Source organism: Janthinobacterium sp. AD80, assembly GCF_002878455.1.
Lineage (GTDB): Bacteria > Pseudomonadota > Gammaproteobacteria > Burkholderiales > Burkholderiaceae_D > Janthinobacterium.
In genome coordinates this window covers 1-55037 of record NZ_NRDQ01000021.1, presented here as the reverse complement: position 1 = coordinate 55037, position 55037 = coordinate 1, and the positions used below count along the sequence as shown (strand labels likewise).

General features: G+C 63.4%; 51 protein-coding genes and 1 pseudogene. 19 read left to right on the top strand and 33 right to left on the bottom strand.

Features of this window, described 5'->3' with window-relative positions:
- Positions 1 to 105: 105 nt before the first annotated feature.
- From JaAD80_RS05715 to JaAD80_RS05700, 4 genes are all read right to left on the bottom strand, one after another.
- Positions 106 to 735 (bottom strand): chemotaxis protein CheW, encoded by a 630-nt coding sequence (locus JaAD80_RS05715; protein ID WP_102293287.1) that lies wholly within the window; start codon positions 733 to 735, stop codon positions 106 to 108.
- Positions 736 to 738: 3 nt separating this feature from the next.
- Complete coding sequence (locus JaAD80_RS05710; RefSeq protein WP_086143773.1) at positions 739 to 1104, bottom strand: PleD family two-component system response regulator; 366 nt, start codon at positions 1102 to 1104, stop codon at positions 739 to 741.
- Between the two features lie 65 nt (positions 1105 to 1169).
- Positions 1170 to 1592 (bottom strand): response regulator, encoded by a 423-nt coding sequence (locus JaAD80_RS05705; protein WP_102293286.1) that lies wholly within the window; start codon positions 1590 to 1592, stop codon positions 1170 to 1172.
- An 86-nt stretch (positions 1593 to 1678) separates the two neighbouring features.
- Positions 1679 to 1831 carry a rubredoxin gene (locus tag JaAD80_RS05700; RefSeq protein ID WP_038488910.1) on the bottom strand — a complete coding sequence of 51 codons (153 nt, stop codon included), beginning with the start codon at positions 1829 to 1831 and terminating at the stop codon, positions 1679 to 1681.
- A gap of 96 nt (positions 1832 to 1927) precedes the next feature.
- On the opposite strand from JaAD80_RS05700, the gene JaAD80_RS05695 reads away from it, so the two are divergent.
- Positions 1928 to 2785, top strand: coding sequence for a hydroxymethylpyrimidine/phosphomethylpyrimidine kinase (locus tag JaAD80_RS05695; protein ID WP_102293285.1), 858 nt, complete (start codon positions 1928 to 1930; stop codon positions 2783 to 2785).
- 59 nt (positions 2786 to 2844) lie between these two features.
- Complete coding sequence (hemL, locus tag JaAD80_RS05690; RefSeq protein ID WP_102293284.1) at positions 2845 to 4134, top strand: glutamate-1-semialdehyde 2,1-aminomutase; 1290 nt, start codon at positions 2845 to 2847, stop codon at positions 4132 to 4134.
- Between the two features lie 5 nt (positions 4135 to 4139).
- On the opposite strand, the gene JaAD80_RS05685 is transcribed toward hemL, so the two are convergent.
- Entirely contained in the window at positions 4140 to 4832 is a 693-nt protein-coding gene (locus tag JaAD80_RS05685; RefSeq protein ID WP_180979317.1) for an HAD family phosphatase, read from the bottom strand.
- A 464-nt stretch (positions 4833 to 5296) separates the two neighbouring features.
- On the opposite strand from JaAD80_RS05685, the gene JaAD80_RS05680 reads away from it, so the two are divergent.
- From JaAD80_RS05680 to JaAD80_RS05650, 7 genes are all read left to right on the top strand, one after another.
- On the top strand, positions 5297 to 6175 hold the full coding sequence (locus JaAD80_RS05680) for an AraC family transcriptional regulator (RefSeq protein ID WP_102293283.1): 879 nt from the start codon (positions 5297 to 5299) through the stop codon (positions 6173 to 6175).
- An 81-nt stretch (positions 6176 to 6256) separates the two neighbouring features.
- On the top strand, positions 6257 to 7171 hold the full coding sequence (locus JaAD80_RS05675) for an ABC transporter substrate-binding protein (RefSeq protein WP_374755229.1): 915 nt from the start codon (positions 6257 to 6259) through the stop codon (positions 7169 to 7171).
- 72 nt (positions 7172 to 7243) lie between these two features.
- Positions 7244 to 8740, top strand: coding sequence for a sugar ABC transporter ATP-binding protein (locus tag JaAD80_RS05670; protein WP_102293281.1), 1497 nt, complete (start codon positions 7244 to 7246; stop codon positions 8738 to 8740).
- Positions 8718 to 9722: an ABC transporter permease gene (locus JaAD80_RS05665; RefSeq protein WP_102293280.1), complete on the top strand. Its 1005-nt coding sequence runs from the start codon at positions 8718 to 8720 to the stop codon at positions 9720 to 9722. The genes JaAD80_RS05670 and JaAD80_RS05665 overlap by 23 nt, the downstream gene beginning before the upstream one ends.
- Before the next feature lie 25 nt (positions 9723 to 9747).
- Positions 9748 to 10842 (top strand): alcohol dehydrogenase catalytic domain-containing protein, encoded by a 1095-nt coding sequence (locus JaAD80_RS05660; RefSeq protein ID WP_102293279.1) that lies wholly within the window; start codon positions 9748 to 9750, stop codon positions 10840 to 10842.
- A 14-nt stretch (positions 10843 to 10856) separates the two neighbouring features.
- Positions 10857 to 12407, top strand: a complete 1551-nt coding sequence (locus JaAD80_RS05655; protein WP_102293278.1) for an FGGY-family carbohydrate kinase — start codon at positions 10857 to 10859, stop codon at positions 12405 to 12407.
- Between the two features lie 2 nt (positions 12408 to 12409).
- Positions 12410 to 13147, top strand: a complete 738-nt coding sequence (locus tag JaAD80_RS05650; RefSeq protein ID WP_180979318.1) for an SDR family oxidoreductase — start codon at positions 12410 to 12412, stop codon at positions 13145 to 13147.
- An 11-nt stretch (positions 13148 to 13158) separates the two neighbouring features.
- Here the strand turns inward: JaAD80_RS05650 and JaAD80_RS05645 are convergent, their stop codons facing one another.
- From JaAD80_RS05645 to mpl, 9 genes are all read right to left on the bottom strand, one after another.
- Complete coding sequence (locus JaAD80_RS05645) at positions 13159 to 13887, bottom strand: HAD family phosphatase (protein ID WP_102293276.1); 729 nt, start codon at positions 13885 to 13887, stop codon at positions 13159 to 13161.
- A 313-nt stretch (positions 13888 to 14200) separates the two neighbouring features.
- Entirely contained in the window at positions 14201 to 15166 is a 966-nt protein-coding gene (gene corA, locus JaAD80_RS05640; protein ID WP_034746658.1) for a magnesium/cobalt transporter CorA, read from the bottom strand.
- A gap of 212 nt (positions 15167 to 15378) precedes the next feature.
- The gene (mtgA, locus tag JaAD80_RS05635) at positions 15379 to 16107 is read right to left on the bottom strand and encodes a monofunctional biosynthetic peptidoglycan transglycosylase (protein WP_102293275.1); all 729 of its coding nucleotides are present in this window, start codon (positions 16105 to 16107) and stop codon (positions 15379 to 15381) included.
- A complete protein-coding gene (gene aroE / locus JaAD80_RS05630; protein ID WP_102293291.1) occupies positions 16104 to 16931 on the bottom strand; it encodes a shikimate dehydrogenase in 828 nt (275 codons plus the stop codon). Before aroE ends, mtgA begins: the two co-directional genes overlap by 4 nt.
- 11 nt (positions 16932 to 16942) lie before the next feature.
- A complete protein-coding gene (locus JaAD80_RS05625) occupies positions 16943 to 17800 on the bottom strand; it encodes an energy transducer TonB (protein ID WP_102293274.1) in 858 nt (285 codons plus the stop codon).
- Positions 17801 to 17932: 132 nt separating this feature from the next.
- A complete protein-coding gene (locus JaAD80_RS05620) occupies positions 17933 to 20029 on the bottom strand; it encodes a ribonuclease catalytic domain-containing protein (protein WP_102293273.1) in 2097 nt (698 codons plus the stop codon).
- A gap of 2 nt (positions 20030 to 20031) precedes the next feature.
- Complete coding sequence (locus JaAD80_RS05615) at positions 20032 to 20646, bottom strand: chorismate lyase (RefSeq protein WP_102293272.1); 615 nt, start codon at positions 20644 to 20646, stop codon at positions 20032 to 20034.
- Positions 20643 to 21227, bottom strand: a complete 585-nt coding sequence (locus JaAD80_RS05610; RefSeq protein WP_102293271.1) for a YqiA/YcfP family alpha/beta fold hydrolase — start codon at positions 21225 to 21227, stop codon at positions 20643 to 20645. Before JaAD80_RS05610 ends, JaAD80_RS05615 begins: the two co-directional genes overlap by 4 nt.
- On the bottom strand, positions 21224 to 22600 hold the full coding sequence (gene mpl / locus JaAD80_RS05605) for a UDP-N-acetylmuramate:L-alanyl-gamma-D-glutamyl-meso-diaminopimelate ligase (RefSeq protein WP_102293270.1): 1377 nt from the start codon (positions 22598 to 22600) through the stop codon (positions 21224 to 21226). Before mpl ends, JaAD80_RS05610 begins: the two co-directional genes overlap by 4 nt.
- Before the next feature lie 146 nt (positions 22601 to 22746).
- Between mpl and JaAD80_RS05600 the strand changes: the two genes are divergently transcribed.
- The 8 genes from JaAD80_RS05600 (at position 22747) to JaAD80_RS05565 (ending at position 29765) form a co-directional block, all read left to right on the top strand.
- Complete coding sequence (locus tag JaAD80_RS05600) at positions 22747 to 23397, top strand: hypothetical protein (RefSeq protein WP_102293269.1); 651 nt, start codon at positions 22747 to 22749, stop codon at positions 23395 to 23397.
- Positions 23398 to 23428: 31 nt separating this feature from the next.
- A complete protein-coding gene (locus tag JaAD80_RS05595; protein WP_102293268.1) occupies positions 23429 to 23974 on the top strand; it encodes a TlpA disulfide reductase family protein in 546 nt (181 codons plus the stop codon).
- 82 nt (positions 23975 to 24056) lie between these two features.
- A complete protein-coding gene (aroQ, locus tag JaAD80_RS05590; protein WP_034746628.1) occupies positions 24057 to 24494 on the top strand; it encodes a type II 3-dehydroquinate dehydratase in 438 nt (145 codons plus the stop codon).
- A gap of 91 nt (positions 24495 to 24585) precedes the next feature.
- Positions 24586 to 25053, top strand: a complete 468-nt coding sequence (gene accB / locus JaAD80_RS05585) for an acetyl-CoA carboxylase biotin carboxyl carrier protein (protein WP_102293267.1) — start codon at positions 24586 to 24588, stop codon at positions 25051 to 25053.
- A gap of 101 nt (positions 25054 to 25154) precedes the next feature.
- Complete coding sequence (gene accC / locus JaAD80_RS05580) at positions 25155 to 26570, top strand: acetyl-CoA carboxylase biotin carboxylase subunit (RefSeq protein WP_086137069.1); 1416 nt, start codon at positions 25155 to 25157, stop codon at positions 26568 to 26570.
- Positions 26567 to 27511: a 50S ribosomal protein L11 methyltransferase gene (gene prmA, locus JaAD80_RS05575; RefSeq protein WP_102293266.1), complete on the top strand. Its 945-nt coding sequence runs from the start codon at positions 26567 to 26569 to the stop codon at positions 27509 to 27511. Before accC ends, prmA begins: the two co-directional genes overlap by 4 nt.
- An 8-nt stretch (positions 27512 to 27519) precedes the next feature.
- Entirely contained in the window at positions 27520 to 28815 is a 1296-nt protein-coding gene (locus JaAD80_RS05570) for a DUF3426 domain-containing protein (RefSeq protein ID WP_102293265.1), read from the top strand.
- Between the two features lie 11 nt (positions 28816 to 28826).
- Positions 28827 to 29765, top strand: coding sequence for a carbohydrate kinase family protein (locus JaAD80_RS05565; RefSeq protein ID WP_102293264.1), 939 nt, complete (start codon positions 28827 to 28829; stop codon positions 29763 to 29765).
- A gap of 215 nt (positions 29766 to 29980) precedes the next feature.
- On the opposite strand, the gene JaAD80_RS05560 is transcribed toward JaAD80_RS05565, so the two are convergent.
- A complete protein-coding gene (locus JaAD80_RS05560; RefSeq protein ID WP_258002820.1) occupies positions 29981 to 30514 on the bottom strand; it encodes a YggT family protein in 534 nt (177 codons plus the stop codon).
- Between the two features lie 324 nt (positions 30515 to 30838).
- Between JaAD80_RS05560 and JaAD80_RS30575 the strand changes: the two genes are divergently transcribed.
- Complete coding sequence (locus tag JaAD80_RS30575) at positions 30839 to 31813, top strand: hypothetical protein (protein WP_180979316.1); 975 nt, start codon at positions 30839 to 30841, stop codon at positions 31811 to 31813.
- A 573-nt stretch (positions 31814 to 32386) separates the two neighbouring features.
- On the opposite strand, the gene JaAD80_RS30130 is transcribed toward JaAD80_RS30575, so the two are convergent.
- The 8 genes and pseudogenes from JaAD80_RS30130 to JaAD80_RS05515 all read right to left on the bottom strand — a co-directional run bounded on the left by JaAD80_RS30130 (position 32387) and on the right by JaAD80_RS05515 (position 40907).
- The gene (locus tag JaAD80_RS30130; RefSeq protein ID WP_146012264.1) at positions 32387 to 32656 is read right to left on the bottom strand and encodes a hypothetical protein; all 270 of its coding nucleotides are present in this window, start codon (positions 32654 to 32656) and stop codon (positions 32387 to 32389) included.
- A gap of 33 nt (positions 32657 to 32689) precedes the next feature.
- A pseudogene (locus JaAD80_RS05545) lies at positions 32690 to 33064 on the bottom strand (ribonucleotide-diphosphate reductase subunit beta); the annotation flags it as partial.
- Positions 33065 to 33267: 203 nt separating this feature from the next.
- The gene (locus tag JaAD80_RS05540; protein ID WP_070218582.1) at positions 33268 to 34419 is read right to left on the bottom strand and encodes a ribonucleotide-diphosphate reductase subunit beta; all 1152 of its coding nucleotides are present in this window, start codon (positions 34417 to 34419) and stop codon (positions 33268 to 33270) included.
- Between the two features lie 224 nt (positions 34420 to 34643).
- Positions 34644 to 37598, bottom strand: a complete 2955-nt coding sequence (locus JaAD80_RS05535; protein WP_102293262.1) for a ribonucleoside-diphosphate reductase subunit alpha — start codon at positions 37596 to 37598, stop codon at positions 34644 to 34646.
- 385 nt (positions 37599 to 37983) lie between these two features.
- Complete coding sequence (gene ampD, locus JaAD80_RS05530) at positions 37984 to 38595, bottom strand: 1,6-anhydro-N-acetylmuramyl-L-alanine amidase AmpD (RefSeq protein WP_102293261.1); 612 nt, start codon at positions 38593 to 38595, stop codon at positions 37984 to 37986.
- Entirely contained in the window at positions 38595 to 39707 is a 1113-nt protein-coding gene (locus JaAD80_RS05525) for a sigma 54-interacting transcriptional regulator (protein WP_102293260.1), read from the bottom strand. Before JaAD80_RS05525 ends, ampD begins: the two co-directional genes overlap by 1 nt.
- Before the next feature lie 139 nt (positions 39708 to 39846).
- Positions 39847 to 40107, bottom strand: a complete 261-nt coding sequence (locus JaAD80_RS05520) for a PP0621 family protein (RefSeq protein ID WP_102293259.1) — start codon at positions 40105 to 40107, stop codon at positions 39847 to 39849.
- The gene (locus JaAD80_RS05515; RefSeq protein WP_102293258.1) at positions 40104 to 40907 is read right to left on the bottom strand and encodes an inner membrane protein YpjD; all 804 of its coding nucleotides are present in this window, start codon (positions 40905 to 40907) and stop codon (positions 40104 to 40106) included. Before JaAD80_RS05515 ends, JaAD80_RS05520 begins: the two co-directional genes overlap by 4 nt.
- Before the next feature lie 337 nt (positions 40908 to 41244).
- On the opposite strand from JaAD80_RS05515, the gene JaAD80_RS05510 reads away from it, so the two are divergent.
- Complete coding sequence (locus tag JaAD80_RS05510) at positions 41245 to 41784, top strand: hypothetical protein (RefSeq protein WP_146012263.1); 540 nt, start codon at positions 41245 to 41247, stop codon at positions 41782 to 41784.
- Positions 41785 to 41859: 75 nt separating this feature from the next.
- Here the strand turns inward: JaAD80_RS05510 and JaAD80_RS05505 are convergent, their stop codons facing one another.
- The 10 genes from JaAD80_RS05505 to JaAD80_RS05460 form a co-directional block, all read right to left on the bottom strand.
- The gene (locus tag JaAD80_RS05505; protein ID WP_374755228.1) at positions 41860 to 42864 is read right to left on the bottom strand and encodes an ABC transporter substrate-binding protein; all 1005 of its coding nucleotides are present in this window, start codon (positions 42862 to 42864) and stop codon (positions 41860 to 41862) included.
- A gap of 129 nt (positions 42865 to 42993) precedes the next feature.
- Positions 42994 to 45501, bottom strand: coding sequence for a TonB-dependent receptor (locus JaAD80_RS05500; RefSeq protein ID WP_102293256.1), 2508 nt, complete (start codon positions 45499 to 45501; stop codon positions 42994 to 42996).
- 76 nt (positions 45502 to 45577) lie between these two features.
- Positions 45578 to 46546, bottom strand: coding sequence for a FecR domain-containing protein (locus JaAD80_RS05495; protein ID WP_258002819.1), 969 nt, complete (start codon positions 46544 to 46546; stop codon positions 45578 to 45580).
- A gap of 1 nt (position 46547) precedes the next feature.
- Positions 46548 to 47075, bottom strand: coding sequence for a sigma-70 family RNA polymerase sigma factor (locus tag JaAD80_RS05490; RefSeq protein ID WP_102293255.1), 528 nt, complete (start codon positions 47073 to 47075; stop codon positions 46548 to 46550).
- Between the two features lie 132 nt (positions 47076 to 47207).
- Positions 47208 to 49202 carry a MacB family efflux pump subunit gene (locus JaAD80_RS05485; RefSeq protein ID WP_102293254.1) on the bottom strand — a complete coding sequence of 665 codons (1995 nt, stop codon included), beginning with the start codon at positions 49200 to 49202 and terminating at the stop codon, positions 47208 to 47210.
- A gap of 5 nt (positions 49203 to 49207) precedes the next feature.
- A complete protein-coding gene (locus tag JaAD80_RS05480) occupies positions 49208 to 50395 on the bottom strand; it encodes an efflux RND transporter periplasmic adaptor subunit (RefSeq protein ID WP_102293253.1) in 1188 nt (395 codons plus the stop codon).
- A 91-nt stretch (positions 50396 to 50486) separates the two neighbouring features.
- Positions 50487 to 50828: a DUF3325 domain-containing protein gene (locus tag JaAD80_RS05475; protein ID WP_102293252.1), complete on the bottom strand. Its 342-nt coding sequence runs from the start codon at positions 50826 to 50828 to the stop codon at positions 50487 to 50489.
- Positions 50825 to 52528, bottom strand: a complete 1704-nt coding sequence (locus JaAD80_RS05470) for a PepSY domain-containing protein (protein ID WP_180979315.1) — start codon at positions 52526 to 52528, stop codon at positions 50825 to 50827. The genes JaAD80_RS05475 and JaAD80_RS05470 overlap by 4 nt, the downstream gene beginning before the upstream one ends.
- Positions 52525 to 52806: a hypothetical protein gene (locus tag JaAD80_RS05465; protein WP_102293251.1), complete on the bottom strand. Its 282-nt coding sequence runs from the start codon at positions 52804 to 52806 to the stop codon at positions 52525 to 52527. Before JaAD80_RS05465 ends, JaAD80_RS05470 begins: the two co-directional genes overlap by 4 nt.
- Before the next feature lie 116 nt (positions 52807 to 52922).
- Positions 52923 to 55037: TonB-dependent siderophore receptor (locus tag JaAD80_RS05460; RefSeq protein WP_102293250.1), on the bottom strand; the 2115-nt coding region annotated here is incomplete at its 5' end.

Here is a 55037-nt window from a genome sequence, read left to right as displayed (position 1 = left end):
GCGCATCGCGCAGGCGCAGCGGCAGGTCGGCCGCCAGCGCCGCTTCGCCCGGGCCGTGCTCCGCCTCGGCCATGCCGGATGCCAGGATAGGGGAATGGGCGCCCATCAGTGTTCATCCTTGCCGCTGGCCACGCCGGCAAAGCCGGCATCGAGGAAGCGCTCCGCCTGCGCCAGCTGCGCCAGGTCCAGGCGCAGCCAGTGCTGCCCTTCGCTGTCGCGCAAGGTCTGGCTCGCCCATGGCGGCGCCGTGCCAGCGGTACTCCCCTGCGCCGGCACGGACAGCATGCCGCGCTGCTGGCGCAAGCCCAGCACGCGCTCGACCAGCAGCGCGCAGTTCATGCCCAGGCGGGGAGAGAAGGTGATGATGCGGCTGTCGCCGCCAGCCGCGCAGGGTGCCTCGCCCATGTAGCGGGCCAGGTCGATGATGGCCGTCAGACGGCCGCGCATGGCGGCCAGGCCCAGGTACCAGTCCTGCGCCAGCGGTACGCCCTGGATGGGCAAGCCGGCGGGAATGACGATTTCACCGAGCTGCGTCAGGTCGAGCAGGCAATGCCGGCCGCCGAGCAGCACGCCCAGTTCCTTGCGTGCGGCCAGCGCGCCGCTGCGCGCAGCCTGTACCCGTTCGAACAATTGCAGCTGGTACTGGCGCAAACGGCCCTGCCGCGCGCCAGGCTCGAACGGCGGCATGGCCGACAGAGCCGCGGCAGGCACGCCATTGCCAGGCATCGTACGCATGCGTCAGGACAGCGCCGCGATCTTCGCCAGCAGGTCGGCTTCGACCACCGGCTTGACCAGGTAGTCGCGCGCGCCCTGGCGCAAGCCCCAGATGCGGTCCGTTTCCTGGCTCTTGCTGGAGCAGATGATCACCGGCACGTCCTGCAGTTCAGGATCGCGGGCGATGGCGCGCGTGATCTGGAAGCCATTCGCACCGGGCATCACCACATCCATCAGGATCAGGTCGGGCCTGGCCTGCTTCAGCTGCGCCAGCGCGTCGGCGCCGTCTTGCGCCGTCAGCACGGCGTAACCGGCACGCACCAGCATCTCGCTCAGGTAGTAGCGCTCTGTCGGCGAGTCATCGACGATCAGAATTGTGTGTATGGCCATCTGTGTTTTACTTCCTTGCTGCGGTGATTGAGCCGTGCTCAATGAATCATACTAAATGCATCATACTAAAAATGCCCGGCCAGATGCTGCCGCACGGCCGCCAGCAGCGCTTCAGGCGCCAGCGGCTTGGCCAGGCAGGCGTTGGCGCCCGCCATGCTGCCGCGCGCGCGGTCAAACAAACCCTCTTTCGACGACAGCATCAGCACCGGCGTGGCGTGAAACGCCGCACTGGCCTTGATCAGCGCGCACGTGCGGTAGCCATCGAGACGCGGCATCAGGATATCGCACACGATCAGCGCCGGCCGGCAGTCGCCGATCTTGGCCAGCGCCTCGAAGCCATTTTCCGCCACCACCACGCGGTATCCGGCGTCGCCGAGGATCTTCGCGGCAGCGCTGCGTATCGTCGCGCTGTCGTCGATCACCAGGATCGTCAGGCCGGCACTTGCGGCGCCATCGGACGATGCCGGGGGCTGTAACGGACTCGTCATTTGATTTTTCGGCAATCTTGCGTACCATAGCATAGGCTGTCGCCGCACAGGCGGGCGACCGCGGCATGCCAATTGATCAGGATTAATTAAATGGCCACCATCTCGAAATCATCCTTGCGCGCGCCGCATTCCGGGCAGGTCCAGTTCATCGGCACATCGGCCCAACGCGTGCCGGGAGCGATGTCTTCGTCAGGCAGGCCAGCCGCTTCATCATAAACCCAGCCGCAAATAAGACACATCCACGTTTGGAATTGCTGCGTTGTTTCGTTGCTACTCACGTTCTGCCACCCTTCAATCAAGTAAAATGCTGAATTAGGTATCTTAATCTACCCGCCGTGCAAAACCAAACTTCTCCCCTCATATTAAGCTTCGGCGTGTCCGATCCAGTCGGCGCGATCGGCATCCAGGCCGACCTGGCCACATTTTCAGCCTTCGGCTGCCATGGCCTGTCGGTCACCACGGGCCTCTTGATCAGCGATACGGCGCGCGTGGAAGACGTGCAGGCGGTCGACCCGGACTGGGTTTCCGACCAGGCGCGCGTGCTGCTCGAAGACATGTCGGTGGCCGCCATCAAGATCGGCGCGCTGGGCAGCGTGGAAAACGTCACGGCGATCGCCGAAATCGTCTCCGACTATCCGAACGTGCCGCTGATCCTCGATCCCTTCATTTCGGCGCTGCCGGAACAGGGCATGGACGACGAAGACATCCTCACCGCCGTGCGCCAGCTGCTGATCCCGCAAACGACCCTGCTGATCATCTCGCCGGTGGAACTGGAACGCCTGGCCGAGACCTGGCGCGACGCCGATCCGGACGACACCTTGCAGAATGATGTCGACTACCTGGTGGCGCTGGGCTGCGAATACGTGCTCGTCACCGGCATGCCGGCCGACGCCAGCAAGGCCGGCACGGCCGAAGGCAAGCTGCGCGCCAATACCCTGTTCGGCGAAGACGGCGTGGTGCGCCACGACGAATGGCGCCACCTGCCGGGCATCTTCAACGGCGCCGGCAGCACCCTGTCGGCAGCGGCCACCGCCCTGCTGGCCCTGGCGGAAAATGAAGACGACGTGCCGCAGGCGGTCGTGGCGGCGCAGGAATTTACCTCCGGCGCGCTGGCGCACGCGCAGCGCCACGGCATGGGCAAGCTGGTGCCGAACCGGCTGTTCCAGCTGCAGCGCCCGCGCGGCGCCGAATAATGCTGTAGCAGACCAGACAGACGACACAGACAACGATCCACTTTCAAGGCACGATTATCATGACGACGACTTCCCAGAACGACATCCTGTTTACCCGCGCGCAAAAAACCACGCCAGGCGGCGTCAATTCGCCCGTGCGCGCCTTCCGCTCCGTGGGCGGCACTCCGCGCTTCATCACGCGCGCCGAAGGCCCGTACTTCTGGGATGCGGACGGCAAGCGCTATATCGACTACATCGGCTCCTGGGGCCCGGCCATCGTCGGCCACGCCCATCCTGAAGTGATCAAGGCGGTGCAGGACGCCGCCGCCCTGGGCCTGTCGTTCGGCGCGCCGACCGAAGGCGAAGTGCTGATGGCCGAGGAAATCACGCGCCTGGTGCCGTCGATCGAGCAGGTCCGCCTGGTGTCGTCGGGCACGGAAGCGACCATGAGCGCCCTGCGCCTGGCGCGCGGCGCCACGGGCCGCGACAAGATCGTCAAGTTTGAAGGCTGCTACCACGGCCACGCCGATTCGCTGCTGGTGAAAGCGGGCAGCGGCCTGCTCACCTTCGGCAACCCGACGTCGGCCGGCGTGCCGGAAGATTTTGTCAAGCACACGCTGGTGCTCGACTACAACAACGTGGAACAGCTGAAGGACGCCTTCGACAGCTTCGGCGCGGACATCGCCTGCGTCATCGTCGAACCGGTGGCGGGCAATATGAACCTGGTGAAGGCCACGCCGGAATTCCTGCAAGCCATGCGCGAGCTGTGCACGCAGCACGGCGCCTTGCTCATTTTCGATGAAGTCATGTGCGGCTTCCGCGTCGCCCTGGGCGGCGCGCAGGCGCTGTACGGCATCAAGCCGGACCTGACGGCCCTGGGCAAGGTGATCGGCGGCGGCATGCCGGTGGCGGCCTTTGGCGGCAGCGCGGCGCTGATGCACAACATGGCGCCGCTGGGCGCCGTCTACCAGGCCGGCACCCTGTCCGGCAATCCGGTCGCCGTGGCAGCCGGCATGACGACATTGAAACTGATCCAGCAGCCGGGCTTCTACGAGCAGCTGGGCGCCACGGCCAAGCGCCTGGCCGAAGGCCTGACCGCTGCCGCCCAAGAGGCCGGCGTGGTCTTCTGCGCCGACTACATCGGCGGCATGTTCGGCATTTATTTCAGCGCAACGCCGCCGACGAGCTACGCGGAGATGATGGCGGGCGACCGCAGCAAGTTCAACGCCTTCTTCCACGCCATGCTCGACGAAGGTGTGTACTTCGCGCCAGCCGCCTTCGAGGCGGGCTTCGTCTCGGCGCGCCACGACGATGCCGTCATCGACGCCACCATCGCCGCCGCGCGCAAGGTGTTTGCCAAGTTGGCATAAGCGTTTTACACGGCCGCGGTGTCCATCGCCGCGGCCACCAGCGCCGGCAGCCTTGCCATGTCATTGAACACAAGTAGCGCGCCGGCCGCCTTCAGGCGCGCTTCCTGGCCGGCGGCGACATGCCCGCCGCCGATGAATCCCAATACTGTCATGCCCGCCGCCACGGCGGCCGTCACGCCCGTGACGCTGTCTTCCAGCACCAGGCACTGGCCCGGCGGCACGCCAAACGAGGCGGCTGCCGCCAGGTAGACGCCAGGATGCGGCTTGGCATGGCCCACCAGGTCCGGCGTAAACACCCGTCCGCCAAATAACGGTGCCATGCCGGTCCGTTCCAGCGCCGACCGCACGCGCGCGCCAGTATTATTCGACGCCACCGCTTTCGGCATATTGATGGCGGCCAGCGCCCGCAGCACGCCGGGCACGGCGCACTGCAGCCGGTCGCAATCGATTTCGACGCCCTGGCGGATCGCTGCGCAGACCTCAGGCGCCAGCGGCGCGAGACCCAGTTCGAGGAACACGCCGGTCAGCAGTGTCTCGAAGTTCTGTCCTTGACGCGGCTGGATCAGGGCGACCAGCGGCGTATCGGCGGGCACGTACGGGCGCAACTGCTTCAGCAGAGAAAACAAGGTCACGCTTTCGCTGTCGACCAGCACGCCATCACAATCGCTGATCAGGTGCGTTAAATAGACATCAGACATACAGTACTCGCATGGCGCTCTCCGGCATGGATATTCTTGAAGGGACGCCGGCCCCGACGTAGCCAGCCTGGCCAGCATACAAGCGCTGCGGGGGCCTGCGCTACGTCAAAGACCCTGTTTTATCGATACTATTTTGTGCAATTGCCATCTTTTTCCGCCAGCGTATTGCTCAGCAACATTTGACGCAATGCACAAAATTTGACTATGTATCCTCCGGGGCAACGAATATGCAAAAAAAGTATCGGTATACCCACATGGAATGAGTGGCCCCGTCGGGTTCGCCTGCATAGAATGGAACCATAAATTAAAAACACGCCCGGCCGGCAACAGGGTCGAAGCGCACGGTAACCCAGCAGGAGACACGTCATGCCAAGCATCCGCCTCGCCCCGTTCACGCCTCGCCGCCACCGCGCTTGTTCTCCTTTTCCCGCCGTCACCTGTTAAGCGACGCGAGGGAGCACATCATGAAACCCGATCTCGAAGTCGTCTGCGTGCCCGCCGATGAATCGTTTACCGCCTGGTCACACGGCTACCCCTACCGCACCGTGCGCTGGCACTTTCATCCGGAATATGAAATCCAGCTGATCACCGACACCAGCGGCAAGTACTTCGTCGGCGACTATATCGGCGATTTCACGCCGGGCAACCTGGTCATGTCCGGTCCCAACCTGCCGCATAACTGGGTCAGCGAACTGCCCGACAACCAGCCCGTGGCTGAACGCTGCCTGATCCTGCAATTCACGGCCGAATTCATGGCCAAGGCCACCGCCGCCTTTCCGGAATTGCGCACAGTCAAAACTCTGCTGGACGAATCGCGCAGCGGCCTGCTGTTTGCGCCAGAGAGCGGCGCCGCCGCCCTGCCCCTGATGCGGGAGTTGCTGACAGCGCGCGGCTGCCGCCGGGCCATGCTGTTCCTGTCGCTGCTGGAACTGCTGCTGCACGACAACGGGCGCCGCCAGCTATCCAGCCCCAGCTACCGGCCCGATCCGCACAGCTACATGGCGTCGAAGATCAACCTGGCGCTGGCCTACATCGGCAAGAACCTGTCGACCGACCTGCGCGAATCGGAACTGGCCGAACTGATCGGACAAAACGTCAGCTCGTTCTCGCGCTCGTTCAGCAAGCACACGGGAATTTCCTTTGTGCAATACGTGAACTTGCTGCGCATCAAACTGTCCTGCGAAATGCTCAGCAATAGCGCCTTGAGCATCACGGACATCTGCTACCAGGTGGGCTTTAACAACCTGTCCAATTTCAACCGCCAGTTCCTTGCCCACAAGGGCATCTCGCCCTCCAAGTTCCGCCGCTACGACGGCTTGAAAACGGCGGCGCCAGGCAACTGATTTTTCGCTTCATGCCCCGGCAGCAGGCAAGGCAAGGCTGCCACGACACCCAAAATCCATACTAAAAACCAGGAGACGATGATGTTGAAAAGAAAACTGCTTGTCCTGTCCACGACCACCGTGTGCGCCGCTGCCCTGTCCCTGCCCGCCAGCGCCGCGCCGCTGAAGATCGGCATGTCCTTCCAGGAACTCAACAATCCGTATTTCATCACCATGAAAAAGGCGCTGGAAGAGGCGGCCGCCAGCATCGGCGCCACGGTGGTGATCACCGATGCACGCCACGACGTGGCCAAGCAGACGAGCGACGTGGAAGACATGATCCAGAAGAAAATCGACATCCTGCTGCTCAACCCCACCGATTCGGTGGGCATCCAGTCGGCCGTCAAGTCGGCCAAGGCGGCCGGCGTGATCGTCGTCGCCGTCGATGCGAATGCCAACGGCCCCGTCGATTCCTTCGTCGGCTCGAAAAACTTCAATGCCGGGCAGCTGGCCTGCACCTACCTGGCCAAGAGCCTGGACGGCAAGGGCGACGTGGCGATTCTCGACGGCATCCCCGTCGTGCCCATCCTGGAACGGGTGCGCGGCTGCAAGGATGCGCTGGCGGCCTTTCCTGGCATCAAGATCGTCAGCACGCAAAATGGCAAGCAGGAACGCGACCAGGCCCTGACGGTCACGGAAAACATCCTGCAGGCGCAGCCCAAGCTGAAAGGCATCTTCAGCGTCAACGATGGCGGCGCCATGGGTGCGCTGTCGGCCATCGAGGCGAGCGGCAAGGACGTCAAGCTGACCAGCGTGGACGGCGCGCCTGAAGCCATCAAGGCCATGCTCAAGCCCAATTCCAAGTTCATCGCCACGGCCGCCCAGTACCCGCGCGACCAGGTGCGCCTGGCGCTGGCCATCGCCATGGCCAAAAAATGGGGCGCCAACGTGCCGCCGCAAGTGCCGGTCGACGTCAAGCTGGTGGACAAGGCCGGCGCCAAGTCTTTCAGCTGGTAAGCGCCGCGCCTGGCGCACTCCCCGTTTCCGCGGCCTGGCTGCGGGACGTTCTCCCTTCCTCCGGGTCCCATCATGCAGACGATCTTGCAGCTACAAAACATCACCAAGGGCTTTCCCGGCGTGAAAGCCTTGAACGGCATTAACCTGGACATCCGCCAGGGCGAAATCCACGCCCTGCTCGGTGAAAACGGCGCCGGCAAATCCACGCTGATGAAAATTCTCAGTGGCATCTACCGGCCCGATGCGGGCAGCATCGTGGTCAATGGCCAGCCCTGCGATTTCCACAGCTACAACGACGCCATCGCCGCCGGCATCGCCATCATCTTTCAGGAATTCTCGCTGATTCCCTACCTGAACGCGGTGGAAAACATCTTCCTCGGACGCGAAAGGACGAATGCGCTGGGCCTGCTGTCGAAAAAAGCCATGCGGCAGGAAGCGGCGGCCATCTTCGCGCGCCTGGGCATTGCCATCGACCTGGCGGCCGAGGTCAGCCAGCTCAGCATCGCCCAGCAGCAGTTCGTGGAAATCGGCAAGGCCCTCTCGCTCAATGCCCGCATCCTGATCCTCGACGAGCCGACGGCCACCCTGACGCCCAGCGAAGCGGGGCACCTGTTCACCATCATGCGCGAACTGAAACAGCAAGGCGTGGCGATGATTTTCATTTCGCACTACATGGACGAGATCTTCGACGTGTGCGACCGCATCACCGTGCTGCGCGATGGCCAATACGTGGGCATGACGGAGGTGGCCGCCACCGATGTCGGCCAGCTGGTGGAAATGATGGTGGGACGCAAGCTCGAAGCGAACTTTCCCGCCAAGCCCCTGCCATCCGGCACGCCGGCCATCGTGCTCGAGGCGCGCGACGTGCGCCTGAGCAAGGATGGTCCCAGCAACAGCTTCGCACTGCGGCAGGGCGAAATCCTCGGCTTTGCGGGCCTGGTCGGTTCCGGCCGCACGGAACTGGCGCTGGCCGTGATGGGCGCCCAGCCCGCCTGGCACAAGGAGATCCGCATCCATGGCGCAAAAGCCAGCCTGCGCGATCCGGCCGATGCCTTGCGGCACGGCATCGGCCTGCTGCCCGAGAGCCGCAAGACGGAAGGGCTGATCCTTGATTTCAACATCATGGAAAACATTTCCGTCAATAACCTGGGCAAATACACGGGCGCGGGCCTGATACGCCGCCCGGCCGAACTGGCCGCCACGCGGGCCGTGATGGCCAAGGTGGGCGTCAAGGCGCCCGGCCCGGGCACGCGCGTGGGCACCCTGAGCGGCGGCAACCAGCAAAAAGTGGTGATCGCCCGCTGGCTCAACCATCACTGCAAGATCCTCATCTTCGATGAACCCACGCGCGGCATCGACGTGGGCGCCAAGGCGGAAATCTACCGCCTGATGCGCGCCCTCACCAGCGATGGCTATTCCATCATTTTGATTTCATCGGAACTGCCGGAAATCACCGGCATGTGCGACCGGGTCGCCGTGTTCCGGCAAGGTGCCATCGTGGCCCTGCTGGAAGGCGCTTCCATACACTCGAGCGAGGTAATGCGCCATGCAACAACCGCCCAACACTGAGACCCTCGCCGCGCCGCGCGGGGCCGCCCCCGCCACGGCCACATCGCTGTGGGTCATGCTGAAGCAGTCGCCGGCCTTTTTTCCGCTGCTTGGCCTGCTGCTGGTATCGGCGGCCATGGCGGCCACCACCGACCATTTCTTTTCCGCCGATAACCTGGTCAATATCGCGCGGCAAGTGTCGATCAACGCCATCATCGCCGTCGGCATGACGTGCGCCATCCTCAGCGGCGGCATCGACCTGTCCGTCGGTTCCGTGATGGCGCTGACGGGTACCCTGACGGCGGGCCTGATGGTGGCCGGCCTGCCGCCCGGGCTGGCCATCGCGGCCGGCCTGGCCGTGGGCATCGCCTTTGGCGTGGGCAACGGCTTCTTTGTCGCCTACGCCAACATGCCGCCGATTATCGTCACCCTGGCCACCATGGGCATTGCCCGCGGACTGGCCCTGCTGTACACGGGCGGCTACCCGATCAACGACTTGCCGGACTGGTTCGAATTCTTTGGCCGCGGCAGCGTGCTGGGCGTGCAGACGCCGATCCTGGTGATGCTGCTGGTGTTCCTCATCGCCTATGTGCTGCTCGACCATACGCCGCTGGGCCGCTATATCTACGCCATCGGCGGCAACGAGGAAGCGACGCGCCTGAGCGGCGTGCGCGTGGCCCGCTACAAGCTGCTGGTGTACGCCATCAGCGGCGGCACGGCCGCCATCGCCGGCCTGGTGCTGACCTCGCGCCTGATGAGCGGCCAGCCGAACGCCGGCATCGGCTTCGAGCTGGACGCGATTGCCGCCGTCGTCATGGGCGGCACGGCCATCACGGGCGGACGCGGCGCCATCGTCGGCACCCTGATCGGCGCCGTCATGCTCGGCGTGCTGAATAACGGCCTGAACATGATGGGCGTCTCGCCCTACCTGCAAAACATCATCAAGGGCGTGATCATCCTGCTCGCCATTTACATCAGCCGCAACAGCAGCAAGCGCGCCTGACCACCTTTACCATTTGGAGCCTGTCATGAAGTACACCGAAGTCGAGATGCAAGCCGTGGTCTGCCACGGTCCGAAAGACTACCGCCTGCAGAAAATCACCCGCCCCAGGCCGCGCCTGAACGAGCTGCTGATCCGTATCGCCGCCTGCGGCATCTGCGCCAGCGACTGCAAATGCCACTCGGGCGCCGCCATGTTCTGGGGCGGCGACGGCCAGCCGTCTTGGGTCAAGCCGCCCGTCGTGCCCGGCCATGAATTCTTCGGCTACGTGGTCGAGGCGGGAGAGCACGGCGAAGAACACTTCGGCGTGAAAGTGGGAGACCGCATCATTGCCGAGCAGATCGTGCCTTGCGGCAAGTGCCGCTTTTGCAAATCGGGCAAATATTGGATGTGCGAAGTGCACAATATCTTCGGCTTCCAGCGCGAAGTGGCCGATGGCGGCATGGCCGAATACATGCGCATCCCGCCCACGGCCCTCGTGCACAAGATTCCCGAGAGCATTTCGCTGGAAGACGCGGCCATCATCGAGCCGATGGCCTGCGCCATCCACACGGTCAACCGCGCCGAGGTGCAGCTCGACGACGTGGTGGTGATCGCCGGCGCCGGGCCGCTGGGCCTGATGATGACGCAGATCGCCGCCCTCAAGACGCCAAAGAAACTGGTGGTCATCGACATGGTGCCGGAACGCCTGGCGCTGGCGCGCGAGTATGGCGCCCACGTCACCATCAACCCCGCCACCGACGATGCGCTGGCCATCATCCACGGCTTGACGGACGGCTATGGCTGCGATGTGTATATCGAGACGACGGGCGTGCCGGCCGGCGTGACGCAGGGCTTGAATGTGATCCGCAAGCTGGGCCGCTTCGTGGAATTCAGCGTGTTCGGCAAGGAAACCAGCGCCGACTGGTCCATCATCGGCGACCGCAAGGAACTCGACGTGCGCGGCGCCCACCTGGGCCCGTACTGCTACCCGATCGCCATCGACCTGCTGGAGCGCGGACTGGTCACGTCGAAAGGCATCGTCACGCACGACTTTCCGCTGGAAGACTGGGAGCAGGCGTTCGCGCTGGCCAACTCGCTCGATTCCATCAAGGTCCTGCTGAAACCAGCGACACACACTTGAACGGAGAAGCCGGCATGGATTACGTCATCGGTGTCGATATCGGCACGCAAAGCACCAAGGCCCTGCTGGTTTCCAGCGGCGGCGCCATCGTCGCCCAGCATGCGCACGCTTACCAGGTCGACACGCCGCGCCCTCTGTGGGCTGAACAGTGGCCGGCCGTGTGGTATGACGCCGTGGTGGCGTGCGTGCGCCACGTGCTGCAAACGGGCGGGGTGCCGGCGGCAAGCATCAAGGCCATCTGCGTGAGCAGCCTGTACGGCGGCTCAGGCATTCCCGTCGATGCCGCCATGCAGCCGCTGCATGCGTGCCTGATCTGGATGGACCGGCGCGCCACCGCCGAGGTGGAATGGGTCAATCAGCATGTCGACCTGGACACCTTGTACGACATCACCGGCAACGGCGTCGACAGTTATTACGGCTACACCAAAATGCTGTGGCTGAAGCGCCACCGGCCCGACGTGTGGGACAGCACGCGCTATTTCCTGCCGCCCAACAGCTACATCAATTACCTGCTGACGGGGGAAGTGGCCGTCGACCATAGTTCGGCCGGCAATATCGGCGGCGTGTACGACCTGGCGGCGCGCAACTGGTCGGCCCCCATGCTCGACGCGCTGGGCATCCCCGCGCACATGATGCCGCAGCGCCTGGTGGACTCGTCCGAGGTGGTGGGCGCGCTGCTGCCGCTGGCGGCGCAGCAGCTCGGTTTGCTGGCTGGCACCGCCGTCATCGCCGGCGGGGTCGACGCGGCCGTGGCCACCTTCGCCGCCGGCGCCAGCCGCGCAGGCCAGCATGTGGCCATGATCGGCACCAGCATGTGCTGGGGCTATATCCACCAGCAGACCGATGCGCGCCATGGGCTGATCAGCATGCCGCACGTGTTCAACAGCCAGTCCGACCTGTATGTATTCGGCGGCGCCATCACGGCCGGCGCGTCCGTCAGCTGGTTCCGCGACGAGTTTTGCCAGGCCGACGTGGAAGCGGCCAGGCGGCTGGGCCATGCCGATGCGCACCAGTTGATGGAAGAGCAGGCGCAGGCCGTGCCGCCCGGCGCCGATGGCGTGCTGTTCCTGCCCTATCTGATGGGCGAGCGCAGCCCCATCTGGGATGCCAGGGCCAGCGGCGCCTTCCTGGGCCTGAGCCTGTACCACAGCCGCGCCCATCTGTACCGCGCCGTGCTCGAAGGCGTGAGCTTTGCCCTGCAACACAATATCGTCACGGGCGCCAGGGGCATGGGCACGGTCGCGCTCGACGACAAGCTGATCGTCGTCGGCGGCGCCGCGCACTCGCCGCTGTGGATGCAGATCATTGCCGACATCACCGATTACCCCGTCTACACCATCGCGGAAAACGTCGAGGCGGCGCTGGGCGCGGCCTTGCTGGCGGCGCTGGGGACCGGCCTGGTCGGCAAGGAAGCGGCGCAGCGCGGCTGGGTCACCCTGGTGCCGCGCAGCACGCCGCAAGCAGGCGCCAGCGAAGCCTACCGCCGCGTCTTTGACCTTTACCGCGATGCCTACCCTGCCTTGCGGCCCCTGATGCACCGCATCAACAACGCCAACCCCACCTGAGGATCACCATGTTATTCGATTTCCGCCACAAGAAATTCATCGTCACGGGCGCTTCCAGCGGCATCGGCCTGGTCACGGCGCGCATGCTCAGCGCGGCCGGCGCGCGCGTCATTGCCGTCGGGCAAAATGCCGAGCGGCTGGCGGCGCTGGCCGAGGAAACCGGCTGCGAGCCGCTGCAACTCGACATCAGCGACAGCGATGCCATGGCGGCCGCACTGGCGCCGCTGCGCAATATCGATGGCCTGGTCAATTGTTCCGGCATCTCGCAACTCGGTCCCAGCCTGGAAGTGGAGGCCGCCAGCTTCGACCGCGTGATGGTGGTCAATGCGCGCGGCGCGGCCATGATGGCGCGCCATGTGGCGCAAGGCATGTTGCGCGAAGGGCGTCCGGGCAGCATCGTGAATGTCTCGAGCCAGGCGGCGCTGGTGGCGCTCGAGCATCATCTGGCGTACTGCGCCTCGAAGGCAGCCATGGATGCGATCACCCGCAGCCTGTGCCTGGAACTGGGGCCGCACGGCATCCGCGTCAACAGCGTCAATCCCACCGTGACCCTGACGCCGATGGCGGAACGGGACTGGAGCGACCCCGTAAAAAGCGGCCCCATGCTGGCGGCCATTCCGCTGCGCCGTTTCGCCACCTCGGAAGAGGTCGCCAAGCCCATTCTGTTCCTGCTCAGCGACGCCGCCGCCATGATCAGCGGCGTCAGCCTGCCGGTCGATGGCGGCTATACCTGCCGCTGAAGCACTTGCAATTAAGCCGGTTGCCGCTCGGCAGCCGGTTGCAGCAGGTCCGCCACCAGCGCCGGCAGCCCGGCCATGTCCTGGAACACAACTTGCGCGCCGGCCGCCTTCAGGCGCGCTTCCTGGCCGGGGGCGATATGCCCGCCGCCAATGAATCCCAATACCGTCATGCCCGCCGCCACGGCGGCCGTCACGCCCGTGACGCTGTCTTCCAGCACCAGGCACTGGCTTGGCGGCACGCCGAAGGCGGCCGCCGCCGCCAGGTAGACGCCCGGATGCGGCTTGGCATGGCCGACCAGGTCCGGCGTGAACACGCGGTTCTCGAACAAGGGCGCCATGCCAGTGCGTTCCAGCGCCGACAGCACGCGCGCGCTGACGCTGTTCGAGGCCACGGCCTTGGGCAGAGGAATGGCGGCCAGCGCCTGCGCCACGCCGGGCACGGCACGCAGCTGCGCATCGCAGGCCGCATCGACGGCATTGCCGATGGCCATGATGTCATCGGCCGGCAATGGCGGCAGGCCCAGATCCTTGTAGATATCCTGCATCAGCGGCACCAGGCGCTGGCCCAGGCGCGGCTCGATCAAGCCTTGCAGGGTGACGCCTTCGGGCAGGTTCGGCAAACGCGGTCCCAGCAACTCCAGCAGCGCTTGCAGGGCCACGGCCTCGCTGTCGATCAGCACGCCATCGCAGTCGCTGATCAAGTGGGTAAAGCGCATTGGGGTGGTAGCGGTATCAGGCATGGATTCTCCAGAAGACAACGGTGACGGGAAATGCGGCGGCCAGCCGGCACAGGCCGGCACCGCAATGAGCATAGGTGGAACAGGCGGGCATGGCCACGCCAAAAGCAAGCCGGTAGCGATACTTTTTTGCAAAGGACATGAGGCAAAGTACGCGGCACACGGCGGCGGGCATGCAGGGGCAACGGCAATACCACTTCAATACCACGCAATACCAGTGATTATCGCCGATTTTTGAAATGGCTGCCTTTGCCTGCTCAGCCGGGACAGGCCCGCTGGCGATACTGGAGCGCGGGCGCGCCCCAGTTTCTGGCGCTTACTTCAGCCAGCCGCGGTGGCGGAAATACAGGAAGGGTGCGATGGCGCTGGTAATCATCAGGCCCCAGGCCCACGGGTAGCCGAACGACCATTCCAGCTCCGGCATCAGCTTGAAGTTCATGCCGTACACGCTGGCGATCAGGGTCGGCGGCAGGAAGGCCACGCTGGCCACCGAGAAGATCTTGATGATCTTGTTCTGGTTGATGTTAATGAAACCGACGGTGGCATCCATCAGGAAGTTGATCTTGTCGAACAGGAAAGAGGTGTGGCCGTCCAGCGATTCGATGTCACGCAAAATCTGCCGCGCTTCCTCGAACTGCTCGGAATTAAGCAGCCGGCCGCGCATCAGGAAGCTCACGGCGCGGCGCGTATCCATCATGTTGCGGCGGATACGGCCATTCAAATCTTCCTCGTGGGCAATCGCGTTCAGCGCTTCGGCCGCGTGCGCATCGGTAAATTCCTTTTGCAGCACGCGCGTGCTGACTTCTTCCAGGTTCTGGTAGATGCCTTCGAGCACGTCGGCCGAATATTCGGCATCGGTGGCGTACAGGTCGAGCAGCACATCCATGTAGTCGGCGATCGAACCGGGCCGTGAGCGGGCGCGCATGCGCACAAGGCGGAACACGGGCAGGTCGTCCGTATGCATGGAAAACAGGATCTTGCGGGCGAGAATGAACGCCACGGTGATGACGCGCGAGGGGCCGTCGTCTTCTTCGCGCAGGAAATCGGTGCGCAGGTGCAAGTCGCCGTTTTCCGCTTCGTAATAGCGGGCCGACGCTTCAATATCCTTGACTTCGTCTTCGCCCGGCAGGGTGACGTTGTAGATGGCCTTGACCCAGGCCCGTTCATCATCGGTAGGGTCGGTCAGGTCGACCCACACCGGTTCGGCATTTTCGAGGTCTGCGCGGCTGTCGATCGGCACCTGGTTGAGCCGGCCATTCTGTAATACAAAGACATTGATCATGCGCGCTCTCAGCCGGATGTTGGGTTATCGTGATGTGCTGGCGCTGGCGCCAAAAATGAAAACAGCGCAAGTGTACCCGCAAAGGCCTTTTCACGACCACCCCTCCACCATGCTTTTTCACGTAAAATGTGTGGCAATGCCGCATTACGATGCTGCGCCGCAATAGTGCCAATTCGGCAGCTTTGGTTTAATGCAAACGAATCGGGCCGCCATCAAGGCAATTCGGCCGCGCCCATGCGCCGCAGGATCACGCCGGTGCGCCGGTTCAGGTAGCCGGTGTCGCGGTGGCGGTCATAAAAACGGGGGTTCGGCAGCATGACGGCCAGTTTCGCCGCCTGCGCCGCGCTCAGGCTGGCCGCGCTGACGTGGTAGTAGTGGCGCGCCGCCGCTTCGGCGCCGAAGATGCCCGTGCCAAACTCCACCACGTTCAGATAAATCTCGAAAATGCGCTGCTTGTCCATCAGGCTTTCCAGCATGTAGGTGATGATCAGTTCCTGGCCCTTGCGCACATAGCTGCGCGAACCGGACAGGAACAGATTTTTCGCCAGCTGCTGCGTAATGGTGGAGCCGCCGGCCACCACCTTCTGCTTCTTGCTGTTTTTTTCATACGCCTTTTGCAAGGCATCCCAGTCCACGCCTTCGTGCTCGGAGAAATTCGCGTCTTCCGAGGCGATGATGGCGCGTTTCAGGTTGTTCGAGATGCGGTTGTACGGCACCCAGGTCTGCTTGATGGTGGCGTTCGGGTTCTTCTCCTGCAAGACCGACAGCTGTTCGCGCATGAAAGCCGTGCTGGATGGATTGTGGTCGACCCACCACCAGATTTGCAGGAAGAAATACAGTTGCACGACGATAAACGCCAGCACGGGCACGATGAACAGCCACTTGATCCAGCCGTAGCGGCTGCCGCCGCCCTTGCGGTTGCCCTTCTTGCCGCCGCTCACAGGGCGTTGCGCAATTGCGCCAGCAAATCCTGCGTGTCCGGCCGCACGCCGCGCCACACATAAAACGCTTCGGCCGCCTGCTCCACCAGCATGCCCAGGCCATCGCGCACCTGCGCACCATGCTGGGCGGCAAAGTCCATGAAGACGGTGGGCTGGGCGCCATACATCATGTCCAGCGCCAGGGTCTGGCTGCCGAAGACGGTGACGGGCACGGGCGGCAAGTCGCCCGCCAGGCTGGCCGAGGTGGCGTTGATGACGATATCGAACACGCCCTCGGGCTGCTCGAAACCGCCGGCGCGCAGCTGTTCCGGATGCGCCAGTGCATCGGCAAATTGCACCACCAGCGCGGCGGCTGTGGCCACGGTGCGGTTGGCAATGAACAGTTCCAGCGGTCCCTGTTCCAGCAAGGGCAGCACCACGCCGCGCGCGGCGCCGCCCGCGCCCAGCAGCAGGACACGCTTGCCGGCGATGGCCACGCCGGCATTGCGCAGGATATCGGCCACCAGGCCCGCGCCATCGGTATTGTCGCCAAGAATGGCGTCGCCATCGAAACGCAGGGTATTGACGGCGCCGGCCGCCTTGGCCCTCGGCGTGAGCTCGGTAGCCAGCGCGCAGGCGTCAAGCTTGAAGGGCACCGTCACGTTCGCGCCCTTGCCGCCCTCGGCGGCAAAGCTGCGGGCCGCCAGCACAAAGCCATCCAGCGGCGCCAGCCGGCGTTCATAGACGATGGCCTCGCCCGTCTGCAGGGCAAAGGTGGCGTGAATCAGGGGGGACTTGCTGTGGGCGATGGGATTGCCGAAGACGCAATAATGATCAGGGTTCATTTCTTTTTTGCTCAATTGCTGCCGCCAGTCAGGTTAGCTTCCATTTTTTCTTCGCGGGTAAATTTGAAACGGGTGATCACCACCCACAGGTCATCTTTATCGCTCGACAACATATTCGGTGGGAAACGGCCAAACGGCGCGGCGCGGCGCACGATGGCCAGGGCGGCCGCGTCCAGCGCCGGGTTGCCCGAGCTTTTTTCCACGCGGGCGCCGCCCTCTTTCTGGTAAATCGTGCCGTCCTGGAAGATGGGGATGTACACGACCAGCTCGCCATACATCTTGCGGCCATTTTTTTGCGGGAAATTCAGCGTGCCGATTTCCTCGATGCGCTTTTGCAGGGTCTTGTAATACATGGCATAGCCGACCTCCTGCGTGCTGGGCGTAATGAAGGTCTTGCGCGGTCGCTTGTTCTGGTCTTCCACGGTCTGGCTGATCTCGGCTGCCATGCGCGCGATGGCCTTGCTGCTTTCCATCAGGTCCGAGCCGCTGGCCAGGGGATTGGGCTTGTCTTTTTCCGTCACGGGCGCGGCGCTGTAGGGCGTGGGCTTGGCCGCCTGCGTCAGCAATTCCTGCTGCTTTTGCTCCAGCTCGGCAATGCGCCGCGCGCTGGCCTTGACGCTCTCGCCCTCTTCCACCTTGCGCATGTCCGGCAAGGGCGACTTGGCGCGGCCCTTGTCTGCCTGTCCACCACCGTCGAGGCTGGCCTGCGCCAGCGCGTCGGCTTTCAGCGGCTTGTTCGCATGCTTGGCATTGACGAGGATCACTTCCAGGCCGGGATCGGTGGCGACGGCCCGCTGCGGCGCAGGGGCGACAAAATGCATCGCCAGCAAGGCGCCGTGCGCCAGCAGCGATACCGCCACGGCTATCATCAGGAAACGATTCTCTCGGAAAGACTTCACGCGCAACCCAGTTCAAACACACCATGCAAGATGGCTGAATTCTACGTCAAAGGGCGGTGCCGGCAACAGTTTTCGGCACCGCCTCGCAGCCTTGCGCTCGCCTTACTTGATCTCGGGTTCGCTGACCACGTCTTCGCTGGCCAGTTCCGCCACTTCCGTGTCGGCATCGCTGACCCGGTTGGCCGCTTCCGCCGATGCTTGCGGCGCGGCGTCGCCGTCCTCGGCAACATCGGCCGCGTCGTCGCCCGTCTCTTCCTCGTAGTCGAGCTCGGCATTGTCCGCCGCATCCGGCACGGCAGCGATTTCCAGCAGGCGCGCTTCGATGCTCAGGTCGACTTCATCCCAGCGCAGCAAGTCCAGTTTCACTTGCGCGCCGCGCGCCACCGATGGCATGCCCGGCAGCTTGATGACCAGCGGAATGTCGACCAGGCGCAGGATTTCGTCTTTCAGCACGACAGCATCGACCTGGCGCGCGTTTTCCTGGTGCAGCCAGCGCAGGCACCAGTAGCGTTCCATGTTCGACTGGAAATCGCCATACGCGGCATACGCCGCGTCAAACGCCGAGACGATGGCGAACAGGTTGGCGTCGCGCGGCTTGAACGGCGCTACCAGCGGCGCCGTCACGCCGTGCTCGGCGCAGGCGATGATTTGCCACTGGTTTACCAGATCCGTATAGCGGCGCAGGGGCGAGGTGCTCCATGCGTACTGGTCCACGCCCAGGCCCTGGTGCGGGGCAGCATGAGTAACCATGCGCACCTGCATCTTTGCCGCCCAGCTATTGCCCGTGCCGCCGCCCTGGCTGCGGTAGATGCCCGGCACGCCATGGTCGTGCAGCATCTTGCCCCAGGTACTGTTGGCAAAAATCATCAGTTCCGCGACGATCTTGTCCAGCGGCGCGCCACGCTTGCGGCGTGCCACGGTAACGATGTCGTTTTCCACATAGAAATTGAAATCGACGCGGTTGTTCTGTTCCGGCTTCAGGCCAAACGCTTCGCGCTTCTTCATGCGGCCCTGTTCCAGCTGCTGCGCCCATTGCCACAGGATGGCGAAGTCGGCCTTGTGCGGATACTCTCCCTCGCCGCTGGCCAGGGTTTCCTCGTTGACCAGGTCATCGAGCTGGTTGTGGCGCAAGTTGCTGGCGATCGGCACCAGCTCGGCGACGGTGTGCGTGCTGACGACAGCCCAATCCGCTTTTGGATCGAGCGTGGCGTACAGCGACAGGGCCGGGCAGGTCGTGCCTTCCGCCAGGGTGAAGGCGTTGACGACTTCATCGGGTAGCATGGTGATCTTGTCGCCAGGCATGTAGACGGTGGACATGCGCTGGCGCGCCATCTTGTCGATCACGTCTTCCGGGCGGATGCCCAGGCCCGGCGCGGCGATGTGGATGCCCACTTTCACTGTGCCGTCCGGCAATGGCTGCACGGAGAAGGCATCGTCGATCTCGGTGGTGGTCACGTCGTCGATCGAGAAAGCGGCCACGTCGGCCAGCGGCAGCTTGGCCGTCACGGACGGCACGGGCACGCTCGGGAAGCCGGCGCCTTTCGGGAAATTCTCGAAGAGGAATTTCGACAGGTGCAAGTCTTTAGGCGAAGCAATGCCACCGACGGCCAGCATCAGGCGCGGCGGCGTCGTGTGCAATTCCGTGCAGGCCGCTTCCAGCGCCTTGTATTCGATCGTGTTCTTGTCCGGCTTGAACAGCAGTTGCAGCACCATCGGCTGCATCGAGGCGGGCAAGCGGTTCTGTTTCAGCTCTTCCACATAGCTTGCCTGCACCAGCGCCTGCTGCTTTTTCTTTTCGATGCCGGCCAGGGCCGCTTTCAGCGACGCTTCCGGCGCCGCCTTGTAGCGGCCACGGCCTTTCTTGTAGAAATACACGGGCGCCGAATGCAGGGCCAGGATCAGGCCGGCCGCTTCCGGCGGCAAGGGAGCGTGGCCGAAATACTCGGCGCCCAGCTCGGCAAAGCCGAACTCGTCTTCGCCCGCCACTTCCCACAGGAAGTCGAGGTCGATCTCGGCAGCCACGGCCTTGGCCTGCTCCAGCAGCTCGGCAGGGGCCGGTTTTTCATACTGCAGCAGCACGTCCTTGATCTTGACCTTGGTGCGCTTGCCGCTGGCCATTTCAACCTGGTAGGCCTCACCCGCTTGCGACAGGACCGTGCCGACCTTGAAATCGCCGGATTCTTCAAAAAATAGATTCATTATTATGCTTTGTTCATTAATGTGTCGGTTGCAGCGGTGCGAGTGACAGGATGCAACTCAAACACCGCCGGCAAAAATACTTCGGTTACCAGCAGCAATCCCTGGTGACGCTGATACAGGCAGCGGCGGGCAAAAAACAGCGCCTGCTCGTCGGCGCGCCGCCCTTCCAATGCCAGCGCCGCCTGCGCCCGCTGTACCAGCGGGTGCCCGGCGCGCAAGCGGGCAAATTCCAATTCACCGCGGCGTACCATCCGGTCGCCAAACAGGGTCGTGCCCAGCGAACGTTCACCCAGCGCGGAAAACAGCGGCCAGTCCGTGGCCGTGGCCTGCATGGGCACGACCGTATGGCCAAACACGGCCGGCTTGTTATCACACCGCAACAACACCTCGCGTTCCCAGACCCGGCCCGCGCGATGCAGGCCGATGCTGGCGGCCTCGTCGCTCAGGCAACGCGCCGTTTCCTGGTGCAAACATTGCACGCGAAACGCCTGGCTGTGCGCTTTCAGCTTGGCCGTCAGCGAGCCGCCGCCCGTCAACCAGTGGCGCAGGGCGGAAGGTGCATTGACGGCATTCACATGCGCATGCCACTGCGCCTGGCGCAAGGACCCCGGCCTCACCGGCCCGCTTCCACGTCGATGCCGGCAAAAGCCAGCACGGGCGCCACGTAATCGGCAAATTCGCTGATGCCGTGGTCGCTGCCGTCGATGACGATCTGCTGCGCACCTTGATAATGCGCCAGCATGTCGCGGTAGTCGAGCACTTCATCGCCGGTGGCGGCAATCAGGAAATAGCGTTGCGGCTCAGTTATTTTCTCTACAGCATACGTGCGCAGCTCGTCGATATACTCGCGCTTGAACTCAAATGGCTTGTCCGAATGAAACTCGGTCGTCACGCCCACATGCTGCTCCAGGTCGATCAGGGGCACGATGGCGGGATTGAGCAGCACGGCGCGGCAACCAAGCTGTTCCGCCAGCCAGGTGGCGTAATAGCCGCCCAGCGAGGAGCCGATGATCGTCAGCTCTGCCGGCGCCACATGCTTGACCAGCGACAGGGCCAGCTCGATGGCCAGCTTCGGCGACGCCGGCAATTGCGGGCACAGCCATTGCGCCTCGCGGCCCAGCGCCTGCATCTGCGCGGCCAGCAGGCGCGACTTCATCGACAATGGCGACGAGCGGAATCCATGCAGATACAGAATCATCGGCCCAGGGCCTCCAGCAATTTCTGGTGCACGCCGCCAAAGCCGCCATTGCTCATGACGACGATCTGGTCGCCGGGACGGGCGCTTGCCGCCACGGCCGCCACCAGGGTATCGATGTCTTCATGGGCGCTGGCGATCTTGCCCAGCGGCGCCAGCGCGTCGCCCAGGCTCCAGCCCAGCGCGGCATGGCTGCCAAAACCGAAGACCAGGTCGGCATCCTTCAGGCTGCCCGGCAGCGCATCTTTCATGGCGCCCAGCTTCATGGTGTTCGAGCGCGGTTCCAGCACGGCCAGGATACGGGCGCTGTCGCCGACTTTCTGCCGCAAGCCGCCCACGGTGGTGGCAATGGCCGTCGGATGGTGGGCGAAATCGTCGTACACGGTAATGTCGTTGACGACGCCGCGCACTTCCATGCGGCGCTTGACGCTCTCGAAGGTGGCCAGCGAGGCGCACGCCTGGGCAATCGGCACGCCCACATGGCGCGCGGCGGCGATGGCGGCCAGCGCATTGCTGCGGTTGTGCTTGCCCGTCAGGGCCCACGCCACATGACCGGACTGCTGGCCATTGAAGTACACATCGAAGCTGCCGTCGGCCTGCTCTTGCAGCTGCCAGTTGGCATCCTGGCCGAAACTTTCCTTTTCGCTCCAGCAGCCGCGCGCCAGCACGCGCTGCAGCGACGCCTCATCGCCATTGAAGACGAGGCGTCCAATGCCGGGCACGGTGCGCACCAGGTGGTGAAATTGCGTCTCGATCGCGTGCAGATCGGGGAAGATGTCGGCGTGATCGTATTCCAGGTTGTTCATGACGGCAGTCTTCGCATGGTAGTGCACGAATTTGCTGCGCTTGTCGAAGAAGGCCGTGTCGTACTCATCGGCTTCGATGACGAAGAAGTCGGAATCGGCGCTCTTGCCATCAATCTTGCCGCTGAGGCGGGCAGAAATGCCAAAGTTCATCGGCACGCCGCCGATCAAAAAGCCCGGTGCATAGCCGGCGTCTTCGAGTATCCACGCCAGCATGGCCGAGGTGGTGGTCTTGCCATGCGTGCCGGCCACGGCCAGTACCCACTTGTTGCGTAATATATGTTCGCCGATCCACTGCGGGCCGGAGACGTACGGCAAGCTGCGGTTGAGAATCTCTTCCACCAGCGGATTGCCACGCGACACCACATTGCCAATCACATACAAATCCGGGTTCAGCCTGGTTTGTTCCGGGTCGAAACCCTGGATCAGTTCGATTCCCTGCGATTCCAGCTGGGTGCTCATCGGCGGATAGACGTTGGCATCGCAACCGGTAACTTTATGGCCGGCTTCCTTGGCCAGGACAGCCAGGCCGCCCATGAAGGTACCGCAAATGCCGAGAATATGAATATGCATGTAATCAGTGCGTAAGGTGCGCGGTGAACGCGGTTAAGTAACAGTCAGGCAATGGTCAAGCCAGTAAGACGCCGGGATAAAAAACAGCAAGTGTGAGATTTTACCCGACGCCATGGCTTTTTCCGCTTCGGAGTATCATCTCGGTCATGACGACTGATGCATTTGACGATAGCGCGCTCGTGCGCCTGGAAATTGCCGCCGCCGCCGCGCGCCTGGTGGCGCAGGATGGCGCCGACTATGGCAGCGCCAAGCGCAAGGCGGCGCGGCAGGTGCTGGGCGACGCGCCCGGCCGGGCCAATCTGCTGCCGGACAACGACATGATCGAGGAGCAGGTGCGGCAATATAACGCCCTGTTCCTGGCCGACAGCCAGCCGGCGCGACTGTTCCAGCTGCGCACCATCGCCCTGCAGGTGATGGAGGCGTTGCAACAATTTCATCCCCTGCTCAGCGGCCCCGTGCTCAACGGCACTGCCGGCCCGCACGACGAAATCTACCTGCAGCTGTTTGCCGAGAGCGCCAAGGATATCCACATCTTCCTGCTGAATAAAAATGTGCTGCTCGACATGTCGGAAAGCCCGCATTTCAAGGGGGCGCGTTATGATGCGGTCGAGACTGCCAGCTTCCTGTGGAAAAACGAAGGCGTGCACGCGGCCATGTATGAGCTCGATGACATGCGCGGCGCCCTGAAGCCCAAGGATGGCAAGGTGCTGCGCACCGATATCGCGGGATTGCGCAGCCTGCTCGCCGCCGGCCTGGCCGATGGCGCGCCGCCAGCGCCGGCCATTGCCGATCAATGAATACCTACCACTGATATAGACTAGATAGAACATGACAAAAAAGAACTGGATCGCCTGCGCCATCGTTGCCCTGATGTTTGGCGGCATGGGCGCGTATGTCGGCTTGCATAAAGAGAAGGCGGCACCGCTGACGACCACCGTCGCGCCCGGGGCCACGGGACCCGTGAATGCACTGTATGCGCTGTCGCTGCCGGATGCGGCCGGCGCCACGCAAGCCTTGTCACAATGGAAAGGTAAGAATCTGCTGGTGAATTTCTGGGCGCCATGGTGCCCACCCTGCGTGGAAGAAATGCCGGAATTGTCCGAAGTACAAGGCCACTATGCGGCGAAAAATCTGCAAGTGATCGGTATAGGCATCGATTCGGCCAGCAATATTGCCACCTTTGCCAGCAAGGTCAAGATCGCCTATCCTGTGTATGTGTCCGGCATGAGCGGCACCGACCTGTCGCGCCATTTTGGCAATACGACGGGCGGTTTGCCCTTTACGGTGCTGATCGGCGCCGATGGCGAAGTCAAAAAGACCTATCTGGGGCGCTTGAAATTTGATCAGTTGCGCGCCGATCTGGACAATTTGTAAATTCGGAGCGTGCTTTTTTCTCTTGCCAATGCGTATCTTTGGCGGCAAAATGCGGAACTTTCGCTAAAACGGTCTTCCATACATGGCAAAAAACCTCCTTCTGCTCAACGGCCCCAACCTGAATTTGCTGGGGACGCGCGAGCCTGAGGTCTACGGCGCCAGCACCTTGGCCGATATCGAACAGGCAGCAATGGCGCAAGCCATGGCTGCCGGTGCCGACCTGGTCTGCTTTCAAAGCAACCATGAAGGCGCGCTGATCGACCGTATCCATGCCGCGCGAGCGGAAGGGATCGATGCCATTGTCATCAATCCGGGCGGCCTGACCCATACCAGCGTCGCCTTGCGCGATGCGCTGGCCGGGGTCGCCATCCCGTTCGTGGAAGTCCATATCTCGAATATTTATCAACGCGAAACGTTTCGACATCACTCATTTCTCAGCGCGATCGCGCAGGGGACGATCTGCGGGCTAGGTATCGATGGATATCGGTTTGCCATCGACTTTGCGCTTAAAAAACGTTAATCTACGCGATCTGCACGCATTTAGCGCGGCGATAGGTTCTTGGACATCACCGCATCACTCATAAAACAAACTACATTCCTAGGGGTTTTACATGGATCTACGAAAACTCAAGACCTTGATCGACCTGGTCGCCGAATCGGATATCGCAGAGCTGGAAGTTACCGAAGGCGAAAGCAAGGTTCGCATCGTCAAATCGTCGGCCATGCCGCAAAACCAGATGGTCATGATGCAGCCGCAAGGCATGCAAGCGCAATACCAGCCAGCCGCCCCAGCCGCCGCGCCAGCCCCGGCTGCTGCCGCCGTCGTGGTTGCCGCCGAGCCAACCGGCTACATCGTCAAATCGCCGATGGTCGGCACCTTCTACCGTTCCTCCGCTCCTGGCAGCGCCGCGTACGTCGAAGTGGGTTCCACCGTCAAGGAAGGTGATACCCTGTGCATCATCGAAGCGATGAAGCTCCTGAATGAAATCGACTCGGACAAAGCCGGCGTCGTGACCCAGATCCTGGTCGAAAACGGCCAACCGGTCGAATTCGGTCAACCCTTGTTTGTGATCGGCTAAAAACCAGTCCACACGGCCGGCAACGGCCGTTTGCAGTTTTAGCCCCTCACACTTGTTGTTTCGCCGGCTCGCCGGCTCTCACAGACATACGCGAACCTACCATGTTTGAAAAAATCCTGATTGCCAACCGTGGTGAAATTGCCCTCCGTATTCAGCGCGCCTGCCGCGAAATGGGCATTAAAACGGTTGTAGTCCACTCCGAAGCCGACAAGGACGCGAAATACGTCAAGCTGGCCGACGAATCCGTTTGTATCGGGCCGGCCCAGTCCGCCCTGAGCTATCTGAACATGCCCGCCATTATCAGCGCCGCTGAAGTGACGGATGCACAAGCAATTCACCCAGGCTATGGCTTCCTGTCGGAGAACGCCGACTTTGCCGAACGCGTCGAGAAATCGGGCTTCGTCTTCATCGGCCCGCGCTCCGAATCGATCCGCCTGATGGGCGATAAAGTATCGGCCAAGCAAACCATGATCAAGGCTGGCGTACCGTGCGTACCCGGCTCGGAAGGCGCGTTGCCCGACGATCCGAAAGCCATCGTGCAAATTGCCCGCAAGATCGGCTACCCGGTCATCATCAAGGCCGCCGGCGGCGGTGGCGGACGCGGCATGCGCGTGGTGCACACGGAAGCGGCCCTGATCAACGCCGTGGCGATGACCAAGACGGAAGCCGGCACGGCCTTCGGTAACCCTGAAGTGTATATGGAGAAGTACCTGGAAAATCCGCGCCACGTGGAAATCCAGATCCTCGCCGACGAACACAAGAACGCCGTCTGGCTGGGCGAGCGCGACTGCTCCATGCAGCGCCGCCACCAGAAGGTGATCGAAGAAGCACCGGCGCCAGGCATCCCGCGCAAGCTGATCGAGAAAATTGGCGACCGTTGCGCCGAAGCCTGCCGCAAGATCGGCTACCGCGGCGCCGGCACGTTTGAATTCCTGTATGAAAACGGCGAGTTCTATTTCATTGAAATGAATACCCGCGTGCAAGTGGAACATCCCGTCACCGAGATGATCACCGGCATCGATATCGTGCAAGAACAGATCCGCATCGCCGCCGGCGAAAAACTGCGCTACCGCCAGCGCGACGTCATGCTGTCGGGCCACGCCGTCGAGTGCCGCATCAATGCGGAAGATCCGTTCAAGTTCACGCCATCGCCAGGCAAGATCGTCTCGTGGCATGCGCCGGGCGGTCCTGGCATCCGCGTCGATTCGCACGCCTACGCCGGCTACTACGTGCCGCCGCACTACGACTCGATGATCGGCAAAGTGATCGCTTACGGCGCCACGCGCGAGCAAGCGATTCGCCGCATGCAGATCGCCCTGTCCGAAATGGTGGTCGAAGGCATCAACACGAATATCGCCCTGCACCGCGAACTGATGATCGACGCGCGCTTCATCGAAGGCGGCACGAATATTCACTATCTGGAACAGAAGCTGGCCGACATGCCGGACCTGGGCAAGAACCTGAATGGCGGCAGCCCCAGCATCGCCAAGAAATCCGAAATCAAGGCGGGCGCATGAGCTGGACTGAAATCGTCATCGAGATCGCCCGCGACAACGCCGAGGCGATGTCCGACGCCTTGATGGAAGCGGGCGCCCTGTCGGTGTCGGTGGAAGACGCCGATGAAGGCACCGATGCCGAGCAGCCGCTGTTTGGCGAGCCAGGCATGGAGCCGAAGGAAGCGGCGTGGGAACGCAGCCGCGTGGTGGCGCTGACGGATGTTGACGCCGACCAGGCCGCCATCGTGGCCGCTGCCGCGCAAGCGGTCGGCATGGCGGAGGCGCCGGCCTTTAGCGTGCGCCCCGTGGAAGAGCAGGACTGGGTGCGCCTGACGCAGTCGCAATTTGCGCCGATTCACATCGGCAAGAATATCTGGGTCGTGCCCAGCTGGCACGAGGCACCGGATCCTGACGGCCTGATCCTGGAACTGGACCCGGGCCTGGCCTTCGGCACGGGCAGCCACCCGACCACCCGCCTGTGCATGGAATGGCTGGAAGCGCATCCCGCGCCCGGCAAGACCGTGCTCGACTATGGTTGCGGTTCCGGCATCCTGGCCATGGTGGCCAAGAAACTGGGCGCGCAAACGGTGGCCGGCGTCGATATCGACCCGCAGGCGATCGAATCGGCGCGCGACAATGCCGAACGCAATCAGTGCGACATCGAATATTTCTTGCCAGACACGTTTGCCACCTCGGCACACGCCACGGCCAAGTTTGACATCGTCGTCGCCAACATCCTGTCGAGCCCATTGAAGCTGATGGCGCCGATGCTGTCGGGCCGCGTCGCCGACGGCGGCGCGCTGATCCTGTCCGGCGTGCTGGCACGCCAGGCGGAAGAAGTGGCCGCTGCCTACGCGCCGTTCATCCAGCTGGGTGTGTGGGCCGAGCAAGACGGCTGGGTGGCGCTGCATGGCCGCCTGGGTGCAACGCAAGCGCCTGCGCCCCGCGCGGAAGGTGCATAAGCACAGCAATGGCCCTCGCCACCAAATGCCCCCATTGCAACACGATATTTCGGGTCGCTGCTGACCAGTTGAAGTTACGTGGGGGCATCGTGCGCTGTGGCACGTGCAGGGAAGTGTTCGACGGCAATGCCGCACTGGTCGATCCAGCTGCGGCATCGCCGTTTGTCACCGCCAGCCCCGCCACTGCCGCCGCACCGCTGTCCGCCGCGTATCCGGCCGAAGACAGCCTGCCGTCCGCCACGGACGACGAACCCATTTATTCCCTCGATTTCGACACCTCGTTCGATCCCTTCGGCATCCTGCCGGAAACGGCCCAGCTGAAGGACGACGCTGACGATGGCGAGCACATCGAACTCGACCTCGACCTGCCCGCCGGAGCACTGGACGACGAGCCTGCCACCCCTGTGCATGCTCCTGTCGAGGCACCCGTCAATGTGCCGGCCGCAACGCCGGAAGCCCTGCCGGAAGCCCCCTTGCCCCAGCCGATGGCGCCGTTCAGGCGCCGCCAGGTCGATGACGCGCCCGCCTTCGCCACGTATTTGCGCGACAGCCGCCACGAACCGAGCCTGGAAGCTGGTGCCGCCGCATTGCCTGCGCCCTGGAAAGTCAGCCTGGACAAGCCCGTACCGGTCGCGGCCCTTGCAGCCACGCCCGCGCGCCAGGAACCCACCCTGGCCGACCACTCGTTCGAACCGCTGGCCACCGTCCCCGATGACGCGGATCGGCCCCGCCATGCCGATGAGGTAAGTGACGCCGAAGAAGCGCCCGTGCCGCCCGCCGACGACGAACCGGCCTTCGTCATCCGGGGCCGGCGCCGCGAGCAGAGCGGCAAGGCCTTGCGCGTAGCCATGGCACTCGGCTCTGTTGCCCTGCTGCTGTTGTTGCTGCTGCAAGTGATGACCACCTTCCGCAATCCGCTGGCGGCGCAGTTTCCGCAGTGGAAGCCAACCCTGGTGGCGCTGTGCTCCGTGAGCGGCTGCCAGGTCGACTTGCCGGCGCAGATCGAAGCCCTGTCCATCGAGCAGGGCGAATTGCAGACCTTGAAGGAACAGACCTTCTCGTACGTGTCCCTGCTGCGCAACCAGAGCCGCAGCGTGCAAGCCTGGCCCAGCATCGAGCTGACCCTCAATGACGCCAACGACAAGCCCGTGCTGCGCCGCGTCATCGCGCCGCGCGACTACCTGCCGGCGAATGTCGACGTCAGCAAGGGCCTGGCGCCCCGCTCGGAGCAAACCATCAAAGTATATTTCACATTAGACCAGCTCACGGCGTCTGGCTACCATATCGCCATCTTTTACCCTTAACCGACACTATCATGACCAAAACTTCGTTGATCTGCGGCTCGCTTGCCACCGACACCATCATGCAATTTCCCGGCCGCTTCGGCGAATCCCTGCTGGCCGACCAGTTGCACAAGGTAAACGTGTCCTTCCTCGTGCCCACCATGCGCACGGAATTCGGCGGCTGCTCGGGCAACATCGCCTACAGTCTGAAAATGCTGGGCGGCGACCCGCGCATCGTCGGCGTCATGGGGCAAGATAGCGCCGCCTACCTGGAGCGCCTGCAAAAGCTGGGCATTTCCACCGCCAACATCCTGATCAAGGCCGACAGCTACAACGCGCAGTGCTTCGTCACGGCCGATGCGGACAATAACCAGATCAATGCCTTCCACCCGGGCGCCATGGCGTTTGCGCACGAAAACCCGATCGCCAATGCGGGCCCGGCCAAGGTGGCCATCATTTCGCCGGACGGCGACCAGGGCATGCTCAAGCACGCCGCCGACCTGGCCGAGCTGGGCATCCCCTTCATGTTCGACCCGGGCCAGCAATTGCCACGCTTTAACGGTGAACAGTTGATCGACTTCATCAACAAGGCCACCTACGTGTCGGCCAACGATTATGAAATGGAAATGTTGATGGAACGCACGGGCCTGACCCTGCCGGAAATCGCCAGCCGCCTGGACGCGCTGATCGTCACGCGCGGTGAAAAGGGATCGGAAATCTATACGGACGGCAAGCGCATCGACATTCCTGTCGTGGCCGCCAAGGAAGTGCTGGATCCGACCGGTTGCGGCGACGCCTACCGTGCAGGCTTGCTGTTCGGCATCACCAACGACCTGGACTGGGAAACCAGCGGCCGCCTGGCCAGCCTGCTGGGCGCCATCAAGATCGCCACCCAGGGCGCGCAAAACCATGTGTTTACGCCGGCCAGCATTGCCGACCAGTTTGAAGCGGCGTTCGGCTACCGCTATTAATATGTGGCCGCAGGCGGGATTAGCGCGGCGCAGCCACGCGTAATCCGACAACATCGCGGGCTTGGCCGGTGGTGATGTCGGCTTACGCTACGCTAAGCCGACTTACGCGCCACCTCTTCCTCGCCGCACCCGCGCGATAGGCCACAGAACCAGCACGTAGGTCGGATTAGCGCGGCGCAGCCACGCGTAACCCAACTTACGCGCCGCCTCTCGTTTTACCTCACCACAAAAATCATCCCCACCAGCACCTGCGCGATCTGCAGCAGGATCAGCGCCACCAGCAGCGACAGGTCCAGGCTGCCGACCAGCGGCACCACTTTGCGTATCGGACGCAGCAGCGGCTCGTTCAGGGCCCGCACGAAAGGTGCCAGCGGCGCATGCGGGTTGACCCAGCTGAAGATGGCTTCAATGATCAGCAAGGCCATGAAACCGTAGAGTATCCATTGCAGGAAGCGTTGCAGCGACTTGAGCAGCACGGCCTCGAACGGATAGCCGGAAATCAGCAGGACCATACTGGCCAGCAAGACGATCAGGAAAGCGCCGATCAGGCTGGCCCAGTCATACCCGCCCACGCCAGGTACCACGCGGCGCAGGGGACGCACCAGCCAGTCGGACAATTGAAAGGTGAATTGCGCCACGGACGAGGGCGGCCGCACGCGTACCGCCTGCATCCAGAAGCGCAGCAGCAGGACGCCGCCCAGCAAGGTGGCGATGGTATCAACGATCAATGTAAGGATTACGATCAGCACGACTAATTCTCCAAAAAAAAACCGCTGTGTGATTGAGTCACACAGCGGCGTGTTGCCTCATCCAGGCATCCGTATCGTGGGAATTACGATGGGCGGGTGCTGGTTGGGAATGGCCAGGCTGCAGCCGGTGCCAACACGGTTTTTGCTACAGGTGCGATAGGCGCCGATGGCTTGGCGACAGGAGCTGCCTTCTTCGGGGCGGCCTTTTTAGGCGCGGCCTTCTTGACGGCTGGCTTGGCGGCCACGGCGGCTGGTGCCGCTGGCGCTGCTGCTGCAGGTGCTGCGGCGACTGGCGCTGCTGCCACGGCAGGTGCGGCGGCTGGCTTGGCGGCAGGTTTCGCTGCAGCTTTCGCTGCCGGCTTGGCCGCTGGCTTCGCTGCTACCTTGGCTGCCGGCTTCGCCGCAGGTTTCGCTGCTGGCTTGGCTGCAGGTTTTGCTGCTACCTTGGCGGCAGGTTTCGCTGCTGGCTTGGCCGCTGGCTTCGCTGCCACCTTGGCCGCCGGCTTGGCTGCCGCTTTTGCTGCTGGCTTCGCTGCTACCTTGGCCGCTGGCTTGGCCGCCGCTTTCGCTGCAGGTTTTGCTGCTGCCTTGGCTGCCGGTTTGGCAGCGGCTTTTTTCGCTGCCGGCTTGGCTGCTGGCTTGGCTACCGCCTTGGCGGCAGGTTTCGCTGCGGCTTTCGCTGCTGGCTTGGCTGCTGCTTTTGCTGCCGGCTTGGCGGCTACCTTGGCAACAGCTTTTTTCGCTGCTGGCTTGGCTGCTGCTTTCGCTGCTGGCTTGGCGGCCGCCTTGCTGGCTGGCTTGGCTGCTGGTTTCGCTGCTACTTTGGCGACGGCTTTTTTTTTTTCGCTGCTGGCTTCGCTGCGGCTTTCGCTGCTGGCTTGGCTGCCGCTTTTGCTGCCGGCTTCGCTGCTACCTTGGCCGCTGGCTTGGCGGCTGCCTTGGCGACGACTTTTTTCGCTGCTGGCTTGGCGGCTGCCTTGGCTGCCGGTTTCGCTGCCGCCTTGGCTGCAGGTTTCGCTGCGGCTTTTTTCACTGCTGGCTTGGCTGCTGCCTTGGCGGCAGGTTTTGCTGCCGCTTTTGCTGCTGGCTTGGCGGCCGGCTTGGCAACGGCTTTTTTCGCTGCTGGCTTGGCCGCTGCCTTGGCGACAGGTTTCGCTGCCACTTTCGCTGCTGGCTTGGCCGCTGGTTTCGCTGCGGCTTTCGCTACTGGCTTGGCAGCCACTTTTGCCGCGGGCTTGGCTGCGGCTTTGGCGGCTGGTTTTGCTGCTGGTTTGGCTGCGGCTTTGGCAGCTGGTTTAGCGGCAACCGTTTTTGCTGCGGCTGCCGGCTTCTTCGCGGCAGGAGCAGCCTTGGCGGCTGGTTTCTTTACTTCTGATTTCTTAGCGGCTGTTGCCATTTGTCTCTCCTTCATCTGAGATGAGAAATTTAAGCTACAAGATTTAAACCCGTCCGACCCACCACAGGGATAGGCCAGGCGAATTATTCATCGGCACAAACGGTCGTTTGCGCTAATGAATTCGGCACCAGCTGAACTGCTGCAACTCCTCACGTTTGCAGCACTTCAGCCATCGTCGGTGCCACCCTGCTTTATCTCGCAGCTGGTGGCAAAGTCTGAATTCGGTCATTCGTTTTCGATGCCGTGCGTTTTTTCGCTCCTCGCATCGCGCTCGCCACAACACCTATGCGTCAAATAAAAAACCGCCATGCCTGAAAAAATTCGGGCACGGCGGCAGACGAAAACGGTGTGGTTTTGTGCATATCCGTGTAAATCTGTATCCCTGTTTAGCGAGGTTTTTTCGTTACCGCGCTGGTTAAAAAACCCCGCATTCTAACGCTCGCATTTGCAATCTCATAAAGTACACGAAAACCTTGTCAATGCGCAACCGGCACGACACGTTTTCGCGGGCTTTTTTGCACGATACGCGTGCTATCGCACAATCGCGCGCCAAATGCCGCCGCCAGCGTATGCGGAAACGATATTTTCGGCCCGCGATGCGGCCGCGCATGGCCTGCAAAAAACCATGCGCGCGCCGCTTCGCAGTGCCCGATGCGCACACATTTTTGCGGCGTGCCATCGGCGCTTTTCAGCGCACGGCAAAGCCGGGATTTTCGCGCGCCGGGACGAAAAAAAAGCACCGTCATGTGACGGCGCTTTTGGCTTTGGAAGACGCTGGCTTATTCCCGGTTCAACGCGCCGCCGGTCTGGTATTCCGTCACGCGCGTCTCGAAGAAGTTGCGTTCCTTCTTCATGTCGATCATCTCGCTCATCCACGGGAACGGGTTTTCTTCCTGGGCGAACAACGGCTCGATGCCGATCTGCTGCGCGCGGCGGTTGGCGATGAAGCGCAAATAGCCCTTGAACATCGGTGCGTTCAGACCCAGCACGCCGCGCGGCATGGTGTCTTCGGCGTACGCGTATTCCAGTTCCACGGCTTTCATGAACAGATCCTTGATCTCTTCGCGGCTGACCGCCATCCACGGCAGCGGGTTTTCCATCTTGAGCGTGTTGATCGGGTCGATGCCGCCGTTGCCGTGCATCGATGCGTCGCGCCGGGCCATCCGGCGCTGAAGGCGGGCGGAAGTTGCGCAGGGAATTGAGCGGCGACTCGCGGACGAACAGGATCGGGGATGCATCCTTGTGGCGGATCGGACGCGCGAATATCGCGCCACAAAAGAAAAACGCCGTCACAGGACGGCGCTTTTGGCAAAACAGGATGAGGCACCCCGCCTTGTATTTTTACTTCAGTGCTGGCTTATTCCCAGTTCAACGCGCCGCCGGTCTGGTATTCCGTCACGCGCGTCTCGAAGAAGTTGCGTTCCTTCTTCATGTCGATCATCTCGCTCATCCACGGGAACGGGTTTTCTTCCTGGGCGAACAGCGGTTCGATGCCGATCTGCTGCGCGCGGCGGTTGGCGATGAAGCGCAAATAGCCCTTGAACATCGGCGCGTTCAGACCCAGCACGCCGCGCGGCATGGTGTCTTCGGCGTACGCGTATTCCAGTTCCACGGCTTTCATGAACAGATCCTTGATCTCTTCGCGGAAGGCTGCCGTCCACAGCTGCGGGTTTTCCATCTTGATCGTGTTGATCAAGTCGATGCCGAAGTTGCAGTGCATCGATTCGTCGCGCAGGATGTACTGGTACTGCTCGGCCGCGCCCATCATCTTGTTCTGGCGGCCCAGCGCCAGGATCTGCGTGAAGCCGACGTAGAAGAACAGGCCTTCCATCAGGCAGGCAAAGACGATCAGGGATTTCAGCAGCTTCTGGTCGTTTTCCACCGTACCGGTGACGAACGCAGGGTCGGTCAGGGTGTTGATGAACGGGATCAGGAATTCATCCTTGTCGCGGATCGACTTGACTTCGTTGTAGGCGTTGAAGATCTCGCCTTCGTCCAGGCCCAGCGATTCGACGATGTACTGGTAGGCGTGCGTGTGGATCGCTTCCTCGAATGCCTGGCGCAGCAGGTACTGGCGGCACTCGGGCGCCGTGATGTGGCGGTAGGTGCCCAGCACGATGTTGTTGGCGGCCAGCGAGTCGGCGGTAACAAAGAAGCCCAGGTTGCGCTTGACCAGGCGGCGCTCGTCGTCCGTCAGGCCGTTCGGGTTTTTCCACAGCTCGATATCGCGCTGCATGTTGACTTCCTGCGGCATCCAGTGATTGGCGCAACCGGCCAGATATTTGTCCCACGCCCACTTGTACTTGAACGGCACCAACTGGTTGACGTCGGTCTTGCCGTTGATGATGCGCTTGTCGTCGGCATTCACGCGGCGCGCGACTTGCTCGGCGTTGGCTTCGGACGGCTCGGCACCGGCCGGCAGGTTCAAATCGGTATTACCCAGTGGCGCTTGCTGCGCCGGACGCGGCACAGCTGCCGACGTGGTTTCATCATCCCATGACAACGACATATTCTTCTTCCTTTCCATGCCGGCGAGCCGGCGGTCCGCAACAGGCCCGTTGTATCGGACAATGCGAACATTGACAACATTGAATCAGCCCAGAAGCTCTGGGCTGACAACTTTAAATTTCTTAAAAACCGTCGCGAGCAAGTCCGATATCGGGTCGAGTAGCGGAGCCGTACTTTAGTACGGTGAGCACCGCAGAACCCGAGAGGGGGCTGCGCAGCAGGTTTTTACTGGCAGGCTTCGCACTCTTCGAAACCGTCATCACCCGGACGCAAGTAGCAAGCTTCGCCATCGGCGTCGTCCGCCGCCGCTGCCACCACTGGCGCCACGGCGACAGCCGCTGCCGCTGCCACGACCGCCGCCTGGGCGCTGTGCGCGCTGGCCGACATGCCGCCGTCGACTGCCACGGCGTTCAGTGCGCCCGTCTTGGAGGTCGATTTCTCCATGTGGGTAGCGGCGATGGTACGCAGGTAGTAGGTGGTTTTCAGGCCACGCAGCCATGCCAGTTTGTAGGTCTCGTCCAGTTTCTTGCCCGATGCGCCAGCCATGTAGATGTTCAGCGACTGGGCCTGGTCGATCCACTTCTGGCGACGCGAAGCCGCTTCCACCAGCCAGCTTGGCGACACTTCAAAGGCGGTGGCGTAGATATCGCGCAGGTCTTGCGGGATGCGGTCGATCTTCACCAGCGAGCCGTCGAAATACTTCAGGTCGGAGATCATGACTTCATCCCACAGGTCGCGCGCCTTCAGGTCGCGCACCAGGTAGCCGTTGATCTCGGTGAATTCGCCCGACAGGTTCGATTTCACGTACAGGTTCTGGAACGTCGGCTCGATACAGGCCGATACGCCAATGATGTTCGAGATCGTCGCCGTCGGGGCGATCGCCACGCAGTTCGAGTTGCGCATGCCGAACTTGGCGATGCGTTCGCGCACCGGGGTCCAGTCCATGGCCGACGAGGAATCGACTTCCAGGTAGCCGCCGCGTTCTTCAGCCAGCAGTTTCACCGAGTCTTGCGGCAGGATGCCACGGTCCCACAGCGAACCGGCGTACGATTCATAGCGGCCGCGCTCTTCGGCCAGTTCCGTCGACGCCAGGTAGGCGTAGTAGCAGACGGCTTCCATCGAGGTGTCGGCGAACGACACGGCGGCGTCCGAGGCGAACGGGATGCGCATCATGTGCAGGCAGTCCTGGAAGCCCATGATACCCATGCCGACCGGACGGTGGCGCATGTTCGAATTGCGCGCCTTGTCGACGGCGTAGTAGTTGATGTCGATGACGTTGTCGAGCATGCGCATGGCGGTGCGGACGGTCTTGGCCAGCTTGACGTGATCGAGCTTGCCTTCCTTCATGTGCGCCGGCATGTTGACGGAACCCAGGTTGCAGACGGCGATTTCATCGCTGCTGGTGTTCAGGGTGATTTCCGTGCACAGGTTCGAGCTGTGGACGACGCCGACGTGCGACTGCGGGCTGCGGATGTTGCAAGGATCCTTGAACGTGATCCATGGGTGGCCCGTTTCAAACAGCATCGACAGCATCTTGCGCCACAGGTCCAGCGCGGCAATCTTCTTGAAGACGCGGATTTCGCCGGCGGCGGCCTTGGCTTCGTAGCCCAGGTAAGCCTGTTCAAACGCCTTGCCGACCTTGTCGTGCAGGTCTGGCGTGTCCGATGGCGAGAACAGGGTCCAGTCGCCTTTTTCCATGACGCGCTTCATGAACATGTCGGGAATCCAGTTCGCCGTGTTCATGTCGTGCGTGCGGCGGCGGTCGTCGCCCGTGTTCTTGCGCAGGTCGAGGAATTCCTCGATGTCCATGTGCCAGGTTTCCAGGTAGGCGCAGACGGCGCCCTTGCGCTTGCCGCCCTGGTTGACTGCCACGGCCGTGTCGTTGACCACTTTCAGGAACGGCACCACGCCTTGCGACTTGCCGTTGGTGCCCTTGATGTGGGCGCCCAGGGCGCGCACTGGCGTCCAGTCGTTACCCAGGCCGCCGGCAAACTTGGCCAGCAGCGCGTTGTCCTTGATGGCGTCGTAGATGCCTTCCAGGTCATCGGAGACGGTGCTCAGGTAGCACGACGACAGCTGCGAGCGCAGGGTGCCCGAGTTGAACAGGGTCGGGGTCGAGCTCATGAAGTCGAACGAGGACAGCAGGCTGTAGAACTCGATGGCGCGCGCTTCGCGGTCCGCTTCGTTCAGCGCCAGGCCCATGGCCACGCGCATGTAGAACGCTTGCGGCATTTCGATGCGCACGTCCTGGATGTGCAGGAAGTAGCGGTCATACAGGGTTTGCAGGCCGATGTAGCCGAACTGCAAGTCGCGGTCAGCCACGATGGCTTTGGCCAGGCGCTCCAGGTCGAAGCTGGCGAGTACCGGGTTCAGCAGCTCGGCGGCGATACCCTTGGCAATGTATTGCGGGAAATACGTCAGGTATTCGGCGGCAGCGGCCGCTTGCGGCACTTCCTTGCCGAACACTTCCTTGCGCACCGTGTGCAGCAGGATGCGGGCCGTCACCTGGCTGTAGGCCGGGTCTTTTTCCATCAGCGCGCGCGCCGCCAGGATGGCCGACTTGTGCAGCTCTTCCACCGGCACGCCGTCGTACAGGTTTTTCACGGTTTCGGCCAGGATGGCGTCGGCATCGACGTGCTTTTCCAGGCCGGCGCAGGCAGCGTTGATCAGGTCGCGCACTTCCTGCATGTCCAGCAGGCGGCGTACACCGTTGTCCAGCACGTTCAATTGTGGCGTGGACACTTGCGCGGAGGCACCTTGCGCCTCCTTCTGCAGGCGGCGCTCTTCCATGTGCTTGGCACGGTACAGCACGTAGGCACGCGCCACGTCGTGCTCGCCCGAACGCATCAGCGACAGTTCCACCTGGTCTTGCACGTCTTCAATATGAAAGGTGCCGCCGCCCGGATGGCGACGTACCAGTGCGGCCACCACGCCATCCGTCAATTGTTCCACCAGTTCGCGGATGCGGGCCGAAGCGGCACCCTGGCCGCCGTTGACGGCCAGGAACGCCTTGGTCATGGCGATGGCGATCTTCGAAGGCTCAAATGCCACCACCGCGCCGTTGCGACGGATGATGCGATAGTCGCCCAAGGCCGCGCCCGTACTCGCCACGCTATTGGCCGCGCCTGGCGCTGGCGATACTGGCGTTGGATGGATGGAAATATCTTGTGGTGATTGCATTGAAGCTCCCGTTGTCAGCTAAAGTCAGCCTGCAGTTTTGCTGCCGCGTGTGTTGTTGAATAGAACGCCCGATGTTCAGGGTTTCTTCAGTTAATTTTTATTGCCAAATAGTAAATAATACACAGTCAGAATTGATGCCGCCAACCATCACTGCCCGGCTGGCGCGAAACACGATCAAGGGTGATAAACCGCCAGTTCTCATTGCCATATCAGCAAGTAGGGTGGCTTTGATAATAATTCTGGAAACGTCTGTGATGGCACTACATATAGTCGCTAAGTTCAATTTCTGCACTAATTGTAGTGCCCATCGAAAGGCGATGCAATAGTTTTCCGGCATCCGTCCGCGTAATTTTTTGTCTTTTCTTATACGATTTCGGTTGACTTTTCAGGGCATGGATGGAAAGCCCAACACCCGCGTAGTAAGCGCTAACGCCGCCCGCTCGCGTTGACTTTCCAGCCATATTTCCTGGTATAAATTCCAGTCAAAAAAGGGCCCCGGATCCGTCTTCCTTCCCGGCGCGATATGCTCATGGCCGCGCACTTCGGCCAGTCCGTAGCGCGCCGCCAGCGCCGCCGTCAGTGCGGCCAGCACGCGATACTGCCGCGGCTGGAACGCCACGTGGTCCGAGCCTTCCATTTCGATACCGATGGAATATCCATTGCACTGCGGGCGTCCCTGAAACGAGGACGTGCCGGCATGCCAGGCACGCTGGTCAGCCGAAACATATTGCAACAGCGCACCATCGCGCCGCACAAAAAAGTGCGCCGACACCTGCAAACCACGCAGGTCGGCAAAAGAAGGATCGGCATTATAGTCTACCCGGCCGGTAAACAAGTCCGACACATGCGGCCCGCCAAAGCTTCCGCCGGGCAAACTGATGTTATGGATCACCAGCAAATCGACAAGCGCGCCTTCCGGGCGGGCATCGCAGTACGGCGATTCGTAGCGCACGGCGCCATCGCACCAGCCATCTTCATCTATCGTCCATGCCATCATCAAGGTCGCGGTTCCTGTATCGTCAACTTTTGCATTTTGTAACGCAACTGGCGCACGCTGATGCCCAGTTGCCGCGCCGCCCGCGCGCGGTGGTAGCGCGCCTGCGCCAGTGCCAGCACGATCATGTCGCGCTCGGCTTGACGCAAATACAATGCTAGTGGCATCGCCGCCGCTTCGCCATGCACCTGCATGCCCGGCAGGGACAATTGCCGCTCCGCCCCGGGCGCGCTGGCGCGCAGGGGCAGCACCGGCGCCAATCCGGCGCCCTCCCCCGGCAACCCCAGGCCATCGACGCTGATCACGCCGCCGTCGGCAAAGGCCAGCGCCCGCTCCAGCACGTTTTCCAGTTCGCGCACATTGCCCGGAAACGCATACGCGCCCAGCGCCGCCAGCACGGCGGGCGCCAGGCCCGCCACCTGGCGCGGCGCCAGAATTGCCTCACATAATACTCCCAGATCGGCCAGCCGTTCACGCAAGGCCGGCACGGCCAGCTCGATCACATTGAGCCGGTAAAACAGGTCCTGGCGGAAGGTACCGGCCGCCACGCCGCGCGCCAGGCCCTGCTGGCTGGCGCACAGGATGCGCACATCGACGGCCTCATCCCGGCTGCCGCCCAGCTTGCGCACGCGGCGCTCCTGCAGCACGCGCAAGAGCTTGACCTGCATCGACAGTGGCAAGTCGTCCACTTCATCGAGCAGCAGGCTGCCGCCATGGGCCGCCTGGAACAGGCCCTGCCGTTCGTGCGCGGCGCCCGTATAGGCGCCCGGACGGCAGCCGAAGAATTCCGCTTCCATCAGCGCTTCAGGGATGGCGCCGCAATTGACGGCGATAAACGGGCAAGCGGCCCGCGCGCCCTGCGCATGGATGGCGCGCGCCACCAGCTCCTTGCCGCTGCCCGATTCACCACGGATGGCGACGGGTGCGGCGCAACGGGCGATACGGCCGATCTGCGCGCGCAGCGCCTGCATGACGGCCGAGTCACCGACCAGGGGCGGCGCGAACGGCAGGGCGCCGGTCGTCCTCTTCTCGGCAATGGCCAGGCTGGGTGCACTGGCACTGGCACTGGCACTGGCGCTGGCACTGGCACTGTGGCTGAAGCTGTGGCTGGGCATGGCGGCGAGCCTTTCTGCGAAAGCGCGATGCGGCGCTTCCTGCAGATGCTACGCCTGGCGGACGGCGGGGGACGTTACGATACGGCTGAGCAATGCGGGACAAGCAACGCCGGATCAGCGATGCCGCTGGGCACGCCGCTTACAAGGTGGCGTGCGCGTGGCTGCAGTAATCGTGGCCCTTGGCCTGCACGTTTTCGGAGGCCGGGTAATACACGCCGCAATGGGCGCAGCACAGCATCAGCTCGGCGTCAGGCAATTCCTGCGGCCGCGCCGGCGGCGTAAACGGGTTTGGCCGCTGCTGCTGTTGCGCGCGGGCGCGCTGCTGCATGCCCCGGATCTTGCTGCGGATCGCAAACAGCACCAGGAAGACCAGCGCCAGCCAAAACAAAACACGTGTCATGCGAATCCTCGGTGTAAAACCACTTCAAGTACAAAACGGCTGCCGACATAGGCCAGCAGCAAGGTAGCGAAACCGGCCAGGGTGAAGCTCAGGGCCGTCTTGCCGCGCCAGCCGCGAAAGCGGCGTCCGGCCAGCAGCGAGGCGAACAGCAGCCACGACAGCATGGTAAACACGGACTTGTGATCCCAGTTCAGCGCCTTGCCAAACAGCTGTTCGGAAAAGACGATGCCCGACAGCACGGTCAGGCTGAGCAGAATGAAGCCCAGGCCAATCATGCGGAACAATAACTTTTCCATCGTCAGCAGGGCCGGCAGCTGGTCCAGCGCGGTGCCGATGAAGCCGCGGCTTTCGCTGCGCGTATGCAGGCGCGATTCCTGCAGCGCCATCAGCACGGCGTGGAAAGCGGCGATCGTCAGGGTGCTATAGGCAAGCACTGCCACGGCGATATGCCAGCCGAAGACGGCCGACTTGCCTTCCATGCTGACCTGGCTGCCGGGAAAGGCCCAGGCCAGGCCGATGGCGATGACGGCGCTGGGCATGACCATGCGGCGCAAGCCATCGAGGCTGAAATTGCGGTTCTCGATCCAGTACGCGCCGACCGACACCCATAGCGCGGCCGACAGCATGGCCGAAAAGCCGAAGCGCAAGGTGCCTGGCGCCATCAGGTCGAACCACAGGGTGGCGGCATGCGCCAGCCATGCGGCACCGGTCAGCCCGGCAATGAGCCGGCCACGGGACAAGGGGAGCACCGCGCACACTGTATACAAGAGCGCGGCGACGAGAAAGAAATAAGTCTGCATGTTTTAAGTTTACACCATAGCCGGCAAGCGCGATTCAAGCGGCAGCCCGGGCGGCAGGCACGACGCCGCCAGCCGATCACCGCCAGCCTGCCATGATATCGCGCCTGAGGCGTGACAGGGTGGCGTGCCCTCAAGATTTTGCCAATCTTTCCCGGGCTGGCGGACCGCATGCGCCGGCGATGTTGCCATCTTGATTAGCCAGTCCTATAATTATATCCACAGAGCAACTTTCAACTACCGTTACTTCCTTTCACCACTCTCCTTGACCATGTTCTCTTTCAAAAAATTTTCCTGGACTTTCCTCCTGCTGGCCGCCTGCACCGTATTAAGCGGCTGCATGAAAGACGCACCGTCCCAGTCCACCTACGAGGAATATTTCCGCACGTCTATCCAAAGCTATGACCTGTACAAGGATTACTTTGAGATCGCGAAGCTGGAAAAGCTGAATGGCTGGAAAGAAAACGAACAGTATGAAATCAAGGCCTCGGCCATCCTGCGCGCCAAGGTGGGCTACCTGGAATTGCTGGCCGACGTGGCCGACAAGCTGGAAACGCAAGCCAAGACGGACAGCTCCGTGGGCATGAGCATGGGGCTGGGCCTGATGGCGCGCGGCATGGGCGGCGAAAACAAGGCCTTCCGCGACTTCTGGGCGCAGCAACAAGAAAAGCAGGCGATTCCCGCACCGCTGCTGGCGCGCCAGGCAGCCATGACGGCCGAGCGCTTCGACAACCTGCTGCAATGGGCGGACCAGATCGTGCTGGACAATTACGGCGCCATCATCAATCGCCAACTCAAGAAAGGCGATGAACTGACGCGCATCTACACCCTGAGCTTCCGGCAGACGGAGAAGGGCTGGATGGGCTTTAACGCGCGCTAGGCTCCACGCGCCGCGCCAATGAAAAAACCTCCGCGCCATCACTGGCGCGGAGGTTTTTTTTAACGGCTGGCTGATTTACTTCACGTTCAGGCTCTTTTTCGCCTGCTCCAGCAAGTCCGTCTTGACCCAGTCCTTGGCCACGGGCGGCTTGGTCATGCGTCCCACGCCCGTTTTCACCATCACATCGGTGGTGATCTGGATGTGCTCGGGCGTGATGTCATATGAATACGGCGAATTGCTGATCGCATCGTCGAAGTCATCCTTGGTGATCTGGCCGCGGAAGATCACTTCGCGCACGTATTTTTCCGCCGTCGCCTTGTTGTCGATAAAGGTCTTGGTGGCTTCGACGAAGCAGCGCATGAATTTTTCCGCCACGGGACGGCGTTCCTTGTAGAACTTCTCCGTCATCACCATGGTGCGCACGGGTTCGCCGATCGGCGTGTCGTACGGCTTGATGACTTCCGTGCCAAAGCCCTTGTTGATGGCTTGCGACGATTGCGGCTCCGACTGCATCATGGCGTCGATATTCTTGCCCATCAGCGCCTGGTTCAGGTCGGCGTAGGCAAGAAACACCAGCTGCACGTCCTTGCCCTTGGTTTCGGCATACGTCAGGCCCGCCTGCGACAGCTCGGCCAGCAGCAGCACTTCCTGGATGCCGCCGCGCGTCACGCCCACGCGCTTGCCCTTCAACTCCTTGACGCTGCTGATCTTTTGTCCCGCGCCCGCCACCAGGCGCGCGCCGCCCTTGGCAAAGCCGGCCACCACGTAGATGGGCGCGCCGCCGGCACGGCCGGAAATGGCCGCCTCGGATGCCGTCGCGCCCACGTCCAGTTCGCCCGCGATGATCGCCTGCATCACGTCGAGTCCCTTGGCGAAGATATGCTCTTCGACCTTGATGCCGCACTTGGGCGCGATTTCCTTGATGTACGACACGGCGCCGTAATGGGCGAATTTCAGATTGCCCAGGCGCACGACTTCCTGCGCCTGCGCCTGCACGGCGCCCAGGCCAAACGCCAGCATGAGGGCGGCGGCGATACCGCTTTTCAAGCCCACATTGTTCAAGGTTGATTTTTTCTGCATCGGGTTCTCCTGTGGTGGTTGGTGTGTGCCCGCAAGGGCACGCGAAACACTGCTTTTATTATGGGGAGATAGTACCGTGTGTTAGAGCCAGGGCAACATTTTTTTTTGCCCTGGACTGGCCCCGCCTGTTTAAAACGTGGCGCGCAACGTCAGGCTGGCATTGCGCGGCGCACCGTACCAGTTGCCGCCGCCCGTATAACCCGTCTTTTCATAGTAACGCTTGTCAAAGAGATTATTCACGTTCAGGGCCAGCGACCAGCGGGGATCGATGCGGTACTGCGCCAGCGCGCTCCAGACCGCATAGCCACCCTGCGTAAACTGGAAGTCCTGCTCCGCGCCATCGCGCGTGACCACCGTGCCGCTCGTATAGTTGGCGCTCTGGATGGCGACATTGCCGCCCACCTTCCAGGCCGACCACGCGCCAGGCAAGGTATACGCCGTGGACAGCTTGAACAGATGCTTGGGCGTGATGCTGCTGAAAGGCAAGCCCGTGCTGTCATTCTTGCTGTGATTAAAGGTATAGCCGGCGGCGGCCTGCAAGCCAGGCAGGAGTTCGCCGCCCACTTCCATATCCACGCCGCGGCTAGTCACCTTGCCCTGCGGCAGATAGCAGCAATTGCCCGCATACAGATCGGTTTCTTCAGGATAGCCGGGATCGAGCACGGCCTCGCCGCTGCGTTCGACATGGAACAGGCTGAAGGTGGCATTCAGGCGGCCGTCGAGCAGCTCGCCCTTGAAGCCGCCTTCATAGCTCTTGCCCGTGATGGGCTTGAGCGAGGTGCCCGGCACCGGTCCCGCCTTGTACAGCGCCTGCGGCTTGAAGATGGCCGAATAGCTGGCATACGCCGACCACTGCCCGTTCAGGTCATAGATGATGCCGCCATACGGCGTCAGCTTGGTCGGCTCGCTGAAGCGGCTGTCCGAATCGGGCGACCACACACCCGTGTCGCCATCGAGGGATGACACATATTGCTTGAACTTGTAACGGGCCAGGCGCGCACCCAGCACCACATGCAGCTGCTCGCTGGGGTGCAGGCGCACGGTGCCATAAGCGCCATACTGTTCCTGCTCCCAGGGATGGAAACGGTACCAGACAGTACCATTGTCGCCCCCCGCCCACGGCGTGGCATCGGGATCGAAGGGATTGGCCGGCGTACTGCCCGCCCCCGTCTGCCGGGCCGAATCCCAGTAGCTCGTCACTTTTTGCCGGTCCGCGCCCAGCAGCAACTCATGCGTGCGTCCCAGCAACTTGAAGTTGCCCGTCAAGTTCAGGTCCAGCACATTCTGGTGATTCCAGGCAGTGTTGCGCGTACCGGCCCACACGACGCCGCCGCTGCCGCCCGGCTCCACCGCACCCGTGGTAAACGTGCCGCGTCCCCTGGCGCTCTGCTCGACATGGCTGGCATTCAATTTCAGCTTCCAGCCAGAGACAAAGCGGTGTTCGAGCTGGGCAAACAGTTCCGTGACCTCATTGTCGACGTAGCCCCAGGGCTGGCTCAGGTTGGTCGAGCGCGGCAAGTGTACATCGGCGCCGTCCGCATAGCGGGGCAAGCCGGAACCGCTGCCCGTCGTATCGCGCTTGGCGTGCGAACCGCCAACGGTCAACAGCGATCCCGTGGGCAAGTCCGCTTCCAGCACGCCGTACACGAGCGCCTTTTCCGTGCGGAAATGACGCATGAAGGAACCATCATTTTCATACATCGCCACGACACGCCCGCGCAGCCGGCCGTCATAGGCGAGCGGGCCGGTAGCGTCGATGTCGGCGCGATAATTGCTCCAACTGCCCGCCGACAGGCCGGCCGTCAGTTGCCGGTGTTCCAGTGGTTTCTTGCGCGCCAAGTTGATGACGCCGCCCGGATCGCCGGCACCGGACAGCAAGCCGGATGCGCCGCGCATCACCTCGACCCTGTCGTACATCGCCATGTCCTGGATCGCCGTGGCGGTGTAGCTGCCAATATTAAAAGGCGCGCCGCCATCGATCTGCATGCTGTCGATCTGGAAGCCGCGCGAATAAAAATTGTAGGCGTGGCCATTCACGCGCTTGGACGTGATACCTGGCGCCAACGCCATGGCGCCGCCGATATCCTTGACGTCCTGATCATCGAGCTGCTGGCGCGTGATGACGGACACCGACTGGGGAATCTCGCGGAAGGACTGATCCGTCTTCGAGGCGATGCTGGTGACGCGGCTGGTGTACGAGCCCGTGCCTTCCGTGCTGCCATCGGCGGCGCGGCGCGCGCGCACGCGGATCGCGGCCAGGGTTTGCTCGCCAGGAGTGCTGGCAGCGGCAGCGGCAGGTGCGGCGGGCGCCACTTTTTGCAAGGTATAGCTGCCGTCGCTGCGGCCGACGACTTCCAGCCCGCTGCCGGCCAGCAGGAGGGCGAGCGCTGCGCGCGGCGTATGGCTGCCGCTCAGCGCGGGACTGTTCAAGCCCGCCGTCAGCGCGGGATCGAAGGACAGGGCGATCCCCGCGTCAACGGCGACGGTGGACAGGTTGCGGCCCAGCGGGCCGGCCGGCAGTACGATGCTGCGCGCGGCGGGCGTATCGAGCGACGCCGCATGGGCGGGTGCGGCCATGGCCAGCACGGCCAGGTGGACAGAGAGAAAGACGATGGAGCGGAGGGGAGCAGCGGGCATGACGTTTCCTTTGATTGGGCGGTATTCCTCCCCTTGCCAGCCCGGCGCGACAAAAGTGTCAGGTTTCTTCAACTATTTATTCAGGCGCATCCAGGGTGAGCCAATACCCGCCAAGCCGCGTGCGCGCCACCACGGGATAGGTCGACACCAGCATCACCAGCGCCGCATCCGTGTCCGTGATGGGGAAGGCGCCCGAGACGCGCACATCGGCGACGCGGGGATCGCAGCGCACGATGCCGGGCCGGTAGCGGCCCAGTTCCAGCGCGAAGTCGTGCAGGCGCATGGCGTCGGCCAGCAGCATGCCGCGCTGCCAAGCCAGCGCTCCGGCAGCCAGCGCTCGCGGTTCGCCGATGGCCGCCGCCGTGAAGGCCACCTGCGAACCCGCCGCAATGAGGTGCTGCGCACCGCTGCGCGCCTGCACCCGCACGCGGCTTTCCCGCACGGCCAGCATCGTCCGGCCCGCTTCCTGGCGCACGGAAAACACCGTGCCCAGCGCTTCGAGCCTGCCTTCGGCCGTGGCGACGAAGAAGGGCCGGCGCTGCGCATCGGAGGCGGTATGTACGGCGATTTCACCGCGCCGCAGGGTCAGCAGACGCTGTGCGCCATCGAACTGCACGTCCAGGGTGGTGGCCGTATTGAGGCTGATGCGGCTGCCGTCGGCCAGTTCGATGTTACGCCGCTCGCCCGTCGCCGTCTGGTAGTCATGGCGCCAGCCCTGCCGTTCGGCCAGCAGCCAGGCGCCGGGCACCACGGCCAGCAAGGCGGCCAGTTTCAGCAGCGCGGCGCGGCGCGCGGAGGTCCGGTCCGATGAACGGGACCGGTCCAGCGCCGGCATGGCAAGCTCCGGTGGCAAACCGCCCAGTTTGCCCAGCAGCGCTTCGGCGCGGCGCCAGGCGCGCGCATGTTCCGGGTCGCTGGCGCGCCAGCGTTCGCATTCACACCGCAGCTGCGTGCTGGCGGCGCCCGCGTGCAGCTGCATCAGCCAGTCGGCCGCCTGCTCCAGGACGAGCGGATCGATGCGCCCGTCTTTTTCCGCTGCGGCCACCCTATTCTTCCAGTTGCAGGCAGGCCAGGAAGGCCTGCTTCATATAGCGTTTCACGCTGGCCAGCGAGATGTCGAGCCGCACGGCGATGGCGTCATACGTGAGGCCTTCCAGCTGCGACAGCAGGAAAGCGCGCCGCACCACGGCCGGCAAGGCGTCGAGCATGGCATCGACCTGGTGCAGGGTTTCCAGAATCAGATACTGTGCTTCGCACGACGGCGCTTGCGCTTCGGGCAGCAGGGCGATGGCGTCCAGATAGGCGCGTTCGAGCGCCTGGCGCTGGTACCAGTTGATGAGGATGCCGCGCGCCACCGTTGTCAGGTAGGCGCGCGGCTGGCTGATGGCGGCGATGTCGCGCCCCGCCAGAATGCGGATGAAGGTGTCGTGTGCCAGGTCGGCCGCGTCGGCGGCATTGCCCAGCTTGTAGCGCAACCAGCCATACAGCCAGCCGTGGTGCTGCTGGTACAGCGCCTGGGCGGCGGGCATGGGAGAGGAGTGGTCTTGCTGTAGGGCGAAGTCGGCGGCCGGCATGGCATCCTTTCTGTCAGGCGCCTAGCACCAATGCAAATAAGAATTATTCTCATTTTAGCCGAAACAACAACGCCGGCGCAATGCCTGGCCGCGATGGCTGGCACTGCGCCGGCGTTTTTACAACAGCCGACCTTACTGGCCAGCCAGCGCCACCACAGGGTCGAGCCCCGATGCCTTGCGCGCCGGCATGAAGCCAAACACCAGTCCCGTCACCACGGCGCAGCCAAAGGCGCCGGCGATGGCGCTGAGCGAAAAGATCACGGGCACGTCCCACACCAGCAGCAGGCCGGCCACCGTCACGCCGACCACGATGCCGGCCACGCCGCCCACCACCGACACCAGCACGGCTTCGGTGAGGAACTGGCGCAGGATGTCGCGCCGGCGCGCGCCCGTCGCCATGCGGATGCCGATTTCACGCGTGCGCTCGCGCACCGTCATCAGCATCACGTTCATGACGCCGATGCCGCCCACCACCAGGGAAACGGCGGCGATCAGGCTGAGCATGATGGTCATGTTGTCCTGGGTCTTGGCTTCGGCGGCGATGGACGCGGCCGCGTTGCTGATGCCGTAGTCGCGGATGCGGTGGCGCTCGAACATGGTGGCATCGACGGCCGCCTCCACTTCCGTCACGCGCTTGACGTCAGCCACCGCCATGACGGTGTAGGTCGGCTCGCGCTGGCCGAAAACGCGAATGCCGGCTGTGGAAAACGGCAGCAGCAGCACGTCGTCTTCATCCTTCTCGCCCGTCAGCGCCCCCTTCGCGCTCATCACGCCGATCACCTGGAACGGCACGTTGCCAATCAGGATATTCTGCCCGACGGGATTGGGCACGTCGGGCATCAGTTTTTCCGCCAGGTGCGCGCCCAGCACGGCCACGGTGGCCATCTCGCGCTCGTCTTCCTCGGTAAAGAAGCCGCCCTTGGCCACCGGCCAGGTCTGGATCTGCGGCAGGGCCGGCCCCGTGCCGCGCACATAGGTCTGCACGTCGAGGTTGCCATGGCGTATCACCTTGTTGCCCGTGACGTTAGGCAGCACGTGGGAAATACCCGGCACGTCCTTGAGCGCATCGAGATCGGCCAGGGTGATGCTGCGCCCGGGAATGCGCGAGCTTTCGCCGCGCGACGCCATGTACAGCAGGTTCGAGCCGAAGGCGCCCAGTTGCGCCATCACCTGCTGGCGCGTGCCCAGGCCGATGGCCAGCATGACGATCACGGAGGCGACGCCGATGATGATGCCCAGCAGGGTCAGGCCCGTGCGGAAGCGGTTGATCCACAGCACGCGCCAGGCGGCGCGCGCCGCGTCGAGCAATTCCGTGCCCAGCGACGCCCCCGTGTCATGGGCGGCGCGCGCCATGTCCAGCGGCGGCAGGGCCGTCGACGTGGCGGGAATGGCGATGGCGCCCGAGTCTTCGACGATCTGGCCATCGCTGATCTCGATCACGCGGCGCGCCTGGGCCGCCACCTTGCGGTCATGCGTGATCAGGATGATGGTGTGGCCGGCGTCGGCCAGTTCGCCCAGCAGGGCCATGACTTCGGCGCCGCTGCTGCTATCTAACGCGCCCGTCGGTTCATCGGCGAGGATGATGCGCCCGCCATTCATCAGCGCGCGCGCGATCGACACGCGCTGCTGCTGCCCGCCCGACAACTGGTTCGGCCGGTGGTCAAGCCGCTCGCCCAGGCCCAGGCGCTTGAGCAGCGCTGCGGAACGCGCATGGCGGGCCGCCGCCGGCATGCCCGCGTACAGGGCCGGCACTTCCACGTTTTCGCGCGCCGATTCCGTGGCGATCAGGTGATACCCCTGGAAGACGAAGCCGAACGCTTCGCGCCGCAGCCAGGCCAGTTCATCGGGATTCAGGCTGGCCACGTCCTGGCCGGCAAAGCGGTAAGTGCCGTCGCTGGGGCGGTCCAGGCAGCCCAGCAGATGCATGAGGGTCGATTTGCCGGAACCGGACGCCCCCACGATGGCGACGAATTCGCCGGCGCCAATCGACAGGGTCACGCCGCGCAGCACTTCCACGGCCGGCGCGCCGTCATGGCCGCCGTAGCGCTTGCGGATGCCTGCAAGCTCGATCAGGGGCGCCGGCTGGCCAGCATCGCCGGCTTGCCCCAGCGACCTGGCCTCGCTCATGGCGCTCACAGCTGGAACCTGCTGGCGCCGCTGCCGGCCGGCTGTTCGCCCGTCACCAGCAATTCGCCTTCGCGCAAGCCTTGCAGCACTTCCGCGCTGAGGCGGTTGCGCACGCCCACGGTGACGGCGCGCGTATCGACCTTGCCATCCGCATCCATCACGCGGGCCGTGAACTGCCCCGGCTTGGCGCCTTCTTCCGTCGACGGTTTCAGTGCCGGCAGGGGCACGGCCAGCACGTTTTTCGCGGCCGCCGTGACGAACACCACTTGCGCCGTCATCTGCGGCATCAGTTCGCCGTCCGCGTTATCCACGTCGAACAGCACCGTATATAAAATCACCTTGCTGGACGACGGCGCCAGGGCCGTGCCGGCGCTGGTGCCGCCCGGTACCGGCGGCGCCGGCAGCACTTGCCGCACCTTGCCGCTCCAGCGCCGCTGGTCGCCGCCCAGGGTGGTGAAGTACACGGACATGTCCGGGCGCACGCGGCGCACGTCCGCTTCCGACACTTCCGTCCATACCGTCATGGCCGACAGGTCGGCGATGCGCAGGATGTTCGGCGTCTGGTAGGTGGCGTTCAGGGTCTGGCCCTCTTTTGCGTCCAGGCCCACCACCTTGCCGGCCATCGGCGCATAAATGCGCGTGTAGCCAAGGCGCGCCTCGTCCGCCTTCAGGCTGGCCTGGGTCTGGTCGATCTGCGCCTTCAGGTGGTCGATCTTGGCGGCGGCCGAGGCCAGGGTGGCTTCCGCCGTTTCCAGGTCGGCCAAGGGCGTCGAGTCGAACTTGGCCATCTGCTTCTGGCGGCCATGCTGCTGGCCCGCCAGGCGGTGCTGCGCCTGCTGGTCGGCCAGCTGCGCGCGCAAGCCCGCCAGCGCGGCGCGGCCCGCGTCCACGGTGGCTTGCTGCACGCTGGGGTCGATCTCGGCCAGCAGCTGGCCTTTATCCACGGCGCTGCCCGGCTGCACGTGCAGGCGCGTGATCTGGCCCGACACCTGCGCGCCCACGTCCACATAGGTTTGCGGCTGCAGGGTGCCGATGGCCGTCACGCTGGCCTCGATGTCGCCGCGCTTGACGGGAGCCGTGTCGAACACGGTTGTCGGACCACGCGTGGCCCACAAGGCGCCGGCGCCGAACAGCGCCAGCAAGACCACGCCACCCAGGATGCGGGCGCGGCGGGAATGCAGGTGGGCCGCCATCAGGAAGCCGCCTTCAGGAAAGTCAAAACGTCAAACAATGTCGCCAGGCGTGAAAAGTGCATCTGTCTATCCTTGAAATATGCAGTGGGTACTACTGCAGGAACGTCACAAGACCTGCCAGCGCGGCGACGGCTGCCAGCAGGGAACTACGAAACAGCAAGCGCGGTGCGTAAGGCAGCAGCAGGGCCACCAGCAGCGCGCCGGCCGATAGGAAGCCCAGCCAGGCGACCACGCCGACGCTGGCGCTCCAGCCGGCAACGCAGGGCCAGATGGCCAGCGCCAGCAACAGCGCGCCGGTCAGCTGCAAGGTGCGCCGCACGTTCGGCGCCGCATCCGTGCCCCAGACCTGGCCATGATGGCGGTCCATCGCCAATGACAGGCTGGCCATGCCCGCATACGACAGACCCAGCGCGCAAAGAATGGCATTGATCATGACTGTCCTTCCGTGGTGACGTGCAGGCTGGCCGAGGGCGCCGCGCTTTCCTTGCCGGCCGCCCTCTTCAGGGTTTGTTCATTGCGCTTGTGGACTTTCCGCGCGCCCCAGGCGGCCAGCAGGCCAAAGGCCACGCTGCACAATTCCACGCCGGCGCTTTCCCAGTCGCTGCGCACGAACTGCGCCACCAGGTTGTCGCCCGTGCTCAGGACATTGAGCACCGGCAGCAGCAGGCACAGGGCGGCCAGCAGGCACAGTTGTTCGATCCACGCGCGCTTTTCCGCGCGCAGGCAGGCATGCACCAGCATCACAAACCACACGCCGAAAAAGGCCCGCACTTCCCAGCCGGCGCGGTGCTCGATGCCGACGGGAATCAGGCGATTCGCCCACAGGTAGCCGATGCAGGCGATGGACAGGCCGGCAATCGCCGCCACGTTCAGGCAGGCGATGACGCGGTACACGCGCTGCGTGCAGGCGCCAAACTCGGCGCCGGACTTCTGGCGCCGCTTGACCATGAACAGGATGGCGCCCGTGCCCATCATGGCCGTGCCGGCCAGGCCGCAGAAGAAGTACAGCCAGCGCATCGGCGTGCCGCCGAAGCCGGCCATGTGCAGGTTCGACATGACGGAGCGCGTCAGGCCGGCGCCGCCCGTGTCCGACTCGCCGGGCAGGCGCAAGGCGACCTGCTCGCCCGTGGCCAGCGCATAGCAGGCCCGGCCCGTGTTGGCGCTGAGACGCTCCATCGTGTCCGTGTCTTCATTCCAGCCGTACATGCACACGCGCATGGAGGCGTCATTCGGGTTGTCCAGCACCACGGCGCGGATGTCCTGGCCGATGGCCTGTTCGGCGCGCTGCGCGAACGGCTCCAGCGCGGGAATGGCCAGCGGCTGGCCAGTTTTGCCAGGCTTGCCCACGTCGTTCCAGTCGGCCAAAAAGGCCTTCTTGGCATTGTCCATGCCGTATTGCGCCACCACCGGGGCCGGCACATAGTCGTCGCTGAAGAACGCCAGGCCCGTGTAGGCGATCATGAACTGGAACGGTAAAGTGAGCACGGCCACCGCGTTATGCGCGTCGAGCCACGAACGCTGGCCCTTGGCGGGGCGGAAGGTGAAGAAGTCCTTGAAGATGCGCTTGTGCGTGATGACGCCGCTGACCAGCGCCACCAGCATGATCATGGTGGTGATGCCGACGATCCACACGCCGATGCGGCCAGCATGCAGCTCGTAGTGGAAATCGACGAAATGGTGGCCGGCGATGGTCTCGCGCGCATTTTCCTCGCGCGCATGTTCGACGACGGCGCCCGTCAGCGGATCGAGATCGGCCGAACCATAACCGCCGCTGGGCTGGAACCAGTACGCCGACAGGCCATGGCCAGGACGCTGCACGGGCCAGATTTCCCACATGTCCGCCTTCGGATGCTCTTTCGCCATGAAGTCCAGCGCCAGCTCCAGGCGGCGGCCACGGTCCGTGACCTTCGGCTGCGGCGGATCGTTCGCATGCGCCGCTTCTTCCAGTGCGTGTTCGGGCGTCATCCAGTGGCTGATCGGATCGTCGAAGACGGCCAGGGTGCCGGTCAGGAAAATGGCGAACAGCAGCCAGGAAATCCACAGGCCGCTCCACGTGTGCAGCCAGGCCATGGCCTGGCGCAAACCGCCCTGCTGCGGTGTCTTCACCACTTTATCCACCTTGACGGCGTTCATGCCGCACCTCGCGACAGCAGCAGGCCGAAGCCGCCGCACAGGATGGCCGGCAGCAGCATGCCGAGCCAGGCGCGGCGCAGGTCGTGCACGGCAAAGACCCAGATGACGGCGCAGGTGTACACGACAAAGGCGCTCAGGGTGGCCGTCAGCACGGCTTCGGCGCGCGACAGCGGCAGCACGGCCGCCAGCAGCACGGCCACGCCGGACGTCAGCGCATAGCCGCCAAAGACGGCGGCGAGCACGCGCGAGAACAACATCATGTTGGCCGATTTCATCATCGCGGCGCTCCCTGTGGCATACGCTGGCTCACGCCATGGCTGGCGTGGCCCAGATTCAACTGCACATCCATAAGCCTTGCATCCTTCATCAAGATAGGTCATTCAAAAGTGATTATTTATAGTTTGTAGTTCAACGTCAGCATCAGGTTGCGCGGCGCGCCGACCAGGTTGCCGAAGACATCGGAATAAATGCTCTGGTAATAGTGCTTGTCCAGCGCATTGTTGAGGTTCAGGCGCAGCTCGGCGCGGCTGTCGATCTGCCAGGCCGCGTTCAGGCCCAGGATGGCGTAGCGGCCCTGGCGCAGGTGGTAGGTGCCGTCGCTCGACTCCGTCGCGCCCTGCCCGTACACCGAGGCGCCAACGCGCCAGCCCTGCGCCGCGCCGGACAGGCGGTAGTTGGTGGCCAGCTTGAGCTGCTGGCGCGGATAGCGGCTGTTGAAATCCTTGCCGATATTGGCCGGGTCGCTGTCGCGCGTAAATTGCGCTTTTACATAGGTGTAGCCGGCCGACAGCTGCCAGTTCGGCGTCAGCGCGCCCGCCACTTCCAGCTCCACGCCTTCGCTGCGCACTTCGCCCGACGCGCGCTGGCAATAGCCCCAGGTGCTGCCCGGGCAGGGACTCGGGCCGGCCAGGTCGTCCACAGCGCGGTTTTGCTGGCGGATCTGGAACACGGCGGCGCTGGCATTGAGGGCGCCGCCAAAGTATTCGCCCTTCACGCCCGCTTCGTAGTTGGTGCCGCTGATCGGTTTCAACGGCTGCGCATTGGCGTCGGTGGCCGCCTGCGGCTGGAAGATCTCGGTCCAGCTGGCGTACACGGAATGCTGCCTGTCGAGGTCATACACGACACCGGCGTAAGGCGTGAATTCACGCGCCACCGAATAGCCGGCATCGTCCTTGTACCAGCTCACGCGTCCGCCCAGCACCAGTGACAGCGGCTCGGCCAGGCGCATGCGCGTGCCCGCATACACGCCGCTTTGCTCGGTGATGCTGGCCGTGCGCCACTGCGCGTAGTTGATGGCGGGGCGCGCCACGCTGCCCGTGTCCCAGTTGAACGGGTCGAGCACCGGCGCGACCGCACCCCAGCTGTAAGGAGCCCAGCCGCCATAGCTGTTTTTCGACGAGCGGCGGTGGCTGGCGCCGATGGTCAGCTCGTGCTGGCGGCCGAACAGGCTGTAGCTACCGCTGGCATTCGCGTCGTAGCTGGTGTTGGCCAGTTCGGCGCGGTAGCTTTGCGAATTGAAGCGCAGGGTGTCGCCGCGGCGGTTGATGCCGGAAAACGTGGTGTCGATCTCCGGCGTCTTGCGCGTGGCCGACAGCTTGGCCTTCCAGCCGTTGGCGAAGCGGTGCTCCAGTTCGGCGAAGATGGTCTTGTCCGTCTGCCGCCACTCGTCGAAGTCGGTGCCCAGGTAGGTCGAACGGGGCAAGTTCAGGAAGCTGCCGTCGGCGGCCGTGACCACGCCCGTCGTGACGCCGTCGTTATCCGTCTTGCGGTAGTGCGCGCCCACCGTCAAGGTGGTGTCGGGACGCAGGTCGGCTTCAACGATGCCGTACAGCTGGTGGTTGCTGCCATGCAGCACGTCGACAAAATCCTGCTTGTCCTGCACCGTCACGACGATGCGCCCGCGCAGGGTCTTCGCTGCATTGAGGGCGTTGGCCGCATCGGCTTCCAGGCGGTAGTTGCTCCAGCTTCCCACGCTGGCCGAAAATGACGCTTGCGGCGTAGCCGTCGGGCGCTTGCGCACCAGGTTGATCGCCGCGCTCGGTGTGCCGGCCCCCGTCGTCAGGCCCGTGGCGCCGCGCACCACTTCGATGCGGTCGTAGATGGCCAGGTCGTCATTGTCGCCATTGAAAGTGCCATTCGCGCCCAGGCTGGTAGGCAAGCCGTCGAGCAGGATGTTATCGACGGGGAAGCCGCGCGCGCTGAAACTGCCCGAATCGCCCGTGAAATTACCCTTTTGCATGACCAGCCCCGTGATCGACTGCACGGCGTCGTCCAGTGTCGTGATGCCCAGGTCATCGATCTGCTGGCGCGTCAGCACGCTGACCGACTGCGGCGTCTCGCGCAGCGACATGTTCAGTTTGGTTGCAGTATTGCTCACGCCCGTGGTGTAGGAGCCGCTGCCTTCCGTTGCCGCATCGCGCCCTGCCGTGACGGACACGCCAAGCATGGTTTGCTCGGCGGCCGGGGCGGCAGGGATGGCCGGCGCGGCCTGCTGCGCCAGCGCAGGCAG

Excerpts from the sequence above, each read along its gene's own strand:
- JaAD80_RS05715 (WP_102293287.1), bottom strand. The coding sequence starts at position 735 with ATGCGTACGATGCCTGGCAATGGCGTGCCTGCCGCGGCTCTGTCGGCC.
- JaAD80_RS05710 (WP_086143773.1), bottom strand. The coding sequence starts at position 1,104 with ATGGCCATACACACAATTCTGATCGTCGATGACTCGCCGACAGAGCGC.
- JaAD80_RS05705 (WP_102293286.1), bottom strand. The coding sequence starts at position 1,592 with ATGACGAGTCCGTTACAGCCCCCGGCATCGTCCGATGGCGCCGCAAGT.
- JaAD80_RS05700 (WP_038488910.1), bottom strand. The coding sequence starts at position 1,831 with ATGTGTCTTATTTGCGGCTGGGTTTATGATGAAGCGGCTGGCCTGCCT.
- hemL (WP_102293284.1), top strand. The coding sequence starts at position 2,845 with ATGACGACGACTTCCCAGAACGACATCCTGTTTACCCGCGCGCAAAAA.
- JaAD80_RS05685 (WP_180979317.1), bottom strand. The coding sequence starts at position 4,832 with ATGTCTGATGTCTATTTAACGCACCTGATCAGCGATTGTGATGGCGTG.
- JaAD80_RS05680 (WP_102293283.1), top strand. The coding sequence starts at position 5,297 with ATGAAACCCGATCTCGAAGTCGTCTGCGTGCCCGCCGATGAATCGTTT.
- JaAD80_RS05675 (WP_374755229.1), top strand. The coding sequence starts at position 6,257 with ATGTTGAAAAGAAAACTGCTTGTCCTGTCCACGACCACCGTGTGCGCC.
- JaAD80_RS05670 (WP_102293281.1), top strand. The coding sequence starts at position 7,244 with ATGCAGACGATCTTGCAGCTACAAAACATCACCAAGGGCTTTCCCGGC.
- JaAD80_RS05665 (WP_102293280.1), top strand. The coding sequence starts at position 8,718 with ATGCAACAACCGCCCAACACTGAGACCCTCGCCGCGCCGCGCGGGGCC.
- JaAD80_RS05660 (WP_102293279.1), top strand. The coding sequence starts at position 9,748 with ATGAAGTACACCGAAGTCGAGATGCAAGCCGTGGTCTGCCACGGTCCG.
- JaAD80_RS05655 (WP_102293278.1), top strand. The coding sequence starts at position 10,857 with ATGGATTACGTCATCGGTGTCGATATCGGCACGCAAAGCACCAAGGCC.
- JaAD80_RS05645 (WP_102293276.1), bottom strand. The coding sequence starts at position 13,887 with ATGCCTGATACCGCTACCACCCCAATGCGCTTTACCCACTTGATCAGC.
- corA (WP_034746658.1), bottom strand. The coding sequence starts at position 15,166 with ATGATCAATGTCTTTGTATTACAGAATGGCCGGCTCAACCAGGTGCCG.
- aroE (WP_102293291.1), bottom strand. The coding sequence starts at position 16,931 with ATGAACCCTGATCATTATTGCGTCTTCGGCAATCCCATCGCCCACAGC.
- JaAD80_RS05625 (WP_102293274.1), bottom strand. The coding sequence starts at position 17,800 with ATGATAGCCGTGGCGGTATCGCTGCTGGCGCACGGCGCCTTGCTGGCG.
- JaAD80_RS05620 (WP_102293273.1), bottom strand. The coding sequence starts at position 20,029 with ATGAATCTATTTTTTGAAGAATCCGGCGATTTCAAGGTCGGCACGGTC.
- JaAD80_RS05610 (WP_102293271.1), bottom strand. The coding sequence starts at position 21,227 with ATGATTCTGTATCTGCATGGATTCCGCTCGTCGCCATTGTCGATGAAG.
- mpl (WP_102293270.1), bottom strand. The coding sequence starts at position 22,600 with ATGCATATTCATATTCTCGGCATTTGCGGTACCTTCATGGGCGGCCTG.
- JaAD80_RS05600 (WP_102293269.1), top strand. The coding sequence starts at position 22,747 with ATGACGACTGATGCATTTGACGATAGCGCGCTCGTGCGCCTGGAAATT.
- JaAD80_RS05595 (WP_102293268.1), top strand. The coding sequence starts at position 23,429 with ATGACAAAAAAGAACTGGATCGCCTGCGCCATCGTTGCCCTGATGTTT.
- aroQ (WP_034746628.1), top strand. The coding sequence starts at position 24,057 with ATGGCAAAAAACCTCCTTCTGCTCAACGGCCCCAACCTGAATTTGCTG.
- accB (WP_102293267.1), top strand. The coding sequence starts at position 24,586 with ATGGATCTACGAAAACTCAAGACCTTGATCGACCTGGTCGCCGAATCG.
- accC (WP_086137069.1), top strand. The coding sequence starts at position 25,155 with ATGTTTGAAAAAATCCTGATTGCCAACCGTGGTGAAATTGCCCTCCGT.
- prmA (WP_102293266.1), top strand. The coding sequence starts at position 26,567 with ATGAGCTGGACTGAAATCGTCATCGAGATCGCCCGCGACAACGCCGAG.
- JaAD80_RS05570 (WP_102293265.1), top strand. The coding sequence starts at position 27,520 with ATGGCCCTCGCCACCAAATGCCCCCATTGCAACACGATATTTCGGGTC.
- JaAD80_RS05565 (WP_102293264.1), top strand. The coding sequence starts at position 28,827 with ATGACCAAAACTTCGTTGATCTGCGGCTCGCTTGCCACCGACACCATC.
- JaAD80_RS30130 (WP_146012264.1), bottom strand. The coding sequence starts at position 32,656 with ATGACGGTGCTTTTTTTTCGTCCCGGCGCGCGAAAATCCCGGCTTTGC.
- JaAD80_RS05540 (WP_070218582.1), bottom strand. The coding sequence starts at position 34,419 with ATGTCGTTGTCATGGGATGATGAAACCACGTCGGCAGCTGTGCCGCGT.
- JaAD80_RS05535 (WP_102293262.1), bottom strand. The coding sequence starts at position 37,598 with ATGCAATCACCACAAGATATTTCCATCCATCCAACGCCAGTATCGCCA.
- ampD (WP_102293261.1), bottom strand. The coding sequence starts at position 38,595 with ATGATGGCATGGACGATAGATGAAGATGGCTGGTGCGATGGCGCCGTG.
- JaAD80_RS05525 (WP_102293260.1), bottom strand. The coding sequence starts at position 39,707 with ATGCCCAGCCACAGCTTCAGCCACAGTGCCAGTGCCAGCGCCAGTGCC.
- JaAD80_RS05520 (WP_102293259.1), bottom strand. The coding sequence starts at position 40,107 with ATGACACGTGTTTTGTTTTGGCTGGCGCTGGTCTTCCTGGTGCTGTTT.
- JaAD80_RS05515 (WP_102293258.1), bottom strand. The coding sequence starts at position 40,907 with ATGCAGACTTATTTCTTTCTCGTCGCCGCGCTCTTGTATACAGTGTGC.
- JaAD80_RS05510 (WP_146012263.1), top strand. The coding sequence starts at position 41,245 with ATGAAAGACGCACCGTCCCAGTCCACCTACGAGGAATATTTCCGCACG.
- JaAD80_RS05505 (WP_374755228.1), bottom strand. The coding sequence starts at position 42,864 with ATGCAGAAAAAATCAACCTTGAACAATGTGGGCTTGAAAAGCGGTATC.
- JaAD80_RS05500 (WP_102293256.1), bottom strand. The coding sequence starts at position 45,501 with ATGCCCGCTGCTCCCCTCCGCTCCATCGTCTTTCTCTCTGTCCACCTG.
- JaAD80_RS05490 (WP_102293255.1), bottom strand. The coding sequence starts at position 47,075 with ATGCCGGCCGCCGACTTCGCCCTACAGCAAGACCACTCCTCTCCCATG.
- JaAD80_RS05485 (WP_102293254.1), bottom strand. The coding sequence starts at position 49,202 with ATGAGCGAGGCCAGGTCGCTGGGGCAAGCCGGCGATGCTGGCCAGCCG.
- JaAD80_RS05480 (WP_102293253.1), bottom strand. The coding sequence starts at position 50,395 with ATGGCGGCCCACCTGCATTCCCGCCGCGCCCGCATCCTGGGTGGCGTG.
- JaAD80_RS05475 (WP_102293252.1), bottom strand. The coding sequence starts at position 50,828 with ATGATCAATGCCATTCTTTGCGCGCTGGGTCTGTCGTATGCGGGCATG.
- JaAD80_RS05470 (WP_180979315.1), bottom strand. The coding sequence starts at position 52,528 with ATGAACGCCGTCAAGGTGGATAAAGTGGTGAAGACACCGCAGCAGGGC.
- JaAD80_RS05465 (WP_102293251.1), bottom strand. The coding sequence starts at position 52,806 with ATGATGAAATCGGCCAACATGATGTTGTTCTCGCGCGTGCTCGCCGCC.